Source organism: Pseudomonas sp. Pseusp16 (genome assembly GCF_047324915.1).
Taxonomy (GTDB): domain Bacteria; phylum Pseudomonadota; class Gammaproteobacteria; order Pseudomonadales; family Pseudomonadaceae; genus Aquipseudomonas; species Aquipseudomonas fluorescens_CD.
Genome location: NZ_CP168522.1, coordinates 5,176,579 through 5,234,249, shown reverse-complemented (window position 1 = coordinate 5,234,249; position 57,671 = coordinate 5,176,579). Strand labels below are relative to the sequence as shown.

The 57,671-nt window shown below is 59.5% G+C and carries 49 protein-coding genes (2 of these 49 only partly in view); 24 read left to right on the top strand and 25 right to left on the bottom strand.

Features of this window, described 5'->3' with window-relative positions; translation table 11 throughout:
• The 3 genes from phoB to ACEN8Q_RS23640 form a co-directional block, all read left to right on the top strand.
• Nucleotides 1–390, top strand: the 3' portion of a protein-coding gene (gene phoB, locus ACEN8Q_RS23650; RefSeq protein ID WP_003229608.1) for a phosphate regulon transcriptional regulator PhoB. It extends 300 nt beyond the left edge of the window; the window shows 390 of its 690 coding nt (coding positions 301–690); its start codon lies beyond the left edge, outside the window; it ends in the stop codon at nucleotides 388–390.
• 80 nt (nucleotides 391–470) lie between these two features.
• Nucleotides 471–1,757 (top strand): phosphate regulon sensor histidine kinase PhoR, encoded by a 1,287-nt coding sequence (gene phoR, locus ACEN8Q_RS23645; RefSeq protein ID WP_413423362.1) that lies wholly within the window; start codon nucleotides 471–473, stop codon nucleotides 1,755–1,757.
• Nucleotides 1,758–1,881: 124 nt separating this feature from the next.
• The gene (locus ACEN8Q_RS23640; protein WP_085716189.1) at nucleotides 1,882–3,222 is read left to right on the top strand and encodes a hemolysin family protein; all 1,341 of its coding nucleotides are present in this window, start codon (nucleotides 1,882–1,884) and stop codon (nucleotides 3,220–3,222) included.
• A 72-nt stretch (nucleotides 3,223–3,294) separates the two neighbouring features.
• Here ACEN8Q_RS23640 and ACEN8Q_RS23635 read toward each other — a convergent pair whose 3' ends face one another.
• The 8 genes from ACEN8Q_RS23635 to ACEN8Q_RS23600 form a co-directional block, all read right to left on the bottom strand.
• Nucleotides 3,295–4,191, bottom strand: a complete 897-nt coding sequence (locus tag ACEN8Q_RS23635; RefSeq protein ID WP_413423298.1) for a peptidoglycan DD-metalloendopeptidase family protein — start codon at nucleotides 4,189–4,191, stop codon at nucleotides 3,295–3,297.
• A gap of 221 nt (nucleotides 4,192–4,412) precedes the next feature.
• Nucleotides 4,413–5,327, bottom strand: coding sequence for a response regulator (locus ACEN8Q_RS23630; RefSeq protein WP_413423296.1), 915 nt, complete (start codon nucleotides 5,325–5,327; stop codon nucleotides 4,413–4,415).
• A 168-nt stretch (nucleotides 5,328–5,495) separates the two neighbouring features.
• A complete protein-coding gene (gene phoU / locus ACEN8Q_RS23625; RefSeq protein ID WP_046038908.1) occupies nucleotides 5,496–6,257 on the bottom strand; it encodes a phosphate signaling complex protein PhoU in 762 nt (253 codons plus the stop codon).
• A 128-nt stretch (nucleotides 6,258–6,385) separates the two neighbouring features.
• Nucleotides 6,386–7,219, bottom strand: a complete 834-nt coding sequence (gene pstB / locus ACEN8Q_RS23620; protein ID WP_008018291.1) for a phosphate ABC transporter ATP-binding protein PstB — start codon at nucleotides 7,217–7,219, stop codon at nucleotides 6,386–6,388.
• A 168-nt stretch (nucleotides 7,220–7,387) separates the two neighbouring features.
• Nucleotides 7,388–9,058 carry a phosphate ABC transporter permease PstA gene (pstA, locus tag ACEN8Q_RS23615; RefSeq protein ID WP_008018292.1) on the bottom strand — a complete coding sequence of 557 codons (1,671 nt, stop codon included), beginning with the start codon at nucleotides 9,056–9,058 and terminating at the stop codon, nucleotides 7,388–7,390.
• A gap of 15 nt (nucleotides 9,059–9,073) precedes the next feature.
• On the bottom strand, nucleotides 9,074–11,356 hold the full coding sequence (locus ACEN8Q_RS23610; RefSeq protein WP_413703810.1) for an ABC transporter permease subunit: 2,283 nt from the start codon (nucleotides 11,354–11,356) through the stop codon (nucleotides 9,074–9,076).
• A gap of 162 nt (nucleotides 11,357–11,518) precedes the next feature.
• Nucleotides 11,519–12,520 carry a phosphate ABC transporter substrate-binding protein PstS family protein gene (locus tag ACEN8Q_RS23605; protein ID WP_413423291.1) on the bottom strand — a complete coding sequence of 334 codons (1,002 nt, stop codon included), beginning with the start codon at nucleotides 12,518–12,520 and terminating at the stop codon, nucleotides 11,519–11,521.
• Between the two features lie 202 nt (nucleotides 12,521–12,722).
• Nucleotides 12,723–14,021 (bottom strand): MFS transporter, encoded by a 1,299-nt coding sequence (locus ACEN8Q_RS23600; protein WP_413423289.1) that lies wholly within the window; start codon nucleotides 14,019–14,021, stop codon nucleotides 12,723–12,725.
• A gap of 364 nt (nucleotides 14,022–14,385) precedes the next feature.
• Here ACEN8Q_RS23600 and ACEN8Q_RS23595 point away from each other — a divergent pair, with 364 nt between their 5' ends.
• Nucleotides 14,386–14,790, top strand: coding sequence for an acyl-CoA thioesterase (locus tag ACEN8Q_RS23595; RefSeq protein ID WP_007942704.1), 405 nt, complete (start codon nucleotides 14,386–14,388; stop codon nucleotides 14,788–14,790).
• A gap of 67 nt (nucleotides 14,791–14,857) precedes the next feature.
• Nucleotides 14,858–15,757: a D-hexose-6-phosphate mutarotase gene (locus tag ACEN8Q_RS23590; protein WP_413423287.1), complete on the top strand. Its 900-nt coding sequence runs from the start codon at nucleotides 14,858–14,860 to the stop codon at nucleotides 15,755–15,757.
• 116 nt (nucleotides 15,758–15,873) lie between these two features.
• On the opposite strand, the gene ACEN8Q_RS23585 is transcribed toward ACEN8Q_RS23590, so the two are convergent.
• The 5 genes from ACEN8Q_RS23585 to ACEN8Q_RS23565 form a co-directional block, all read right to left on the bottom strand.
• A complete protein-coding gene (locus tag ACEN8Q_RS23585) occupies nucleotides 15,874–16,410 on the bottom strand; it encodes a DUF3299 domain-containing protein (protein ID WP_413423285.1) in 537 nt (178 codons plus the stop codon).
• Between the two features lie 87 nt (nucleotides 16,411–16,497).
• Nucleotides 16,498–16,743 (bottom strand): GlsB/YeaQ/YmgE family stress response membrane protein, encoded by a 246-nt coding sequence (locus tag ACEN8Q_RS23580; protein ID WP_003229635.1) that lies wholly within the window; start codon nucleotides 16,741–16,743, stop codon nucleotides 16,498–16,500.
• A gap of 107 nt (nucleotides 16,744–16,850) precedes the next feature.
• Nucleotides 16,851–17,933, bottom strand: a complete 1,083-nt coding sequence (locus ACEN8Q_RS23575) for a 5-(carboxyamino)imidazole ribonucleotide synthase (RefSeq protein WP_413423283.1) — start codon at nucleotides 17,931–17,933, stop codon at nucleotides 16,851–16,853.
• An 11-nt stretch (nucleotides 17,934–17,944) separates the two neighbouring features.
• The gene (gene purE / locus ACEN8Q_RS23570; protein ID WP_413423281.1) at nucleotides 17,945–18,436 is read right to left on the bottom strand and encodes a 5-(carboxyamino)imidazole ribonucleotide mutase; all 492 of its coding nucleotides are present in this window, start codon (nucleotides 18,434–18,436) and stop codon (nucleotides 17,945–17,947) included.
• Between the two features lie 343 nt (nucleotides 18,437–18,779).
• Nucleotides 18,780–19,697, bottom strand: a complete 918-nt coding sequence (locus ACEN8Q_RS23565) for a LysR substrate-binding domain-containing protein (RefSeq protein ID WP_008045548.1) — start codon at nucleotides 19,695–19,697, stop codon at nucleotides 18,780–18,782.
• Between the two features lie 180 nt (nucleotides 19,698–19,877).
• Between ACEN8Q_RS23565 and ACEN8Q_RS23560 the strand changes: the two genes are divergently transcribed.
• From ACEN8Q_RS23560 to ACEN8Q_RS23530, 7 genes are all read left to right on the top strand, one after another.
• Nucleotides 19,878–21,302 carry an aspartate ammonia-lyase gene (locus tag ACEN8Q_RS23560; RefSeq protein ID WP_046038891.1) on the top strand — a complete coding sequence of 475 codons (1,425 nt, stop codon included), beginning with the start codon at nucleotides 19,878–19,880 and terminating at the stop codon, nucleotides 21,300–21,302.
• A 530-nt stretch (nucleotides 21,303–21,832) separates the two neighbouring features.
• Entirely contained in the window at nucleotides 21,833–23,284 is a 1,452-nt protein-coding gene (locus ACEN8Q_RS23555) for an alanine/glycine:cation symporter family protein (RefSeq protein WP_413423278.1), read from the top strand.
• A 100-nt stretch (nucleotides 23,285–23,384) separates the two neighbouring features.
• Nucleotides 23,385–24,389 carry an asparaginase gene (locus ACEN8Q_RS23550; RefSeq protein WP_413423276.1) on the top strand — a complete coding sequence of 335 codons (1,005 nt, stop codon included), beginning with the start codon at nucleotides 23,385–23,387 and terminating at the stop codon, nucleotides 24,387–24,389.
• 174 nt (nucleotides 24,390–24,563) lie between these two features.
• Nucleotides 24,564–25,559: an AraC family transcriptional regulator gene (locus ACEN8Q_RS23545; RefSeq protein ID WP_413423274.1), complete on the top strand. Its 996-nt coding sequence runs from the start codon at nucleotides 24,564–24,566 to the stop codon at nucleotides 25,557–25,559.
• A gap of 140 nt (nucleotides 25,560–25,699) precedes the next feature.
• Nucleotides 25,700–26,731 (top strand): histone deacetylase family protein, encoded by a 1,032-nt coding sequence (locus ACEN8Q_RS23540; protein WP_413423272.1) that lies wholly within the window; start codon nucleotides 25,700–25,702, stop codon nucleotides 26,729–26,731.
• A gap of 11 nt (nucleotides 26,732–26,742) precedes the next feature.
• Nucleotides 26,743–27,843, top strand: coding sequence for a polyamine ABC transporter substrate-binding protein (locus tag ACEN8Q_RS23535; RefSeq protein WP_413423270.1), 1,101 nt, complete (start codon nucleotides 26,743–26,745; stop codon nucleotides 27,841–27,843).
• Nucleotides 27,844–27,981: 138 nt separating this feature from the next.
• The gene (locus ACEN8Q_RS23530) at nucleotides 27,982–32,577 is read left to right on the top strand and encodes a dermonecrotic toxin domain-containing protein (RefSeq protein ID WP_413703809.1); all 4,596 of its coding nucleotides are present in this window, start codon (nucleotides 27,982–27,984) and stop codon (nucleotides 32,575–32,577) included.
• A gap of 5 nt (nucleotides 32,578–32,582) precedes the next feature.
• On the opposite strand, the gene ACEN8Q_RS23525 is transcribed toward ACEN8Q_RS23530, so the two are convergent.
• Nucleotides 32,583–34,136, bottom strand: a complete 1,554-nt coding sequence (locus tag ACEN8Q_RS23525; RefSeq protein WP_413423266.1) for a PLP-dependent aminotransferase family protein — start codon at nucleotides 34,134–34,136, stop codon at nucleotides 32,583–32,585.
• Nucleotides 34,137–34,226: 90 nt separating this feature from the next.
• On the opposite strand from ACEN8Q_RS23525, the gene ACEN8Q_RS23520 reads away from it, so the two are divergent.
• From ACEN8Q_RS23520 to ACEN8Q_RS23510, 3 genes are read left to right on the top strand one after another with little or no spacing between them, the layout of a single operon-like run.
• Nucleotides 34,227–34,850, top strand: coding sequence for an FMN-binding negative transcriptional regulator (locus tag ACEN8Q_RS23520; protein WP_413423264.1), 624 nt, complete (start codon nucleotides 34,227–34,229; stop codon nucleotides 34,848–34,850).
• Nucleotides 34,851–34,859: 9 nt separating this feature from the next.
• Nucleotides 34,860–35,306 (top strand): N-acetyltransferase family protein, encoded by a 447-nt coding sequence (locus ACEN8Q_RS23515; protein ID WP_413423262.1) that lies wholly within the window; start codon nucleotides 34,860–34,862, stop codon nucleotides 35,304–35,306.
• Nucleotides 35,307–35,323: 17 nt separating this feature from the next.
• Entirely contained in the window at nucleotides 35,324–35,995 is a 672-nt protein-coding gene (locus tag ACEN8Q_RS23510) for a GNAT family N-acetyltransferase (protein WP_413423260.1), read from the top strand.
• 73 nt (nucleotides 35,996–36,068) lie between these two features.
• On the opposite strand, the gene ACEN8Q_RS23505 is transcribed toward ACEN8Q_RS23510, so the two are convergent.
• The 4 genes from ACEN8Q_RS23505 to ACEN8Q_RS23490 form a co-directional block, all read right to left on the bottom strand.
• A complete protein-coding gene (locus tag ACEN8Q_RS23505; RefSeq protein WP_085716166.1) occupies nucleotides 36,069–36,347 on the bottom strand; it encodes a helix-turn-helix domain-containing protein in 279 nt (92 codons plus the stop codon).
• A complete protein-coding gene (locus ACEN8Q_RS23500) occupies nucleotides 36,344–37,696 on the bottom strand; it encodes a HipA domain-containing protein (RefSeq protein ID WP_413703808.1) in 1,353 nt (450 codons plus the stop codon). Before ACEN8Q_RS23500 ends, ACEN8Q_RS23505 begins: the two co-directional genes overlap by 4 nt.
• Nucleotides 37,697–37,983: 287 nt before the next feature.
• The gene (gene oadA, locus ACEN8Q_RS23495; RefSeq protein ID WP_413428441.1) at nucleotides 37,984–39,792 is read right to left on the bottom strand and encodes a sodium-extruding oxaloacetate decarboxylase subunit alpha; all 1,809 of its coding nucleotides are present in this window, start codon (nucleotides 39,790–39,792) and stop codon (nucleotides 37,984–37,986) included.
• 11 nt (nucleotides 39,793–39,803) lie between these two features.
• On the bottom strand, nucleotides 39,804–41,219 hold the full coding sequence (locus ACEN8Q_RS23490; protein WP_007971702.1) for an acetyl-CoA carboxylase biotin carboxylase subunit: 1,416 nt from the start codon (nucleotides 41,217–41,219) through the stop codon (nucleotides 39,804–39,806).
• A gap of 190 nt (nucleotides 41,220–41,409) precedes the next feature.
• On the opposite strand from ACEN8Q_RS23490, the gene ACEN8Q_RS23485 reads away from it, so the two are divergent.
• The gene (locus ACEN8Q_RS23485; RefSeq protein WP_008018315.1) at nucleotides 41,410–42,372 is read left to right on the top strand and encodes a LysR family transcriptional regulator; all 963 of its coding nucleotides are present in this window, start codon (nucleotides 41,410–41,412) and stop codon (nucleotides 42,370–42,372) included.
• Here the strand turns inward: ACEN8Q_RS23485 and ACEN8Q_RS23480 are convergent.
• Nucleotides 42,314–42,523, bottom strand: a complete 210-nt coding sequence (locus ACEN8Q_RS23480; protein WP_008018316.1) for a PA3496 family putative envelope integrity protein — start codon at nucleotides 42,521–42,523, stop codon at nucleotides 42,314–42,316. The genes ACEN8Q_RS23485 and ACEN8Q_RS23480 overlap by 59 nt on opposite strands.
• 219 nt (nucleotides 42,524–42,742) lie before the next feature.
• Nucleotides 42,743–43,609, bottom strand: a complete 867-nt coding sequence (gene hexR, locus ACEN8Q_RS23475) for a transcriptional regulator HexR (protein WP_007954250.1) — start codon at nucleotides 43,607–43,609, stop codon at nucleotides 42,743–42,745.
• Between the two features lie 339 nt (nucleotides 43,610–43,948).
• Here hexR and ACEN8Q_RS23470 point away from each other — a divergent pair, with 339 nt between their 5' ends.
• Complete coding sequence (locus ACEN8Q_RS23470) at nucleotides 43,949–44,263, top strand: hypothetical protein (protein ID WP_413428440.1); 315 nt, start codon at nucleotides 43,949–43,951, stop codon at nucleotides 44,261–44,263.
• Nucleotides 44,264–44,316: 53 nt separating this feature from the next.
• Here the strand turns inward: ACEN8Q_RS23470 and ACEN8Q_RS23465 are convergent, their stop codons facing one another.
• A complete protein-coding gene (locus tag ACEN8Q_RS23465; RefSeq protein WP_413428439.1) occupies nucleotides 44,317–47,187 on the bottom strand; it encodes a putative bifunctional diguanylate cyclase/phosphodiesterase in 2,871 nt (956 codons plus the stop codon).
• Nucleotides 47,188–47,444: 257 nt separating this feature from the next.
• Here ACEN8Q_RS23465 and uvrD point away from each other — a divergent pair, with 257 nt between their 5' ends.
• The 4 genes from uvrD (at nucleotide 47,445) to ACEN8Q_RS23445 (ending at nucleotide 51,828) form a co-directional block, all read left to right on the top strand.
• Nucleotides 47,445–49,628, top strand: a complete 2,184-nt coding sequence (gene uvrD / locus ACEN8Q_RS23460) for a DNA helicase II (protein ID WP_095964375.1) — start codon at nucleotides 47,445–47,447, stop codon at nucleotides 49,626–49,628.
• A 155-nt stretch (nucleotides 49,629–49,783) separates the two neighbouring features.
• Nucleotides 49,784–50,224, top strand: coding sequence for an EamA family transporter (locus ACEN8Q_RS23455; RefSeq protein WP_007989639.1), 441 nt, complete (start codon nucleotides 49,784–49,786; stop codon nucleotides 50,222–50,224).
• Between the two features lie 179 nt (nucleotides 50,225–50,403).
• Nucleotides 50,404–51,282: a Tim44 domain-containing protein gene (locus tag ACEN8Q_RS23450; RefSeq protein WP_413703807.1), complete on the top strand. Its 879-nt coding sequence runs from the start codon at nucleotides 50,404–50,406 to the stop codon at nucleotides 51,280–51,282.
• Nucleotides 51,283–51,420: 138 nt separating this feature from the next.
• Nucleotides 51,421–51,828, top strand: coding sequence for an SMI1/KNR4 family protein (locus ACEN8Q_RS23445; protein WP_057396553.1), 408 nt, complete (start codon nucleotides 51,421–51,423; stop codon nucleotides 51,826–51,828).
• Nucleotides 51,829–51,850: 22 nt separating this feature from the next.
• On the opposite strand, the gene ACEN8Q_RS23440 is transcribed toward ACEN8Q_RS23445, so the two are convergent.
• On the bottom strand, nucleotides 51,851–53,614 hold the full coding sequence (locus ACEN8Q_RS23440; protein ID WP_413422876.1) for a cation:proton antiporter: 1,764 nt from the start codon (nucleotides 53,612–53,614) through the stop codon (nucleotides 51,851–51,853).
• A 287-nt stretch (nucleotides 53,615–53,901) separates the two neighbouring features.
• Here ACEN8Q_RS23440 and ACEN8Q_RS23435 point away from each other — a divergent pair, with 287 nt between their 5' ends.
• A complete protein-coding gene (locus ACEN8Q_RS23435; protein ID WP_007934430.1) occupies nucleotides 53,902–54,384 on the top strand; it encodes an acyl-CoA thioesterase in 483 nt (160 codons plus the stop codon).
• Between the two features lie 124 nt (nucleotides 54,385–54,508).
• Here the strand turns inward: ACEN8Q_RS23435 and pdxY are convergent, their stop codons facing one another.
• Nucleotides 54,509–55,381 carry a pyridoxal kinase PdxY gene (pdxY, locus tag ACEN8Q_RS23430; RefSeq protein WP_413422878.1) on the bottom strand — a complete coding sequence of 291 codons (873 nt, stop codon included), beginning with the start codon at nucleotides 55,379–55,381 and terminating at the stop codon, nucleotides 54,509–54,511.
• A gap of 119 nt (nucleotides 55,382–55,500) precedes the next feature.
• Here pdxY and ACEN8Q_RS23425 point away from each other — a divergent pair, with 119 nt between their 5' ends.
• Nucleotides 55,501–55,914: a DUF3301 domain-containing protein gene (locus ACEN8Q_RS23425; RefSeq protein WP_085716156.1), complete on the top strand. Its 414-nt coding sequence runs from the start codon at nucleotides 55,501–55,503 to the stop codon at nucleotides 55,912–55,914.
• A gap of 4 nt (nucleotides 55,915–55,918) precedes the next feature.
• Here ACEN8Q_RS23425 and ACEN8Q_RS23420 read toward each other — a convergent pair whose 3' ends face one another.
• A complete protein-coding gene (locus tag ACEN8Q_RS23420) occupies nucleotides 55,919–56,890 on the bottom strand; it encodes a CobW family GTP-binding protein (protein WP_413703806.1) in 972 nt (323 codons plus the stop codon).
• Between the two features lie 27 nt (nucleotides 56,891–56,917).
• Here ACEN8Q_RS23420 and ACEN8Q_RS23415 point away from each other — a divergent pair, with 27 nt between their 5' ends.
• Nucleotides 56,918–57,274 carry an NADH:ubiquinone oxidoreductase gene (locus ACEN8Q_RS23415; RefSeq protein WP_413422882.1) on the top strand — a complete coding sequence of 119 codons (357 nt, stop codon included), beginning with the start codon at nucleotides 56,918–56,920 and terminating at the stop codon, nucleotides 57,272–57,274.
• A gap of 15 nt (nucleotides 57,275–57,289) precedes the next feature.
• Here ACEN8Q_RS23415 and zigA read toward each other — a convergent pair whose 3' ends face one another.
• Nucleotides 57,290–57,671: the 3' portion of a zinc metallochaperone GTPase ZigA gene (gene zigA / locus ACEN8Q_RS23410; RefSeq protein WP_413703805.1), read on the bottom strand. The gene runs 824 nt beyond the window's last position; only the last 382 of its 1,206 coding nucleotides appear in the window; its start codon lies off the right edge, out of view; it ends in the stop codon at nucleotides 57,290–57,292.

Here is a 57,671-nt window from a genome sequence, read left to right as displayed (position 1 = left end):
GACGACTACATCACCAAACCGTTTTCCCCCCGTGAGCTGGTTGCGCGCCTGAAGGCCGTGCTGCGCCGTGCCGGCCCTACCGATGGCGAAGCACCGATCGAAGTCGGCGGCCTGCTGCTGGACCCGATCAGCCACCGCGTGACCATCGACGGCCGTCCTGCCGAGATGGGCCCGACCGAATACCGCCTGCTGCAATTCTTCATGACCCACCAGGAGCGCGCCTACACGCGTGGCCAGTTGCTGGATCAGGTCTGGGGCGGCAACGTCTATGTCGAAGAACGTACCGTCGACGTGCACATTCGACGCCTGCGCAAAGCCCTCGGCGACGCTTATGAAAATCTGGTACAAACCGTGCGCGGCACCGGTTACCGCTTTTCTACCAAAGCCTGACCCGGACCTTTACCGCCCGACAAGCTGACAAGGACGCGCGTCAAGTGAACCAAAACTGGCATGGCACCCTGATTCGCCACATGCTGCTGCTGGTCACCGCCTGCCTGGTGATCGGCCTGATCACCGGCTATTACGGCTGGAGCCTTGCTGCAGGCCTGGGTCTTTACCTGGCCTGGACCCTCAAGCAGTTGCTGCGATTGCACGAGTGGCTGCGCCTGCACAAACCCGATGAAGCACCACCCGACGGCTACGGCCTGTGGGGCGAGGTGTTCGACAGCATCTACCACCTGCAACGCCGTGACCAACGGGTACGCGGACGCCTGCAAGCGGTGATCGACCGGGTTCAGGAGTCCACCGCCGCGCTGAAAGACGCGGTGATCATGCTCGACACCGACGGCAACCTGGAATGGTGGAACCGCGCCGCCGAAACCCTGTTGGGCCTCAAGACGCCACAGGACAGCGGCCAACCGGTGACCAACCTGGTGCGTCATCCGCGCTTCAAGGAATATTTCGAGCAAGAGAGCTACGCCGAACCGCTGGAAATCCCTTCGCCGACCAACGACCGTGTACGCATCCAGCTGTACATCACCCGTTACGGCAACAACGAGCACTTGATGCTGGTGCGCGATGTGACACGCATCCATCAGCTGGAACAGATGCGCAAAGACTTCATCGCCAACGTTTCCCATGAACTGCGCACACCGTTGACGGTGATCTGCGGTTACCTGGAAACCTTGCTCGATAACGTCGACGAGGTAAACCCGCGCTGGGGCCGTGCCTTGCAGCAGATGCAGCAACAAGGCGGACGCATGCAGACCCTGCTCAACGATCTGTTGCTGCTGGCCAAGCTGGAAGCCACCGATTACCCGTCGGACAACCAGCCGGTGCCGATCGACAGCCTGCTGCAATCGATCAAGAGCGACGCGCAGCAACTGTCCGGCCAGAAAAACCAGAAAATCACCCTGGAGGCCGACCCGACGATTCTGCTCAAGGGCAGCGAGGCGGAGTTACGCAGCGCGTTTTCCAACCTGGTGTTCAACGCGGTGAAATACACCCCGGCCGAAGGCAACATCCGCATTCGCTGGTGGGGCGATGATCAAGGTGCGCACCTGAGCGTGCAGGATTCCGGGATCGGCATCGATGCCAAGCACCTGCCGCGACTGACCGAACGCTTCTATCGCGTCGACTCCAGCCGCAATTCCAACACCGGGGGCACCGGCCTCGGACTGGCGATCGTCAAACACGTTTTGTTACGACATCGGGCCCGAATGGAAATCAGCAGCGTACCGGGCCACGGCAGTACTTTTACCTGCCACTTTGCCCCGGCCCAGGTCACCAAATCACGGGTCATCAGCACCGCCGACTGATACCGGCCAGCACTCACCACTAGGCAATCACTCAGTCAGCCGCTACATTGGCTGACTTGTGCCTGCCTTTTCAGGCGCGATTTCTACTTCCCTTTCGAATACACGGAACCCGCAAAACTCCATCATGGACCCTTCCCCTGGCTTGACCCTCGCTACAATTTTCGCCGACTTCGGCATGATTCTTTTTGCTCTGATCCTGGTTTTGCTCAACGGATTCTTCGTTGCGGCGGAATTTGCCATGGTCAAGTTGCGCTCGACCCGGGTCGAGGCCATCGCTGATAAAAACGGCTGGCGCGGGCACATCCTGCGCACCGTGCACAGTCAGCTCGATGCTTACCTGTCGGCGTGCCAATTGGGTATCACCCTCGCCTCTCTCGGCCTGGGCTGGGTCGGCGAACCGGCGTTCGCGCACCTTCTGGCGCCTGTACTGAGTGCCGTTGGCGTAGATTCCGCTGAAGTGGTCAAGGCGGTTTCGTTCTTCACGGCGTTCTTCATCATTTCGTACCTGCACATCGTGGTCGGTGAGCTGGCGCCGAAATCCTGGGCGATCCGCAAACCCGAATTGCTGTCGCTGTGGACGGCGGTGCCGCTGTACCTGTTCTACTGGGCCATGTACCCGGCCATCTACCTGCTCAACGCCAGCGCCAACCAGATCCTGCGCATTGCAGGGCAAGGTGAACCCGGCCCGCATCACGAGCATCACTACAGCCGTGAAGAGCTGAAACTGATCCTGCACTCCAGCCGTGGCCAGGACCCGAGCGACCAGGGCATGCGCGTGCTGGCCTCGGCGGTGGAAATGGGCGAGCTGGAAGTGGTCGACTGGGCCAACTCCCGCGAAGACCTGGTGACCCTGGAGTACAACGCGCCGCTCAAGCAGATCCTGGCGATGTTCCGTCGCCACAAATTCAGCCGCTATCCGGTGTACGACAGTGAACGCCAGGAGTTCGTCGGCCTGCTGCACATCAAGGATCTGCTGCTGGAACTGGCGGCGCTGGACCACATTCCCGAGTCGTTCAACCTGGCCGAACTGACTCGCCCGCTGGAGCGCGTGTCGCGGCACATGCCGCTGTCGCAGTTGCTGGAGCAGTTCCGCAAGGGCGGCTCGCACTTCGCCGTGGTCGAAGAGGCCGACGGCAACATCATCGGCTACCTGACCATGGAAGACGTGCTGGAAGTGCTGGTGGGCGACATCCAGGACGAACACCGCAAGGCCGAACGCGGGATCCTCGCGTATCAGCCGGGCAAGTTGCTGGTGCGGGGCGATACGCCGCTGTTCAAGGTCGAAAGGCTGCTGGGCATCGACCTCGACCACGTCGAAGCCGAAACCCTTGCCGGGCTGGTCTATGAGAGCCTGAAGCGAGTTCCGGAAGAGGAAGAAGTGCTGGAAGTCGAAGGCCTGAGGATCATCATCAAGAAGATGAAAGGGCCGAAGATCGTTCTGGCCAAAGTGTTGATGCTGGATTAACCGGCTTATCCGGATTCGCGGCGATCCTGTGGGAGCGGGCTTGCCCGCGATGGCGTCAGACCAGACAACGCATCACTGCTTGCCCAACGCAAAGTTGGGCAGCGCGCTTACCGGCTGGTTGAACTGGTACGGAATCGACACCAGCCCCAGCCCGGTATTGCGCTGCACCACGAAGTGCAAATGCGGCCCGGTGCTGTTGCCGGTGTTGCCGGACAATGCCAATGCACTGCCTACCTTTACCCGCTGGCCTTCTCGAACGCAGACCGAACCTTTCTTCAGGTGCAGGTAAACACCCATGGTCCCGTCATCGTGCAGCACCCGCACGAAATTGCCGGATGCATCGGTGCCGCGGCCGCTCTGGCGATTTTCGGTTTTCACCACCACGCCATCTCGAGCTGCAATGATCGGCGTGCCTTCGGGCATCGCAATGTCTATGGCGTATCGACTCTTGGGCCCGAAGTGGCTGTAGGGCCCATTGGCCCCCTGACTGATCCGGAACGGCCCGCCACGCCAGGGCAACGGGTACCGATAGCCCACCGTGGGTCCTGAGGGGTCGCCCAGGGAGTACTTGAACTTCGGAACGTAGGCGAGCGGCCGTCCAGCGTTGGTGGCCTTGAGCTGCGCCAGGCGAACGCTGGAGCGTAGCGGGATCACGCGCCGAATCGTCCGCCCCGGCGCCCCGCTGGCATTCTTCACCCCGGTGAAACTCAATTCGACCTCTACCGGTGCATACAGGTCATTGCGCACGTACACGCTGTGCACGCCGTTCTTCTTCATGATGACGAGGCGCACCTGGCGCTCGAGGTGCTCGACCATGCCATCGCGAAAAACGAACACATGGGCGCCTTTGCTGGGGCGGTCACTGTAGGAAACCACGCCATAGACATCTTTGGACTTGTAAATGGTCATGGCCACGGCCGAGGTGGCGACCATGAACAGGCCACATAAAAACAGCAGGCGCGTGAACATAGGCAAGGATTCTGTCGAGGGGGACTTGGGTTTGAGCCTAGCAGCTGCAATGGACCCGGATAGTCGACAGATGTTTCAGAATGGGTGTTCAGTAGATGTACGGTAACAGTGATGGCCCTTTCGCGAGCAAGCCCGCTCCCACAGGTCCAGCTAGAACCTGTGGGAGCGGCGGTGCGACGATTCGAATTGCTCGCGAAGACGGGCTGACAGGCGACGTTGCATCAAGCGCCAGGAACGAAGTGCTTCTGCGCCGTACCGCGCGCAATCAGGCGGGAGATGTAATCGAGCTTCTGCGCGTCCTGATCGACAAAGCGGAAGGTCAGTTGGAGCCAGTCGCTGTCTGGCTTCGGTTCGTGGGCCACGACGGCATGCAGATAGCCGTTGAGGCGGGCGACTTCGGCATTGTCGCCCTGCTCCAGGTCCAGCACGGCGCTGTCGAGGATCTGCGGCAGTCTCTCGGTGCGCTTCACCACCAACAGCGCTTCCTTGAGGCTCAAGGCCTTGATCACGCATTGCGCAATGCCGTTCGGCAAACGCAGTTGGCCCTGGCCACGGCCACTGGTGGGTGCCGAAGAGGCCGCAGGCGCCTTGACCGGCGGATTGTTGAGCAAGCCTCTGGACGGTGCAGGTGCAGGTGCAGGCGCGGCTGTTGGCGTGGCGACCGGAGCCTTGCCACCGGTCAAGGCGGCGAGGGAGTCGTTAGCGAATGCAGGGCTGGTTTTGGTCGCGGCTACGTTGATCAAGGCATCGAGTTTGCCGACCTTGTGCAGCGCCTGCTTGACCTTGGTGAGCAGTTGCTCGTTGGTGAACGGCTTGCTGACGTAACCGGATACCCCGGCCTGGATCGCCTGGACGACGTTCTCCTTGTCGCCACGGCTGGTCACCATCACGAAGGGCATGGTTTTGAGGTTGTCTTGCTCGCGGCACCAGGTCAGCAGTTCCAGGCCGGACATTTCCGGCATTTCCCAGTCGCACAGGACCAGGTCGAATGCTTCCTTGGCCAGCATGGCCTGGGCCTTTCTGCCATTGATTGCGTCTTCGATCCGCATGCCCGGGAAATAATTGCGCAGGCACTTTTTCACCAGGTCACGAATGAACGACGCGTCGTCCACGACCAACACACTGACCTTACTCATCCACCACCCCTTTAAAAAATCCCGGCCAGCATACCGCTTTGCTGATGGCACTTTGCCAAAAAACCTTCAGTCACGCCGGACTTTTCGTTCGCGGGTGCTGCTTTTCGAATTCGTGTGCCACAAACAAAAACGCCCGGCCAACAGGCCGGGCGCTTTACTTGGGCAACCTTACTTATCGTCAGTTTTGCCCGGAACATTAGCGCTTTCGCCACTGGTTCCTTCAACTTCTTCCTTCATGCGCTTGAGGCCCAGGTGCCGCACGTCGGTGCCGCGTACCAGGTAGATCACCAGTTCCGAGATATTGCGCGCGTGGTCGCCGATACGCTCCAGCGAACGCAGCACCCAGATAATGCTCAGAACCCGCGAGATAGAACGCGGATCTTCCATCATGTAGGTCGCCAGCTCACGCAGGGCGGTCTTGTATTCGCGGTCGATGATCTTGTCGTACTGCGCCACCGACAAGGCCAGTTCGGCGTCGAAACGGGCAAAGGCGTCCAGTGCGTCGCGGACCATGTTGCGCACCTGGTCACCGATGTGGCGCACTTCGACGTAACCGCGAGGCGCTTCGCCTTCTTCGCACAGCTGGATGGCACGACGGGCGATCTTGGTCGCCTCGTCACCGATGCGCTCCAGGTCGATCACCGATTTGGAAATGCTGATGATCAGGCGCAGGTCGGATGCCGCTGGCTGACGACGAGCCAGAATGCGCAGGCATTCCTCGTCGATGTTGCGTTCCATCTGGTTGATCTGGTCATCGATCTCGCGCACCTGCTGGGCCAGGCCGGAGTCGGCCTCGATCAGCGCGGTCACTGCGTCGTTGACCTGCTTCTCGACCAGCCCGCCCATGGCCAGGAGGTGGCTGCGCACTTCCTCAAGCTCGGCGTTGAACTGCTGGGAGATGTGATGTGTAAGGCCTTCCTTAGAAATCATTGTGTTCGCTCCGCAAAAGCGTTTAACCAAGAGCTGCAAGCTACAAGCTGCAAGCTGTGTTGTGGTGAACTCAAAACCGCATAGCTTCTAACTTGCCGCTTGAAGCTTGCGGCTTGTAGCTGCCTCAACTAGCCATAGCGACCCGTGATGTAGTCTTCGGTCTGCTTCTTCGCCGGGTTGGTGAACAGGGTATCGGTGTCGCCGAATTCCACCAGTTTGCCCATGTACATGAACGCGGTGTAGTCGGAAACCCGCGCCGCCTGTTGCATGTTGTGGGTAACGATCACGATGGTGAACTTGGATTTCAGTTCGTAGATCAGCTCTTCGACTTTCAGCGTGGAGATCGGGTCGAGTGCCGAGCACGGTTCGTCGAGCAGCAGCACTTCCGGCTCCACGGCGATGGTGCGGGCGATCACCAGACGTTGTTGCTGACCACCGGACAAGCCCAGTGCCGACTCGTGCAGACGGTCCTTGACCTCATCCCACAGCGCCGCGCCTTTCAACGCCCACTCAACGGCTTCGTCGAGGACGCGCTTCTTGTTGATGCCCTGGATGCGCAGGCCGTAAACCACGTTTTCGTAAATGGTTTTCGGAAACGGGTTCGGCTTCTGGAACACCATGCCGACGCGACGACGCAGCTCGGCCACGTCTTCACCCTTGCGGTAGATGTTGCTGCCGTACAGGTTGATCGCACCCTCGACACGGCAGCCGTCAACCAGGTCGTTCATGCGGTTGAAGGTACGCAACAGTGTCGACTTGCCGCAGCCGGACGGGCCGATGAAGGCGGTCACGCGCTGTTTCGGGATGTTCATGCTGACGTCGTACAGCGCTTGTTTTTCGCCGTAGAACAGGCTCAGGCCCGGCACTTCGATGGCCACGGTTTCCTGCTCGAGATTCAGGCTCTGTTTGTCGCGACCCAAGGCCGACATGTTGATGCCGTGGGTATGTGCTTCGTGCTGCATGGGAGGCTCCCTGTGCTAACAAATTCGGTTCGGTTGCCGCTGGCCAAGGCCTGCGGTTACACAATTCTTTCTGCAGGAGCGAGCTCACTCGCGATGGTGTTCCAGGCGCTGAGTGGCGTCGGCTGTACCTTTTTCGCGAGCAAGCTCGCTCCTACAGTTCGGTGATGATCAGCTATCCAGCGCCTTGTACTTCTCGCGCAGGTGGTTACGGATATAAACGGCCGACAGGTTCAACGTGGCGATCACCAGCACCAGCAGCAGCGCCGTGGCGTACACCAGCGGCCGCGCGGCTTCGACGTTCGGACTCTGGAAGCCGACGTCATAGATGTGGAAGCCCAGGTGCATGATCTTCTGGTCCAGGTGCAGGTACGGGTAGTTGCCGTCCACCGGCAGCGACGGCGCCAGTTTCACCACACCCACCAACATCAGCGGCGCCACTTCACCCGCAGCGCGGGCCACGGCGAGGATCATGCCGGTCATCATCGCCGGGCTGGCCATCGGCAGCACGATCTTCCACAAGGTTTCCGCCTTGGTCGCGCCGAGGGCCAACGAGCCTTCACGTACGGTGCGAGGAATCCGCGCCAGACCTTCTTCGGTGGCCACGATCACCACCGGCACCGCCAGCAGCGCCAGGGTCAGCGAGGCCCAGAGCAGACCCGGTGTGCCGAAGGTCGGCGCCGGCAAGGCTTCCGGGAAGAACAGACGGTCGAGCGAGCCGCCCAGCACATAGACGAAGAAGCCCAGGCCGAACACGCCGTAAACGATGGCCGGAACACCTGCCAGGTTGTTCACCGCGATGCGGATCACCCGGGTCAGCGTGTTCTGCTTGGCGTATTCACGCAGGTATACCGCCGCCAGCACGCCGAACGGGGTCACGATCATCGCCATGATCAAGGTCATCATCACGGTGCCGAAGATGGCCGGGAAGATCCCGCCTTCGGTGTTCGCTTCGCGCGGGTCGTCGCTCAGGAACTCCCAGACCTTGCTGAAGTAGAAACCGATCTTGGTGGTCGTGCTCATGGCGTTCGGCTGGTAGGCGTGAACCACTTTGCCGATGCCGATTTCGACTTCCTTACCGTTCGCATCGCGGGCGGTCAGGCTGTCGCGGTTGAACTGCGCGTGCAGGTCGCTCAGGCGCGCTTCGACATCCTGATAGCGAGCATTGAGTTCGGCGCGCTCGGATTCCATGTCCGCTTGTGCGGTGGCGTCCAGCTTGCCTTCCAGCTCAAGCTTGCGACCGTGCAAGCGGATGCGCTCGAGACCGGCGTTGATCGCGCCGATGTCGGTTTTTTCCAGGTTCTTGAGCTGTGCAGCCAGCTTGTTCACGCGGTCGACGCGGGCCTGCAACTCAGGCCATGCGGCTTCGCCCTCAGCGATGACCTTGCCATCCTGTTTGACGTTGACCAGGTAACCGTAGAAGTTGCCCCACTCACGACGCTCGATCGCCATCAGCTCTGGCGGTGTCGTCTGGTTGGTCAGCCACTCGCCGACGGTCCAGGTGAAGTCGTTGCCGTTCAGGTCACGGTTGCCGACCTTGATCAGCTCGCGGGTCATGAACTCCGGGCCTTCGTCGGGCACCGGCAGGCCGGCGCTTTTCAGACGGGCACGGGGCACCTCTTCCTTCTGTACCACTTCACCGATGACCAGGTGCTGGCCCTGGCCCGGTACGTCGTAGCTGGCGTGGATCAGATCCGCCGGCCAGAAGTGACCCAGGCCGCGCACGGCAATCACTGCCAGCAGGCCAATGGTCATGATGACCGCGATGGACACCGCGCCACCGCTGATCCAGACGCCTGGGGCGCCGCTCTTGAACCATCCATTCAGGGAGTTCTGTTTCACAGACTTCTACCTTTCTTAAAGCGACGAGTATTTCTTGCGCAGGCGCTGACGGATCAGTTCTGCGAGGGTGTTCATGACGAAGGTGAACAACAGCAGCACCAGCGCCGAGAGGAACAGCACGCGGTAGTGGCTGCCGCCGACTTCCGATTCGGGCATTTCCACCGCGACGTTGGCGGCCAGGGTGCGCAGGCCTTCGAACAGGTTCATTTCCATGACCGGGGTGTTACCGGTGGCCATCAGCACGATCATGGTTTCACCGACCGCGCGGCCCATGCCGATCATCAGCGCCGAGAAGATGCCCGGGCTGGCGGTGAGGATCACCACGCGGGTCATGGTCTGCCATGGTGTGGCACCGAGGGCCAGGGAGCCCAGGGTCAGGCCGCGAGGCACGCTGAACACGGCGTCTTCGGCGATGGAATAGATGTTCGGGATGACCGCGAAGCCCATGGCCAGGCCGACCACCAGGGCGTTGCGCTGGTCGTAGGTGATGCCCAGGTCGTGGGAAATCCACATGCGCATGTCGCCACCGAAGAACCAGTTTTCCATGAACGGGCTCATGTACAGCGAGAGCCAGACCACAAACAGGATCACCGGAATCAGCAGCGCACTTTCCCAGCCATCCGGGACTTTCAGGCGGATCGACTCAGGCAGGCGGCTGAAGGTGAAACCGGCAACCAGGATGCCGATCGGCAGCAGCATCAGCAGGCTGAAGATGCCCGGCAAATGCCCTTCCACATAAGGTGCGAGGAACAGACCGGCGAAGAAGCCAAGGATCACCGTCGGCATCGCTTCCATCAGCTCGATCACCGGCTTGACCTTGCGGCGCATGCCAGGGGCCATGAAGTACGCGGTGTAGATCGCAGCGGCAACGGCCAATGGAGCGGCCAGCAGCATGGCGTAGAACGCGGCTTTCAGGGTACCGAAGGTCAGCGGCGACAGGCTCAGCTTGGGTTCGAAGTCGGTGTTGGCGGCGGTCGATTGCCAGACGTATTTAGGCTCGTCGTAGTTCTCGTACCAGACCTTGCTCCACAGCGCGCTCCACGACACTTCCGGGTGCGGGTTGTCGAGCAGCAGCGGGTGCAACTTGCCGCTGGCTTCCACGATCACGCGGTTGGCCCGTGGCGACAGACCGAAAATGCCTTGGCCTTCTGCAACCGGCTCCACCAGCAAGGTGCGGTGGGCAGTACTGTGGAACACGCCAAGCTTGCCGGAAGCGTCGAGGGCAACGAAGCCCTTGCGGCGTTCTTCGGCGGTGATTTCAACGATAGGCGTGGTGCCCATCTGGAAGGTGCGGATCTGCTTCAGGCGCTGTTCGCCATCCGGATCGCGGGCCATGAACCACTGGGCCAGACCACCCTTGGAGTCACCGATGATCAGCGAGATACCGCCCACGAGCTGAGTGCTGGCAGTGACTTGCGCTTCACCGTCTTCAAGCAGTTTGTAGCGACCATTGAGGCTCTTGTCGCGCAGGCTGAAGACGTCGGCCTGGGCACGCCCGTTGACCACGTAGAGCCACTGCTGACGCGGGTCGACGAAGATGTTCTTCACCGGCTCGTTCATCTGCGGCAGGTCAATGCGCTTCTGCTCGTTGGTGACTTCGCCGGTCATCATGTTCTCTTCGCTGGTCAGCGACAGAACATTGAGTTGCGAACCGGTGGCGCCAACCAGCATCAGGGTCGAATCGTTGGCATTGAGGCTGACGTGCTCCAGCGCACCGCCCGCTTCGTTCACCGCGATTGGTGTTTCGCCGTATGGGTATTCGACCGCTGGCGAGATGCTCTTCTTGCCTTCCGGGTAGCTGACTTTATAGGTGTGACGGAACACCAGTGCCTGACCGTTGGAAAGACCCACGGCAACCAGCGGGTGACCTGGTTGGTCTTCGCCGATGGAGGTCACGGTGGTACCGGTTGGAATCGGCAGATCGACGCGCTTGAGTTCGGCGCCACTGTCGATGTCGAAGAACAATGCCTGGCCCTTGTCGGAAACCCGCATCGCAACCTGGTTCTGCTCTTCCAGAGAAATCATCAGCGGTTTGCCGGCGTCTTGCATCCAGGCTGGCGTGATGGCGTCCTTGGCAGTCAGGCTGGCACCCTGGAACAGGGGCGCAACGACGTAGGCAAGGAAGAAGAAGATCAAGGTGATTGCGCCAAGCACAGCAAGGCCGCCAACGAGGACGTACCAGCGGGTCAGGCGATCTTTGAGCGCGCGAATGCGGCGCTTGCGTTGTAGCTCAGGCGTATTGAAGTCAATTCGCTTGGGGGGATTAGTAGTCATGTTGGAATTGGCCAGATCATTCATGCGCACACCCTAGCGATCCTGTATGACAGAAAGATGACAATGCAGTGACGCAACAAATCCGCCGCTAGCGGTAACCAGCAGTGGATAGAGAATTTGAGGTGTATGGGGGCGGCTCCTGCCGCCCCCATGTGAGTCCGAGGGGTTCACCTCGGACTCAATTTGTTACTTTTTTGCGACTTCAGCGCCGCCTTCCGCCAGACCCAGGTCAGCCAGAGCTTTGGCAGCTACTTTGGCCGGCAGTGGGATGTAACCGTCTTTCACTACAACTTCCTGGCCCTGTTTCGACAGAACCAGTTTCACGAACTCGGCTTCCAGCGGGGCCAGAGGCTTGTTCGGGGCCTTGTTCACGTAGACGTACAGGAAGCGGGACAGCGGGTACTTGCCGTTCAGGGCGTTTTCTTCGGTGTCTTCGATGAAGTCCTGGCTGCCTTTCTTGGCCAGGGCCACAGTCTTCACGCTAGCGGTTTTGTAGCCGATGCCCGAGTAACCGATGCCGTTCAGCGAGGAGCTGATCGACTGAACGACCGAAGCCGAACCTGGTTGCTCGTTGACGTTAGGCTTGTAGTCGCCTTTGCACAGGGCTTCTTCCTTGAAGTAACCGTAGGTGCCGGATACCGAGTTACGACCGAACAATTGAACCGGCTTGTTGGCCAGGTCACCGGTCACACCCAGGTCACCCCAGGTTTTCACGTCGGTTTTAGCGCCGCACAGACGAGTGGACGAGAAAACTGCGTCAACTTGTTCCATGGTCAGGTGCTGGATCGGGTTGTCTTTGTGTACAAAGATCGCCAGGGCGTCCACGGCAACCGGGATAGCGGTTGGCTTGTAGCCGTACTTCTGCTCGAAGGCAGCCAGCTCGGTGTCCTTCATCTTGCGGCTCATCGGGCCCAGGTTAGCGGTGCCTTCAGTCAGCGCAGGTGGCGCAGTGGCGGAGCCAGCAGCCTGAATCTGGATGTTTACGTTCGGGTATTCTTTTTTGTAGTTCTCAGCCCAGAGGGTCATGAGGTTGGCCAGGGTATCGGAGCCGACGCTGGACAGATTGCCCGACACACCAGTGGTCTTGGTGTAGCTCGGGATAGCAGGGTCAACAGCGGCAACCGCGTTGGCAGTCGCAACGCCAGCAGCGACAAAAGTCATTGCCGCCATCAAACGCTTCAGTTTCATGCCTTACTCCTAGCAGATAGGGTGTGTTAAGTCGGGGCCAAGTATCAGCAGGCCGTGTGAACACTCTATGGCTGAAATATGACAATTGGATGAAAGGCCAGCACTCCACTTGGAAGGCTGGCCTTTCAGTTGTAACTATAAATGTAGGAATTGGAGGGATTTAGCCGGAAAAGCAGCGCGCACCGTTGCCACTACTAACGGATCAACGGCCCTTCTTCCAGAGCCAGGCCCCCACCAGAATCCCGACCCCACACAGCACCGCCACATAATAAGCAGGCCCCATCGCACTCTCCTTGAGCAACAGGCTGACGATCATCGGCGTCAGGCCGCCGAAGATGGCGTAGGCCACGTTGTAGGAGAACGACAAACCGCTGAAGCGCACCACGGGCGGGAAGGCCTTGACCATCACGTAGGGCACCGCGCCGATGGTGCCGACCAGCAGACCGGTCAGGGCATACATCGGGAACAGCCAGTCGGGATGATCGGCCAGGCTGTGATAGAAGGTCCAGGAGCTGGCCAGCAATGCCGTACAACCGAACACGAAGACCCGTCCTGCGCCGAATCGGTCCGCCAGTGCGCCAGCGATGATGCAGCCAAAGCTCAGGAACACGATCGCCACGCTATTGGCCTGCAGGGCGGTAGTCGCCGGGAAATGGTGGACCGTCTGCAACACGGTCGGGGTCATCAGGATCAGCACCACGATGGCGGCAGACAGCAGCCAGGTCAGCAGCATCGAAATGGCGATGGCACCACGATGGTCACGAAGCACCGCACGCAGCGGCACCTCTTCGGCCAGGGCCTTGCGCTGTTGCAGCTCGGCGAACACCGGGGTTTCATGCAGCCAGCGACGCAGGTACACCGAGAACAGACCAAACACACCGCCAAGCAGGAACGGAATCCGCCAGGCGTAATCCGACACCTCCACCGGGGTATAGAGGCTGTTGATCGCCGTGGCGACCAGCGAGCCGAGCAAAATGCCCGCCGTCAGACCGCTGGTCAGGGTGCCGCAGGCGTAGCCGACATGCCGCTGCGGAACGTGTTCGGAAACGAAGACCCACGCCCCCGGCACTTCACCGCCAATGGCCGCGCCCTGGATCACCCGCATCAACAGCAACAGGATGGGTGCCCACATGCCGATCTGCGCATAGGTCGGCAACAAGCCCATGATCAGCGTCGGCACGGCCATCATGAAAATGCTCAGGGTGAACATTTTCTTGCGCCCAAGCAGGTCGCCGAAGTGCGCCATCACGATGCCGCCCAACGGCCGTGCCAGGTAGCCGGCGGCGAAGATGCCGAATGTCTGCATCAGGCGTAGCCACTCAGGCATGTCCGCCGGGAAGAACAGCTTGCCCACCACCGTGGCAAAGAACACGAAGATGATGAAGTCGTAGAACTCCAGCGCACCGCCCAGGGCAGACAGCGATAGAGTCTTGTAGTCGCTGCGGGTCAGCGGACGTGCGGGTTGGTCTGGCTGCGCGATGCTCGAGGGCGCTGTGGTCATGGCAAGGGCTTCTCTTATAGTCGGATCTGCAACCTCAACAACGCTGGCGGAGGTTTGGGCAGGTCCGGCACGATAGCAAATTGTTCGAAAAAGCACATAGAGGTGCGTTTTTGACGGTCAAAATGAGAACCGGACGGTCGTCGTGGAGTCTACCGACCGATATACTCGCAGCCTTGCTCCGGTTTTTGAGGGGTTGCTGTGCGAAAACGCCTGTCAGGTTCATAGGCGATTTCGCAGAGTTTCCCTTTAGGCGCCTTATGGAAAACGTGACGAACGTAGTATGTTCGGTGGTGAATCGTTTTTCCCGAAGACGGCTACCACCAGCAATACCAACGAAGAGTCACGGGTCAGAGGCACCCCCGGCATGATAGAGCTCGAACAAGAAGATCCGATCCCGCAAGGCGACCTGGCCTTGCAAATTACCGCGCTCCCTCGCGAAACCAATGGCTTTGGCGATATTTTCGGCGGCTGGCTGGTGGCGCAGATGGATTTGGCAGGTACCGCGATGGCCAGCAAGGTCGCCGGCGGGCGCGTTGCCACCGTTGCGATCGACCGCATGGCGTTTCTGGTTCCGGTGGCGGTGGGCGCGCAGCTGTCCTTTTATACCCAGGCCCTGGAAATCGGCCGCAGCTCGATCAAGATGATGGTCGAGGTCTGGAGCGACGATCCACTGTCCAGCGAGTGGCGTAAAGTAACGGAAGCGGTGTTTGTGTTCGTTGCCATCGACGGCAGCGGTCGCACCCGTTCGGTTCCGCCAAGGGCTCGATAAGAGCTTTTAAACCTGGTAGCCGTTTTGCGGTCGATAGTTGTCCACGTTACTGATCGAGAGCTGTCCCATGAGCACGCCCAATGTTGAAGCCGTAAAGCTGGATGAACTGAACTGCTGGCGCATCCGCCACGGTCAGGCCGAATTGCTGGTAGCCCAGCAAGGCGCGCACATCCTCAGTTATCAACTGGCCGGCCAGCCGCCGTTGATCTGGCTCAACGACGAGGCCGTGTTCAAGACCGGCAAGAGCATCCGTGCCGGCGTGCCGGTGTGCTGGCCGTGGTTTGGCGTCTTTGAGCGCAATCCGCAAAGCGTTCAGGCAATGCGCGTCAGCAAGGAAGCACCGGCGGCTCACGGTTTCGTGCGAGCGATGGATTGGGAACTGGGTGGCATCGAAGCCGAAGGCGAAAGCCTGAAGGTCGAATTCCTCCTGCCCTACCCCGAAGGCGGCTTTCCCGGCTGGCCACACCAGGTGGAATTGACGCTGAGCATTCGCCTCGACGAGCAATTGCACATCCATCTGATCAGCCACAACCGGGGTGCTGAAACCGTCAGCATCAGCCAGGCGCTGCACAGTTATTTTGCCGTCAGCGATGTACGTGACGTGCACGTCGAAGGCGTGGACGGCCTCAACTACATCGAAACCCTGGACAACTGGAAAACCGTTACCCAGACCGGTGACCTGCGCTTTACCGGCGAGACCGATCGCATCTACCTCGACGCCCCGCCGCAGCTGAGCATCGTCGATCCTGCATGGGAGCGACGCATCGTACTGACCAGCAGTGGATCGCGTACGGCGGTGATCTGGAACCCGTGGGTCGACCGCGCCGCTGCGTTCAGCGACATGGCCGACGACGGCTGGCAGCGCATGCTGTGCATCGAGACGGCGAACGTGATGGGCGATGTAGTGAACCTGAAACCAGGGGCAAGCCATACGCTGGGCGTGAGCGTCAACAGCGCGCCGCTCTAAGTAACACCTAAAACCAATGTGGGAGCGGGCTTGCCCGCGAAGGGGTCATAACATTCAACATCATCGTTGGCTGTTACACCGCCTTCGCGAGCAAGCCCGCTCCCACATTTGCATCTCTACAAGTCGGACTCTTTTACGACTCTGACCTTCTCCGCATCCAGCGCATACGCTGCATCGGCCAGGTCATTGCTGACCTTCTCGATCTTCAGCGTACCGGTCACCCACAACGGCGTGTAGATGTCGTTCAGCTTCAGGCCTTTGGGATAACGCACCAGCACCAGTTGGTTGGGCGGCGGTGGTGGCACGTGGATACAGGCGCCCGGGTACGGCACCAGGAAGAACAATGTACTGTGCCCCTTGGCGTCGGACTCCAGCGGCACTGGATAACCGCCGATGCGGATGTTCTTGTCGTTCATCGACGCAACGGTCTTGGTCGAGTACATCACCGCCGGCAAGCCTTTGGCCTGTTTCATCCCACCCTTGTCGGTGAAAGTGCCATTGGCTTCAGGGGAGTTGTGGTCGATTTCAGGCATGGCCTCGAGGGCCTTCTGGTCCGACTTGGGCATCAATTCGAGCCAGTCGGTTTCCGGCAGTTCGCCGGCATGGGCAAGGCCCGAACCCAGTAAAACAAGAGTCAACAAAAGACGGCGCATGAAGGTGCTCGGTAATTGGAAGAACAGGAAACGCCGAGCATTCTAGCCCTCCCGGCCGGATTGGCGGAGAGGGCTTTGTCGCCTGGATCAGTTCTTTTTGATCAGTCCGTAGATCACCAGCAACACAATGGCACCCACCAGTGCACCGATGAAACCTGCACCTTGGCCAGCCTGGTAGATGCCCAAGGCCTGACCGCCGTAAGTGGCCGCCAGCGAACCGCCGATACCGAGCAGAATCGTCATGATCCAGCCCATGCTGTCATCGCCCGGTTTCAGGAACCGTGCCAGCAGACCGACGATCAAGCCGATAAAGATGGTTCCGATAATTCCCATGGCATTCCCCTCTCAATGAAGTAGCTATTCGAAAGCCTAGTCAGACTTTCGCAACCTGCCATGAGAGAACGGCGCAACCGGAAGGTTCCGCCGCAACCAGATAAAAACTATTCGGCGATCAGTGCTTCAACCTTGAGAATCTGGGCCGTCAGCGTCTCGCGGTCTGCACAACGAAGGTTGGCATGACCGACCTTGCGGCCGACCTTGAACGCCTTGCCGTAGTGATGCAGATGGCAATCGGCGATGGCCAGGACTTTCTCGGTCTCCGGCACTTTACCGATGAAGTTGACCATCGCGCTTTCACCGACCTTGGCAGTCGAACCCAACGGCAGACCGGCAACGGCCCGCAGGTGGTTCTCGAACTGGCTGCACTCGGCACCTTCGGTGGTCCAGTGCCCTGAGTTGTGCACGCGCGGGGCAATTTCGTTGGCCTTGAGGCCACCGTCGACTTCAAAGAACTCGAACGCCATCACACCGACGTAATCCAGCTGCTTGAGCACACGGCTGGAGTAATCTTCGGCCAGGGCTTGCAACGGGTGATCGGTGCTGGCCACGGACAGCTTGAGAATGCCGCTTTCGTGGGTGTTGTGTACCAGCGGATAGAAGCGGGTTTCACCGTCACGGGCACGCACGGCGATCAGCGAGACTTCACCGGTGAACGACACGAAGCCTTCCAGCAGGCAGGCCACGCTGCCCAGTTCGGCGAAGGTGCCAATCACATCTTCTGCCGTGCGCAGGACTTTCTGACCCTTGCCGTCGTAACCCAGGGTACGGGTCTTCAGCACCGCCGGCAGACCTATGGAGGCCACGGCGGCATCCAGGTCGGCCTGGGACTGAATGTCGGCGAACGCCGGGGTAGGAATCCCCAGGTCCTTGAACATGCTCTTCTCGAACCAGCGATCGCGAGCGATGCGCAGGGCTTCGGCGCTCGGGTAGACCGGGACGAATTGCGAGAGGAACGCGACGGTTTCCGCCGGGACGCTTTCGAACTCGAAAGTCACCAGATCGACTTCATCGGCAAGCTGACGCAGGTGATCCTGATCGCCGTAATCGGCCCGCAGGTGTTCGCCCAACGCGGCTGCGCAAGCATCCGGCGCCGGGTCCAGAAAAGCGAAGTTCATACCCAGCGGAGTGCCCGCCAGCGCCAACATGCGACCCAACTGGCCGCCACCGATTACACCGATCTTCATCGTCAACAACCTCAGGCGATGCGTGGGTCTGGATTTTCCAGGACGCTGTCTGTCTGCTCAGCACGGAAAGCTTTCAGCACCGTGTGGAACTGCGGGTGCTTGGCGCCAAGGATACTCGCCGACAGCAGCGCGGCGTTGATCGCGCCCGCCTTGCCGATGGCCAGGGTGGCGACCGGGATGCCGGCTGGCATCTGCACAATCGAGAGCAGCGAATCAACGCCCGAGAGCATCGCCGACTGCACCGGCACGCCCAGTACCGGCAAGTGGGTCTTGGCCGCACACATGCCAGGCAAGTGGGCTGCGCCACCGGCACCGGCAATGATCACCTCGATGCCACGCGCCTCGGCTTCTTCAGCGTACTGGAACAGCAGGTCCGGGGTGCGGTGGGCAGAGACCACTTTCACCTCGTAAGGGATGCCGAGCTTTTCCAGCATATCGGCGGTGTGGCTAAGGGTGGACCAATCGGACTTGGAGCCCATGATCACGCCAACCAGTGCACTCATCGTCGTGCCTCTTCTCTCTGGGCGCCCGCAGGCGCGTCAAAAAACAACAAGCCACGCAGGATGCGTGGCTTGATTGTACGAATTATGGCCGGTCGTAACCGGCCGAAGGCCGCGCAGTATACCGCAATACGGCAGATAAACAGCCCCCGTCACGACCATCTGTCATACGGCGCAAAGTCCCGGTTTTATTGACCTGAAGGTCAGCCAGCGAACCACACAAATCTTCCTGCAGGAGCGAACTCGCACGCGATGGTCGTTAACGATGACGCTGGAAGCCTGACAGCCCGAGGCGCTCTCAGGTTCATCGCGAGCGAGCTCGCTCCTACAGGGGCTTTCATCGTGTTCAAGAACCGGTTGTACCTTGCGCCGCCCCACCCTCCAACTTGCGCCACAACAACCGCACATTCGCCTTGCGCACCAACGCGCAGCGATACAGACGAATCTCCAGCGGCACATGCCATTGCGGGCCGCCACAGACCACCAGTTCACCGCGCGCCAGTTCGGCGCGCACGCTCAGTTGCGGCACCCAGGCGATACCAAGGCCTTCCAGGGCCATGCTTTTCAGGCTGTCGGCCATGGCGGTTTCGTAGATGGTGGTGAAACGTAGCGCCCGTTGCCGCAGCAGCATGTTCACCGAGCGGCCGAGGAACGCACCGGCGCTGTAGGCCAACAGCGGCACGCTGCCCTCGCCTTCCAGATCGAACAGCGGCTTGCCATCGGCATCCGCCGCACACACCGGCAGCATTTCGGTGTGCCCCAGGTGCAGTGACGGGAAGATCTCCGGGTCCATCTGCATCGCCGCATCCGGATCGTAGAACGCCAGCATCAGATCGCAGCCGCCTTCGCGCAGCGCATGCACCGCGTCGCCGACGTTGGTCGCCACCAACCGCGTGGCGATGTTCAAGCCTTCGTTGCGTAGTTGGGCGATCCAGCGCGGAAAGAATCCGAGTGCCAATGAGTGAGCGGCTGCAACTTGCATGACTTCGCCCTGACCACCTTCAAGGTGATGAAGATGACGCAACACTTCACCCAGTTGTTCGACCACGGTGCGCGCAGTGACGAGGAACAATTGTCCCGCCGCTGTCAGCTCCACCGGTGTACGCGAACGGTTGACCAGGGTCAGTCCCAGCGCGGCTTCAAGGCTGCGAATCCGTCGACTGAACGCAGGCTGCGTCACAAAACGCCGCTCGGCTGCCTGGGAGAAGCTGCGGGTGGCGGCCAAGGCACTAAAGTCCTCCAGCCATTTGCTTTCCAGATTCATCACGTCCTCCCGGACACGCACCAATTTAGGTCACACGCTTGCCGTCAACGCGGCGTCACACGGGCATTATGCCGAATGTGCATAGGCTAGTGTTTAACAGCATTGGCCCAAAATTTCGCACAAGCCTAGCATTCACAGCGTTCCGGCACAGACCGGGTCCATATTGAGATGATTTCTATCATGTCCTCCGCTGCATCATTCCGCACAGAAAATGACCTGCTTGGCGCTCTCGAAGTACCGGCTCAAGCGTATTACGGTATCCAGACCCTGCGAGCGGTGAATAACTTCCGCCTTTCGGGCGTTCCGATTTCGCACTACCCGAAACTGGTTGTCGGTCTGGCCATGGTCAAACAGGCCGCCGCTGACGCCAACCGCGAACTGGGTCACCTGAGCGAAGCCAAGCACGCTGCCATCAGCGAAGCCTGTGCACGTCTGATCCGCGGCGACTTCCACGAAGAGTTCGTGGTGGACATGATTCAAGGCGGCGCTGGCACTTCGACCAACATGAATGCCAACGAAGTGATCGCCAACATCGCGCTGGAGGCCATGGGTCACCAGAAAGGCGAATATCAGTACCTGCACCCGAACGACGACGTAAACATGGCGCAGTCGACCAACGACGCCTACCCGACGGCGATCCGTCTGGGTCTGTTGCTCGGTCACGACGCCCTGCTCGCCAGCCTCGACAGCCTGATTCAGGCATTCGCAGCCAAGGGTGAAGAATTCAACCACGTCCTGAAGATGGGTCGTACCCAGCTGCAAGACGCCGTTCCGATGACCCTGGGTCAGGAATTCCGTGCGTTCGCCACCACCCTGGGTGAAGACCTGGCACGCCTGAAGACTCTGGCACCGGAAGTTCTGACTGAAGTGAACCTGGGCGGCACCGCGATCGGCACCGGCATCAACGCCGACCCGCGTTACCAGCACCTGGCCGTTCAGCGCCTGGCAGTGATCAGCGGTCAACCGCTGGTACCGGCGGCCGACCTGATCGAAGCCACCTCCGACATGGGCGCCTTCGTGCTGTTCTCCGGCATGCTCAAGCGTACCGCGGTCAAGCTGTCGAAGATCTGCAACGACCTGCGCCTGCTGTCCAGCGGCCCACGCACTGGCATCAACGAGATCAACCTGCCGGCGCGTCAGCCAGGCAGTTCGATCATGCCAGGCAAGGTCAACCCGGTTATTCCGGAAGCGGTTAACCAGGTAGCGTTCCAGATCATCGGTAACGACCTGGCCCTGACCATCGCGGCCGAAGGCGGCCAGCTGCAACTGAACGTGATGGAGCCGCTGATCGCCTTCAAGATCTTCGACTCGATCCGCCTGCTGCAACGCGCCATGGACATGCTGCGCGAGCACTGCATCGTCGGCATCACCGCCAACGAAGCACGCTGCCGTGAACTGGTCGAGCACTCGATCGGTCTGGTCACCGCACTGAATCCGTACATCGGCTACAAGAATGCCACCCGCATCGCCGGCCTCGCTCTTGAAAGCGGCCGCGGCGTGCTGGAACTGGTGCGCGAAGAAGGTCTGCTCGACGAAGCCATGCTCGCCGACATCCTGCGCCCGGAAAACATGATTGCTCCGCGTCTGGTGCCTCTGAAGGCATAACCCGACGCATCACCTGAAGCACCGCTCACCAGGTCGAGGGACTAGACACCTCTCACCTTTTGAGGGCTTGGAGATCAATCTCCAGGCCCTTTTTTTTAACTGTTTGCCGGTGAAAACCGTGTATCTGGGGACTGACCAGTGTGGGAGCGGGCTTGCTCGCGAAGGCGGCAGCACATTCAACAATGACGTGTCTGATACACCGCTTTCGCGAGCAAGCCCGCTCCCACCAAGAGCAGTTCCCACATAGCCTGACAACAAGAATGTCAGGTGTTTCAAAGGATTCGTTTTACCGAACGCACCACAACCGTGCAGACGGACGGCACTGTCATCGGTATAGTGCCGCCCCTCTTCGCGTGAGCGGTCGTCGGTAGCGAGACCACAACCCATGCGAAACCCGAACTAATAACAAACCCGCAATATGAAACCGGGACGAACTTCGAACCGCCCTTAGTGCCGTGCGCCAAGGGGTGTAACTCGATGTGTCTACCCGGCCAGCATTTGCCTACACAAAAAACAGCGAGGAATAATCCATGCTCGAAGTCATTAACGACTTCCTCTCAGGGAAAGTACTGATCGCGCTCATTGTCGGGCTCGGTAGCTACTTCACGATCCGCTCGCGTTTCGTTCAACTGCGCCACTTCTTCCACATGTTCGCGGTGTTCCGCGACAGCCTCAAAAGCAGCGCCGGGCAACTCAGTTCGTTCCAGGCCCTGATGCTCAGCCTCGCCGGCCGCGTCGGCGCGGGCAACATTGCCGGTGTCGGCATCGCCGTGACTCTCGGTGGGCCGGGGGCGGTGTTCTGGATGTGGGTGACCGCACTGGTCGGCATGTCCAGCAGCTTCTTCGAATGTTCCCTTGGCCAGCTTTACAAACGCACCGATGCGGACGGCACGTTCCGTGGCGGCCCGTCCTATTACATCCAGCATGGCCTGCAAAAACGCTGGTTGGGGATGATCATGGCGTTCCTGCTGCTGATCACCTTCGGCTTCGCTTTCAACGGCCTGCAATCCCATGCCGTAACGCACTCGCTGAACAACGCGTTCGGTCTGGACACGACCTACACCGGCATCGGCCTGGCCGTACTGCTGGGCCTGGTGTTCATCGGCGGGATCAAGCGCATCGCCAAGGTCGCTGACCTGCTGGTACCGGTGAAAACCCTGGTATACATCGGTGTGACCATCTATGTGATCGTGCTGCAGTTCGACCAGGTGCCGGGCATGCTGATGACCATCGTCAAGAGCGCCTTCGGTCTGGACCAGGCCTTTGGCGGCCTGATTGGCAGCGCGATTATCATGGGCGTCAAGCGTGGCGTGTTCGCCAACGAAGCGGGCCTTGGCAGTGCGCCGAACGTGGCGGCGGTTGCGGCGGTCGAGCACCCGGTGGCACAAGGTGTGGTACAGGCGTTCAGCGTGTTCCTCGATACCTTCGTGATCTGCACCTGCACCGCGCTGCTGATCCTGCTCTCGGGCTTCTACACCCCGGGCTTCGAAGGCGACGGCATTGCCCTCACCCAGAACTCGCTGGCCGCCGTGGTCGGTGACTGGGGCCGGATGTTCATCTCCGTTGCCCTGGCGCTGTTCGTGTTCACCTCGATCCTCTACAACTACTACCTGGGCGAGAGCAACCTGCGCTTTTTGATCGGTGAAAACCGCAAGGCACTGATGGGTTATCGCGCACTGGTACTGGTCCTGATTTTCTGGGGCGCCATCGAAAACCTCGGCACGGTGTTCGCTTTCGCCGACATCACCATGACCATGCTCGCGTTCGTCAACCTGATCGCGCTGTTCCTGCTGTTCAAGGTCGGCATGCGCATCCTGCGTGACTACGATGACCAGCGCGCTGCTGGTATCACCACGCCGATATTCGATTCGAGCAAATTCCCGGATCTGGATCTGGACCTGAAAGCCTGGCCGGCGAACCCGCCAGCCGCCGCCACCAAGGCTCAAGCTGAGCCGCAAGGCGTACCCGCAGCGCAACGCTGATCGGTAAAAACCGGGCGCATCCCCTGCGCCCGACGTGACACAGCTTGCGACCGGCGTCATGCTCGGTCACAAGCTGTCATAGTTTATTGGAGAACCTCCCATGAATGCCTCGACCTACCCTGCCGCCCAGCACGTCATGGTGCTCTACACCGGCGGCACCATCGGCATGCAGGCCGGCGCCCATGGCCTGGCCCCGGCATCCGGTTTCGAAGCGCGGATGCGAGAGTATCTGCACAGCCAACCCGAGCTGGTGGTGCCACAGTGGCGCTTTCGCGAGATGTCGCCGCTGATCGACAGCGCCAACATGACCCCGACGTATTGGCAGCAGTTGCGTGAAGCCGTGGTCGATGCGGTGGATGTTCAGGGCTGCGACAGCGTGCTGATCCTGCATGGCACCGACACTCTGGCCTACAGTGCCGCCGCCATGAGCTTCCAGTTGCTCGGCCTGCATGCCCGCGTGTGCTTCACCGGTTCCATGCTGCCGGCCGGCGTCACCGATAGCGACGCCTGGGAAAACCTCGGCGGCGCGCTGGTTGCACTGGGCCAGGGCCTCGCGCCGGGCGTGCATCTGTACTTCCATGGCGAACTGCTGGACCCGACCCGTTGCGCCAAGGTACGCAGTTTTGGCCGTCATCCGTTCAAGCGACTGGAACGTCAGGGCGGTGGCGTGAAAGCTCCTTCGCTACCAACACCGTTGAATTACAACCAACCCGGACAATTGGCGAACGTCGCGGTGCTGCCACTGTTTCCCGGCATTAGCGCCGAGGTGCTGGATGGTTTGCTCGACAGCGGCATTCAGGGCCTGGTGCTGGAATGCTACGGCAGCGGCACCGGTCCGAGCGACAACCCCGGGTTTCTCGCCAGCCTCGGCCGTGCCCGGGACAAGGGCGTGGTGGTGGTTGCCGTTACCCAATGCCATGAAGGTGGCGTCGAGCTGGATGTCTACGAGGCAGGCAGCCGGTTGCGTGGAGTTGGCGTGCTATCCGGTGGCGGCATGACCCGTGAAGCGGCGTTCGGCAAGTTGCATGGGTTGTTGGGAGCCGGACTCGAAACTGCCGAGGTTCGCCGTCTCGTTGAACTCGACCTCTGCGGCGAATTGAGCTGACACAGTACAAATCCCTGTAGGAGCGAGCTTGCTTGCGATGGTCGTTAACGATAACGCTGGAAGCCTGGCACCCCGCGGCGCTCTCAGGTTTTTCGCGAGCAAGCTCGCTCCTACAGGTTCCTCGCTCGGCATGTAACTTGCTGCGCTCCAGCCATCCCAAGGCTGGAAGTCCTTATGCTCCACTCCCACCTCACCACGCTCAATGCCGTTTCCCTGGTCCTCGATGCCTTCAAGGCACAAGGCTTGTCCAGCGAAGCGCTGCTGGCCGGAAGCGGCATCAGTGCGGCGGATCTGAACCGCGCCGACACGCGCATCACCACCAATCAGGAAATGCAGGTCTGTGCCAATGCCGTCGCCCTCAAGCGCGACATCGGCCTGGAACTGGGCCGACGGATGCACGTCTCCTGCTACGGCATACTCGGTTACGCCCTGCTCACCAGTGCCACCTTCGGTGACGCTTTACGTCTGGCGATGCGTTATCCGGCGCTGCTGGGAACACTTTTCGAACTGAGCCTTGAAGACGATGGCGAGCGCATCTGGTTCGCCGCCGCCGATTACCGCGAGAGCCCGGCCATGGCGGTGTTCAACGCCGAGTTCTGCCTGGTGTCGCTGAAGGTCACCTGCGACGACCTGCTTGGCCATCCTCTGCCCTTGCTCGGCGCACGCTTCGAACATGCCGCGCCCGACTACGAAACAAGCTACGCCGAACACTTCGATTGCCCTGTGCACTTCAGCGCGCGCAACAACGCCTTCGCCTTTGACAAGCGCTGGCTCGACCAGCCGTTGCCGCTGGCCGATGTGATCACCCATCAGGCCATGGCCGAACGCTGCCGCAAACAGAACATCGAGTTCACCGGGCGCCAGGCCTGGCTCGGGCGGATTCGCCAATTGCTCAGCGCGCAATTGAATGCGGCACCGGGGCTGGAGGGTCTGGCCGAGCAGATGAATTGCTCGGCGCGGACCTTGCGCCGGCATCTCAAGGACATGGGTTGCAGTTATCAGGAGTTGCTCGACGAACTGCGTTTTGAGCAGGCCAAGCAAATGCTTTGTGAGGACCAACTGCCGATCTATCAAATCGCCGAGGCCCTGGGCTTCAGCGAGACCGCCAGTTTTCGCCATGCCTTTGTGCGCTGGAGCGGTGTTGCGCCGAGTCAGTTCAGGCCGCATTGACAACCCTTGCGCCAACAAGGGGCGAATTTCGGTCAAATGTTTTGGCCACATCGATCCCCTTTTGGCCTTTCCTGCCGTTCTCCTAAACCCTGCGCACCGCAAGACTGTGTTTAACCGAATCAGCCTGCGGAGAACAAGAAATGCTGACGATCTACTCGGATGATCACCACCTGCACCACGGCCGTTGTGAATTGATCGATGGCCAGCTCAAGCCCTGCTTCGAGATGCCATCGCGTGCCGACCACGTCCTGGCTCGGGTGCAAAAGCAGAAACTCGGTCCTGTCGAAACGCCGAAGGATTTTGGCCTCGGGCCCATCGAGCGCATCCACAGCCGCGACTTCCTCGACTTTTTCAAAGGCGCCTGGGCCCGTTGGACCGAATTCAACACCGACGGTGACTTGCTGCCTTACACCTGGCCAGCGCGCACCCTGCGCCGCGTCAAGCCCACCAGCTTGCATGGCGAACTCGGTTACTACAGCTTCGACGGCGGCGCCCCAATCACCGCGGGCACCTGGCAGGCGGCGTACAGCGCAGCGCAAGTGGCGCTGACCGCCCAGGCGGAAATCCAGCGCGGCGCCCGCAGTGCCTTCGCCCTGTGCCGTCCACCGGGACACCACGCCGCCAGCGATTTGATGGGCGGTTATTGCTACCTCAACAACGCCGCCATCGCAGCCCAGGCGTTCCTTGATCAAGGCCATAAAAAGGTCGCAATCCTCGACGTCGACTATCACCACGGCAACGGCACCCAGTCGATTTTCTACGAGCGCAGCGATGTGCTGTTCACCTCGATCCACGGTCACCCGGAAGCCGAGTTTCCGTTCTTCCTCGGCTATGAAGACGAGCTGGGCGAAGGTGCCGGCGAAGGCTTCAACTTCAACTATCCGCTGGCCGCAGGATCGGGCTGGGACACCTGGAGCGCGGCGCTGGAGCAGGCCTGCAAGGAGATCGACAACTACGGTGCCGACATCATCGTCGTGTCCCTGGGCGTCGACACCTTCAAGGACGATCCGATCTCGCAATTCAAGCTCGACAGCCCGGACTACCTGGCCATGGGCAAGCGCATTGCGGCGCTCGGTAAACCGACGCTGTTCGTGATGGAAGGCGGCTATGCGGTGGAAGAAATCGGCATCAACGCCGTGAACGTACTTGAAGGCTTTGAAAGCGCTCAGTGAGGAAAACAACAATGAACAGACTCAAGCGCTTTATCGCTCCCGCGCTGTGCGCCACGCTGCTCGGTGGTGCCGTGCACGCTGAAGAACGCACGCTGCGCGTTTACAACTGGTTCGACTACATCACCCCCAAGGCCCTGGAAGATTTCAAGGCGCAGAACGCCCAGACCAAACTGGTCTACGACATCTTCGATACCAATGAAGCCCTCGAAGCCAAGCTGCTGACCGGCAACTCCGGCTACGACGTGGTGGTGCCGTCCAACGTGTTCCTCGCCAAGCAGATCGAAGCCGGCGTGTTCCAGCCATTGGATCGCAGCAAGCTACCGAACTGGAATCACCTCGATCCAAAGCTCATGAAGCTGATCGAGGCCAACGACCCTGGCAACAAGTTCGCCGTGCCCTACATGTACGGCACCATCCTGATCGGCTTCAACCCGGCCAAGATCAAGGCGGTGCTCGGCGACAACGCCCCGGTGGACAGCTGGGACCTGATCTTCAAGGAAGAGAACATCAGCAAGCTCAAGCAGTGCGGCGTCGCCCTGCTCGACTCGCCGTCGGAGATCCTGCCGCTGGCCCTGCAACACCTGGGCCTGGACCCCAACAGCAAAAAGCCTGCGGACTACGACAAGGCTGAAGCGCTGTTGATGAAGATTCGCCCATATGTCACCTACTTCCACTCCTCCAAGTACATGGCCGACATCGCCAACGGCGACATTTGCGTGGCGGTCGGTTACTCCGGCAGCTTCTCCCAGGCCGCCAACCGCGCCAAGGAAGCCAAGAACGGCGTGGTCGTCGACATGCGCCTGCCCAAGGAAGGCGCGCCGATCTGGTTCGACATGCTCTCCATCCCGAAGGGCGCGAAGAACCCGGAAGACGCCTACACCTTCATCAACTATCTGCTGCAACCCCAGGTGATCGCGCCGGTCAGCGACTTCGTCGGTTACCCGAACCCGAACAAGGACGCCACGGAGCTGGTCGATCCGGCGATCCGCAATAACCCGAACCTGTACCCGACCGAAGCGGCGATGGGCACGCTCTACACCCTGCAACCGCTGCCGCGCGATGCCGAACGCGCGCGGACCCGGGCCTGGACCAAGATCAAGTCCGGGACCTGACACAGACGTTGAAAATGAAGACCCGCCATCGCGCGGGTCTTTTTTTGCCTGCGATATTTATCTACCACCTGGGGCGACGGGCAGCTGGGTACTTTCGCCAGGACCGGCAACTGCTGCCTTCTCCAACAGGACTCCCCAATGAGTGAAAATACCGCTACACCTGCCAACCGCCAGCCACCGGCTCTTTTGAATAAAAGCCTTCTGGTAGACCTGACCAGCGGTGGCCCGCCCCTGCAAGAAGCTGTTGTTCAATTCTTGCAAAAAGCTCTGGAAAAACGGTTTCCCGAACAAAAGATCGACCCTCACACTGCTCTGCTGGCATCACCGCTGTGGCGAGAGCGGGGTGATGATCTCATTAGCGTGCGCAACCTCTTCGAAAGCCTGCCCCACTTACTGGTTCGCATGGCACTGACGGCAACCTCGGCCGACCTGATCGAAGGTGAGCATTTCCTGACCCAGACCCCTCATGCCAGCGACCCCATTCACCTCCCCGTCAGCATGGACGCACTCACCCATCTGCTCAATGAACTTGCCCCTTCGGTGTTCATGGCCTTCGCACAAAGCCAGCTGGATTACTGGAACGGATCCGTGGACCGGATACCTCGCTGGCAAATGCTCTCCGATGCCCTCAAAGACGCGCTCAACGTCCAGTCAGCCAGCGGCTGGGACGCTGACCAATGCACACTGGCGCGGCTTGTTTCGCAATATCCCGACAAGGATTCCCGCCTGGTCGATGACAGCGGGCTGTCTGGTGTTCGTGCCTGCCTGATTGATTTCGATCTCGACTTTGTGATGGCCGAAAGCAGCAGTTCCCGGCATTTGATGCTCTCGGGCGCTCTGGTGTTGAGCGCAAAACGGGGCAGCCGCGATCTGCTGCTGATGTACACCATCAGCGGTGGCTATGAAGCGTTTGAGTCCATGGCGCAATTGGGTGCCGTGCTCCCCGAACGGATCGATCTCGATGTCAGGGGCCAGACCTTGAGGTGGAGGCTCTACGAGCCCGAGGGAAACATTTTCGATGCCATGGTCTGGGCAATGGTGGGCTATCAGATCGACGTCATCGATGCACTGGACCCCACAAGCCGTTCACCACTGGCCGGCATCCCCTATAGGCAGAATACAGACGCCATCGCCAACACCGGGGACAACGCACGAATCAAACAAATGGTAGACGCCCTTCCCGAATGGCTTATGACGGGTTCGCTGAACGATATCCAGGCTTACAGCGATTACCTGACTGAACTGGGTACCCTGCGAGACGCAACCGACCGTGACGCCTTCGACGCCAAGGATATTCCGCCTATTCAAACGTATGCCCTGCAGCAAATGCAGGCCGCCATCGTTGCCGATCGAATGGGCAGCGACACCCACAACCTGCGCCTGGATGACGTTCGCATTACCCTCTTTCCTGCCTACGAAACCAACCTCATTACGGCGCCGGATCCATTTCACCGTAGCGTCGAAACCCTGGCCGAATTCGCCCTGCACAACGCTCAGCCTTACCTCGCGACGGTGACCTATAGCGACGGAACAGCCGTGCCCGACTGGATGACCGACACATACCTGACGCGAATGGCCAACAAAACCGACGCTGGTCAAACCTATCCCCAACTGGTCAAGCGCACACTGATCGACGACCCGGAGCAGGCCCGGCGCCACAGGATCCGCTACTGTCGGCAACTGCCGTTGCTCCTGCCCTTACTGGCGCTGGAATACAAACTCAAGCGCCAGGGCGGGGTCGATGAGATCGGCTATCGCCAGGTCTGCCAACTGATGGCTGCGATCAAAAGCAATTCGCCAGCCGCTCTATGGCCGATTCAGATCCGTCCATTGGCTTTCGTGCCTCATTTTCGTCTGGGTACCACGCCGGATACTGTCGCCAACATGTACATCATCGGCCCGCGCGACAGGCGCAGTGGCCCGTGCCTGCTTTACCGCCCCTTGCTGGCCCTGCCACTGCTGCAGTTTCCCTCCGAGCAGAACATGTTGTACGCGTTTTACCAACCGGGTGAGTTACGTGATTCGATACTGGCCTGGTTGCCGACTTCAGACCTGAGCCTGGAATACGCCAAGTATGTATTTCCCAGCGGGATTCCTTCGCTCTGGACCCTTGTCGACATGGCCACCGAGCCGCTTGCACACCTCGACCTGAGTGCTGGTGTGGAACTGACGAATACCCCTCTGAGCGGCGATATTCCTGCGACCTTGTTCGCCCATAACAGCGAGGCCATGATCGAACTCGCCGACCGCCAATCCACCTCCAATGCCGAGCGGCGCTGGGCACTGCTGGTCGAAACCGGCTGGGCGATTTTCAGTGTCGCGTCGAACTTCTTCAGCGGCCCGGCAGCCGCCGCCGTTTGGGTCTGGCAAATTATCGATCAGATCCAGAAGGTTCGAGACGCCCATGAACACGGCGACCAGGTCGACGAATTGACGTCGGCCGGCGACCTCCTGCTGACCCTCGGCATTCTGCTCACCCATCGGATCGCCACTCGACGCATACGACCTTCAAGCATACTCGATAAAGTCCCCGAGCCAGGAAGCCAGCTCATGGGTGAGCCGCCGCTGATCAACCCTGCCGCAAAAAAGGCTGTATCGGTCACGCAGGACCCGACCCCGCTCAGCGGTCAACAGCTCAACACCCACTCTTCGGCTCTGGTACCCGCCACCGCCACCCTCGGCCGCCTCAACGCAAAGGCAGCATTTTTAAAGAACATCGATAGCTTCCAGGTGCCGGCGCCCTCTTTGCACGGTGACGCTCAGGCCAATGCCGAACACCTCTATGAATTCTCGGGAAAGCTGTATGCACAGGTCGGCGCGCGATGGTTTCAAGTCAGTGCCGAAACCGATGCACCGATTTTCATCGTCGATCCGAACGACCCGACGCGCTCCGGCTTTTGCGTGCAATACGACGAAAGCGCGGGACGCTGGCATTGGGACCTCAAGTTGCGCCTGCGCGGCGGCGGTCCGACAGGTCGCATCGAGGCTCTGCGTCGCGCAAAACTTGCGCAAAAGGATGAGGCATGGACCGCGTTGAAATCATTCTTCAGCCGGGAAGCCACTCTCAAAGCCAGCGTGGATGAGGCTCTGAACGCCATGGAGAGCAATGAGGTCTCAGCCCCCGACTCCGAAGAATCCATCGCTTCCTACACGGAAAAGACCAATGAACTGGCCAACGTCTATGGCCAGGCGTTGCAAGACCTTGAAAAGTGGCGCATCGCAGGTGGCAACGGCGTGGTGTATCAATCGCAACTGATGCGCCTGACCATTGAGCAGCATCGCTTTCTCAATGGATGGATGCGAATGAAGTTGCTCGCGTACGCGAAAATCGTCACTCCCCTGCTCAACCAGGCAGAAGGTTCAGAGGGAATGCCACGTGCCGAGCAGGTGCTGGCCGCGGAAAAAGCCATCGGAGTGAGCAACGAAATCATTGACCGCCTCGACCGACTGCAGGTTTCTCTGGACAGGTTGACGAACCACAGCGGCATCACCCGCAAAGTTGCCATCGACCTGTCGAAACTGAGCCCGTCTCTCTCGCGTTTCGACCTGGAGGCCAATGAAGTCAGTATGTCCAGTGAGCTCTGCCTGCGTGACAGGGCGGGTAGCGACATCAGTGAGGTACGCCGGCAGGTCGAAGACATTTTCGATAATGCAGCCGAAGCCGCCCACGCTCTGGCTGAACGGCGCAGTGCTACACCGCCCAACATCGATCAGCTCACCCATCTGGTCGATCGACTGGCCGATTGCGAAAAACGCCTGCAAGTACTCTTCGCCACTTCGTCTGATGACCTGGAATCAGGACGATTCATACGGGTACAGCAGTTGGTCACGCAGTTCCACCAAACAGCGCGTAACCGTTTGCTCAGCTTGCTGCCGGAGCCTGATGAGGTCCCGGTCGCAGCGATGGCCAGGCTCGAAACCGGCCCTTCCACTTCGAGAGCCATTGGCAAGGTGAGCAAGGCTCGGCCACGCGTCCAGGAAACGAAAAAGGCGCCGTCAACGGACATGGAGGCCAGCGCAGAAATCCCCATCGTCGACAGGACCAGCGGTCGTCCAGTGAAACCGGCTGTACGGGATGACGCCAGCATCGTGGCCAACGGATTGAGCCTGAGTGTAGATATCAACGAGTTCATCCGCCGTATACGCGCAGACGCCGAACGCCCTTCGCGCGTTCCGGCGGACATGAAAGACCTGTTCGATCAACAGGCGGCACGTCTCGAACAGGCTGCCAACGAAGTTGATAACGTTTTGGCTCGTAAAAGAAACGAGTTTCCGGTGGCTAATCTCGGCCTTGAATTGAGAGAGGGCGCCGCGAAAGCCAGACGCGAAGGTATCGCCGTATACGGTGGCATGCTCATGAAGCGCAAACCCCGGGAAACCTACCTGAAATGGTTACAGGAACACGAGCTGCTTGAGATCATCAAAGACCCGCGCGGGCGCATCAGGACCAAACAACGCAAGGACTACTTTCAGGAATACAAAATCCACGACCGGGCGCGCAATAAGCCATTGTGGGTAGCGCACTTTCACTACGACAGACTGACCGATCCTGATGAAGGGTTCACGGCCGCGCACCTCAAGTTTGCCGATGAGTATTTGCGCGAACTGCCAGTCACGTCCCGTCAGGAACTGGAAGTCTTCGATGCGGTGGACAACGCACTGCGCCGAATCGTAGATCCACAGGTGCGGGATCTGTTTCTGCAACCCGAACCGAAGATGCCGCCTGCACAGTAAAAAGTTCAGTCGCGCCAGACCTTGCTCAACCGTGTCAGAGCCGCTTTTATCGCCGGCTCTGGCACGGCAGCAAAACCGAGAACCAGACCGGCTCGCTGATCCAGCGGAGTCTGCGAATCGGGTAACCAATAGCTGCTCAATCCATTGACTTCAACGCCGACGGTTTCGGCCCTTTCGATCAGCTCGCGCTCGCGTGCAACGCTGCTCACCGGGACTGTCAGGTGCAATCCGGCCATGACATTGGGCAGATTGCCGACACCCTCGATGTTTGTCGGCCAATGCGTCAGCAGGCAGTTGCGCCGACTCAACGCGGCACGGCGCATACGCCGGATGTGCCGCTGAAAATGCCCGGCAGCCATGAACTCGGCCATTACCGCCTGAGTGCTCACTTCCGAATGCCGCACATCCACTGCGCGCCTTTGCGCGAACGCATTCACCAAACCTGGCGGCAACACCAGGTAACCCAGACGCAATGCCGGAAACGCGACCTTGCCGAACGTCCCCACATACAACACCCGCCCGTGCCGATCGAGTGCCGCCAAGGGTGCCAGCGGCGCGCCGCTGTATCGATACTCGCCGTCGTAATCGTCCTCGACGATCCAGCCTTGGGTACGCTCGGCCCAGGCCAGCAACTCCAGACGTCGCGCCAGGCTCATGACCACACCGGTGGGATACTGATGCGATGGTGTTACGTATGTCAGGCGGCAATCACTGAGCTGCGTCAGTTCGCCACAATTGATGCCCTCACTATCGACCGCGACCCCGTGCAAGCACGCCCCTGCTACGGCAAACGCATGACCCGCCGCACGGTAGCCCGGATTTTCGATCGCCACGCCGTCGCCCGGCTCCACCAGCAGCTGTGCACAAAGGCTGATCCCCTGCTGTGCACCACTGGTGATCACAATTTGCTCAGCCGTGCACTGCATACCCCGCGAACTGCGCAAGTACGCGGCGATCATCCCGCGCAGGCGCGCATCGCCCGCCGGATCGCCATAACACAGCTGCTGCAGATCCGGTTTGCGCCAGAAAGCCGCATTCAGCTTGGCCCAGACCTCAAACGGAAACAGGTCGAAGGCCGGAACACCGACCCGAAATGCCCGGGGCGGACCGCTTGGCGGCAGTGCCAAATGGTTCTTTTCAACCCGCCCCAATGCACCGCTGTGGATAACTTTGCTGGATGAATCCACAGGTAAATCCAGCCAATTTGTGGATAAGGTTGTGGGTAAGCCTGTTGACAACCCTGTGGATACTTTTGTGGATAGTTTTTTTGCCGGTAATGCACTTTGCGGCAATTGGGCGACATAAGTCCCGTCGCCCACCCGTCCCTCGATGAAGCCTTCCGCATACAGCTGATCGTAGGCACGGACCACACTGTTGCGGGAAATCGCCAATGCCGCCGCCAGGTCACGACTGGCCGGCAGACGCATGCCACTGGCGAGCCGACCGTCGAGCACGCGGATGCGCAGCGCCTGATAGAGCTGGCGGCTCAGCCCCAGACGGCGATCAAGTTCAATCCCCGCAGGATTGAACGACATGGACAGCGGCTGAGAATCCGACATGGCAATGGACCTATTAAATTGGTCATTAATGGCTCTTACAACAGACCAATAGCCTGCCTAGGATGCAGGCATTCGCCAAGGAAAATTTCCATGTACACGCCACGCGCCTTTGCCATTGATGACTTGTCCCAATTACACGAATTGATCCTCGCTACTCGCCTCGCCATATTGGTGACTCACGGCGAGCACGGCTTGCAAGCCAGCCACGTACCGGTGTTGCTCCATCGCGAACAGGGTCCGAACGGCACGCTGTACGGGCATCTGGCCAAGGCCAATCCGCAGTGGAAAGACCTGCGCGACGGTGCTGAAGCCCTGCTGATTTTCTCCGGTGCCGATGCCTACGTCAGCCCTGGCTTTTATCCGAGCAAGGCCGAGCACGGAAAAGTCGTGCCGACATGGAACTACGTCGCCGTCCACGCCTATGGCCGCGCCGAAACATTCAGCGATGGCGGACGGCTGCTCGACATCGTTAGCACCCTCACCGATCGCCATGAGGCCGGCCGCGCCCAGCCATGGAAAGTCGCCGACGCCCCCGCCGACTACATCGACGGCATGCTCAAGGCCATCGTCGGTTTTGCCTTGCCGATCCAGCGCCTGGAAGGAAAACGCAAGCTCAGCCAGAACCGTAGCCCCGCAGACATTGCCGGCGTGCGCGAGGGGCTGAGTGCCAGCCCTGATGTGCACGATCAGGCCCTCGCCCACTTGATGCGTTAAGGAATGAACATGAGTCAGATCGAGATCCGCCAGGTCAGCGCCGACGACTACGCCGCGTGGCTGCCGCTATGGCAGGCCTACCTGCGCTTCTACAATACGGAACTGCCTGAAGCGGTCACCCAAAGTACCTGGCAGCGCATGCTCGACCCGAGCGAGACGACTCATGCAGCCCTCGCCTGGGCCGACGGCAAAGCGGTGGGCATGGTGCATTTCATCTACCATCGTTCGAACTGGAGCATCGAAAACTCCTGCTACCTGCAAGACTTGCTGGTGGCACCCGAAACCCGTGGCACCGGTGTCGGTCGCCAGTTGATCGAATTCGTCTACACCACCGCCAAGGCCGATGGTTGCTGCAAGGTCCATTGGCTGACCCACGAAACCAACGCCACTGCGATCCGGCTCTACGAGCGCATCGCCGAACGTCCCGGTTTCATCCAGTTTCGTAAAGCCATTTAAGGTTCAAGGAGAACAACATGTCGACTTCACTCAGCGACTGGAAAGGCGTCCCGGCCCCCACGGTACAAACCCTCGAAGGGCGTTTCATCCGCCTGGAAAAACTCGACCCGGCGCGCCATGGCGATGACCTGTTCAAAGCCCTGCAAGGCCCCGGCGCCGACCCGAAACTCTGGGACTACTTGCCCTACGGGCCGTTCCCGGAGCGCAGCGCGTTCAACGATTGGCTGAATAACCATGCGGCCAATAGTGACCCCTACTTCTTCAGCGTGATCGACCGTAGCAGTGGTGAAGTGCAAGGCATCCTCAGCCTGATGTCGATCGTCCCGTCCCAGGGCCGCATCGAAATCGGCCACGTCACCTTCGGCGCGCCGATGCAGCGTTCGCCGAAAAGCACCGAAGCGATTTATCTGCTGGCCAGGGAATCCTTCGCCCTCGGCTACCGTCGCCTGGAATGGAAGTGCAACAACGGCAACGCCCGCTCCAAATACGCGGCTGAGCGACTGGGCTTCAGTTTCGAAGGGGTGTTCCGCCAGCACATGGTGGTCAAGGGGCAAAATCGGGATACGGCGTGGTATTCGATTCTGGACTCGGAATGGCCGGCGATTGAGGCGGGGTTTGAGCGCTGGCTGAGCGATGAGAACCAGAGTGATTCGGGACAGGTAAAAACGCTTTCCGAGTGCCGCGGCTAATCAATTGAGGATCAGCAACACCTGATCTCTGTAGGAGCCGGCAAGCCGGCGCCTACAAATGATCGGTGCTGATTCAGCTGATATCACGTCGAACGCGTACCACTCCCATCTTCAATCCAAACGGGCGGAATACTGCATTAAGTGACTTCAGCGTCTGATTTCCTTCCCCATGCTCGATATGCACCAAAGTGCGAACCGAGATTTTGCACATCTTGGCAAATTGAGTCTGATGCAGGCCGGTCACTTCCACTCGCAGGCGCCGGACGGCTTCGCCTATTTCAATCGAGCCTTGGGTGAGTCCTTCTTGAATGTTTTCTATGAGCACCGTGCGCTCGGCAACGGTCATGCTCATTTCAGATCCCACTCTTTCAAACGTTGCTCCAGATTTTTCAATGCAATGCGCGGGTGATTCATCGTCGTGGCGGGCAATCCACTGGCGGTCAAAATATCGGGAAGTGCCACCAAACGTTGTGCCTCCTCCCGCAAGCGCTCGAAAGAGTCTGGCGCGTCAGCCAACGCTGCCAATGGATCTTCCGGATCAGCGATATTCGCCAATGCTCGACAGACTCCGCGCCAATCGACTTCGCCTGCCCTCTCCAACTCTTTTGGCCACTTGGTCGTGCGGGTCACACCTTCGTCATCCATCACCATTGGCGCCAAATCATAAATCGGCGCCAAACGAAACGAGTCCATATCCCGGATAATTGCGGTGTTGCGGCCATGGTTATCCGAGTTACCGAGGATTTTGTTGAGCAGATCCCGACGCAGGTAATCGGCAACAAGATCCGGAATCCGATCCGCCTGCCCTACTTCGCGCCAGAGCCCGGCAAGCATGCGGATAACCTCCATGTGGTTCATCGCACTTCCAGGCTTGGTGACATTCGCCAGCGAATAAATCGACTCTACCGCCAAACGCTCTACACCCTGGACTGTTACCTGACGATCAAAACGCTGCATCCACAAGCTGGGTTTGGTCGCTTCCTCTAACGCCAATCCTTCCTCAACGACTGTTTCGATACCCAGCGCCTGGAGAGCTTTGTAGTAGTGGTATTCGCTTCGCAGGATATCTTGATCAGTCTGGTTACCTTTATTGCGGGCAAACTTCACAAACCAATGTTGGGTGACATCCCGGTCTTCCAGCACTGCGTCCGGATACAAGAGGCCGGTCTTGTTTTCGGCCAACAAAAGCTTCGGTGCCTCACCTCCGGCGCCTGTCGCACCGCCAATCGCAGCGCCCAGCTCATAGGCGTATTCGAGAAAACGGTTGTCTCGACTGATGACATCCTGACGCTCAAACCCAATAGGCTCACGCTCATCAACCGCCTCGGCAGATTCTTTGATTCGCATGTTGCCGATAGGTGCCGGTGTACTCCTGCCCAACAGGTAAAGGTCGGCACTGATGTCAGCGGGTTTGTCTTGCCCTACGCGTGCGAGAAGAAATCGTTTTGCAGCTCCGGCAGGTGCAATGTCATGCACGAATGCTGGCGCGTTGGATCGCCGACCTTCCCAATCCAATGGGATTCTTGCACTCACAGCCTTGGAGAACGGGGATCCGATGGCTTCATGGTTATCGACGAGATAACCCGTTTCGTAACCAAAATTGCACCGGCTTTCGAAACCCTTTTCAGGGTTATCAAAGCTCAAGACCATAGCGTCGGACCATTCACCCGCCGTAAAAATCTGCAATGTCAGGTTGTACATGCTTTTCCACCTGCATTTAAATGCACTTTTTGAAGAGCTCCACCAAGTATAAACGCAATATAATGCATCAGAGGCAAATCAACAGCATTGCCATACGCAATAAAATGCACACGAAAGGTAATCCCCTGCCGTAAAACTGCAAAATAATGCAGTTTTAGCAGTGACGCTTAGGTGCTGTCGGGAAGACATCAGAAAAAATGCGCGCTTCCAGGAAAGGAGTTGCAGGCATAAAAAAAGGGGAGCACATGCCCCCCCGAGGTTTAAAGCGTTGAATCGAGGCTGTTAACTCAGCCTTCGATCTCGATCAGGATTTCACCCGGATTAACCCGGTCGCCCTTGGCCACGTGAATGGCGGTGACTTTGCCGGCGATGGCGGCCTGGACTTCGGTTTCCATCTTCATCGCTTCGGTGATCAGCACGGCCTGGCCTGCCTTGACGGTGTCACCTTCCTTGACCAGCACATCGACGATGTTGCCTGGCATGGTGGTGCTGACATGGCCTGGTGCGCTGGCCTGCTTGCGCTTGCTGCTGCCGCCGCCGACGAACTCGTTGAGCGGCTCGAACACCACCTCTTCCGGCATGCCGTCGATGGACAGGTAGAAGTGACGCTTGCCTTCGGACTTGACGCCAACACCGGTGATATCGACGCGGTAGGTTTCGCCGTGAACGTCGATGACGAACTCGGTCGGCACGCCTTCGCCGCCTGCCGAAGCCACCTTGCCGGCTTCCGGAATCGGCAACAGCACTTCAGGTGTCAGGGTTCCAGCCGCACGCTCTTCGAGGAACTTGCGGCCGATGTCCGGGAACATGGCGTAGGTCAGCACGTCTTCTTCAGACTTGGCCAGTGCACCGATATCGGCGCGCAGCTTGGCCATTTCCGGCTTGAGCAGGTCGGCCGGGCGAACGTCGATAACCTCTTCGCTGCCGATGGCCTGGCGACGCAGCTTCTCGTTCACCGTGCCCGGCGCCTTGCCGTAGCCACCTTGCAGGTAGAGCTTCACTTCGTTGGTGATGGTCTTGTAGCGCTCGCCGGCCAGCACGTTGAAGAACGCCTGGGTGCCGACGATCTGCGACGTCGGGGTCACCAGCGGCGGGAAGCCGAGGTCTTCGCGAACCCGCGGAATCTCGGCCAGCACTTCGCTCATGCGGTTGAGGGCGCCCTGCTCTTTCAACTGGTTGGCCAGGTTGGAAATCATCCCGCCCGGTACCTGGTTGACTTGGACACGGGTGTCGACGGCAGTGAATTCGCTTTCGAACTGGTGGTACTTCTTGCGCACGGCGTAGAAATACAGACCGATCTCTTGCAGCAGCTCCAGGTTCAGGCCGGTGTCGAACTCGCTGCCTTTAAGGGCGGCGACCATCGACTCGGTACCCGGGTGGCTGGTGCCCCAGGCGAAGCTGGAGATCGCGGTGTCGATGTGGTCGGCGCCGTTTTCGATAGCCTTCATCTGGCACATTGCAGCCAGACCAGCGGTGTCATGGGAGTGGATGAACACGGGCAGCGATTGCTCGGCTTTCAGTGCCTTGACCAGTTCACCGGTGGCGTACGGGGTCAGCAGGCCAGCCATGTCCTTGATCGCCACCGAGTCGCAACCCATGGCTTCCATTTGCTTGGCCTGGTTCACGAAGGCCTCGATGGTGTGCACCGGGCTGGTGGTGTAGGCGATGGTGCCTTGGGCGTGTTTGCCCGCCGCTTTCACCGCTTCGATGGCCACGCGCAGGTTACGCACGTCGTTCATGGCGTCGAAAATGCGGAACACGTCGATACCGTTGACTGCAGCCTTGGCAACGAAGGCTTTGACCACGTCGTCGCTGTAGTGGCGGTAGCCCAGCAGGTTCTGGCCACGCAGGAGCATTTGCAGACGGGTGTTAGGCAGCGCGGCGCGCAATTGGCGCAGACGCTCCCACGGGTCTTCTTTCAGGAAGCGTACGCAGGCGTCGAACGTCGCGCCGCCCCAGCACTCCAGCGACCAGTAGCCGACTTTGTCGAGCTTGTCGCAGATCGGCAGCATGTCTTCGGTGCGCATGCGGGTCGCGAGCAGCGATTGGTGGGCGTCGCGCAGGATCGTGTCGGTAACGTGGATTTGCTTGCTCATTGTTCTATTCCTCACAGGCCTGCGTGGGCGGCGATGGCGGCGGCGATGGCCAGGGCCAGCTCTTCGGGTTTGCGCTTGATCGAGTAGTTGGTCAGTTCAGGGTGGCTTTCAACAAAGCTGGTGTTGAACTGGCCGCTACGGAATTCCGGATTGCGGAGGATTTCCTGGTAATACGCGGCGGTGGTCTTGACCCCTTGCAGACGCATGTCGTCGAGGGCGCGCAAGCCACGGTCCATCGCCTCTTCCCAGGTCAGCGCCCACACCACCAGTTTCAGGCACATGGAATCGTAGAACGGTGGAATGGTGTAACCGGTGTAGATCGCCGTGTCGGTACGCACGCCAGGACCGCCGGGCGCGTAATAACGGGTGATCTTGCCGAAGCTCGGCAGGAAATTGTTTTTCGGGTCTTCGGCGTTGATCCGGAATTGCAGCGCGAAACCGCGGTGCTGGATGTCTTCCTGTTTCACCGAAAGCGGCAGGCCGGAGGCGATGCGGATCTGCTCACGGACAATGTCGATGCCGGTGATTTCTTCGGTGATGGTGTGTTCCACCTGCACCCGGGTGTTCATCTCCATGAAGTACACCTCGCCCTCGGCGAGCAGGAACTCCACGGTGCCGGCATTCTCGTAGCCCACGGCCTTGGCTGCGCGTACCGACAGGTCGCCGATGTAGGCGCGCTGTTCCGGGGTCAGTTGCGGGCTCGGGGCGATCTCGATCAGCTTCTGGTTGCGGCGCTGGATCGAGCAGTCACGCTCGAACAGGTGCACCACGTTGCCGAAGCTGTCACCGAGAATCTGCGCTTCGATGTGTTTCGGATTGACGATGCATTTTTCCAGGAACACTTCCGCCGAACCGAACGCCTTGGTGGCTTCGGAAATCACTCGCGGGAAAGCCTGTTCGAGTTCTTCACGGCTGTTGCAACGACGAATGCCGCGACCGCCGCCACCGGAGGTAGCCTTGAGCATCACCGGGTAACCGATGCGGTCGCCTTCGGTCAGGGCTTCTTCGATGCCCGACACGTTGCCTTCGGTGCCCGGGGTGACCGGCACGCCGGCCTTGATCATGCTGCGGCGCGCTTCAGTCTTGTCGCCCATGCGGCGAATGACTTCCGCCGACGGGCCGATGAATTTGATACCGCGCTCAGCGCAGATCTCCGCCAGTTCGGCGTTTTCCGAAAGGAATCCGTAACCGGGATGCAATGCATCGCAGCCGGTTTCCACGGCCAGGTTCACCAGCTTGCGCGGGTTCAGGTAACCGGCCAAGGGCTCGGCACCAATACTGTGGGCCTCGTCCGCACGCTTCACATGCAAGGCATGACGGTCGGCGTCGGAATAGATCGCGACCGAGCGAATGCCCATTTCGGCGCAGGCACGCACGATTCGTACGGCAATCTCACCACGGTTGGCGATCAGGATCTTTGTTATCACTTGGAAATTCCCTTGAGCCGGTGGTACCCACGACCTGCTAGACCAGGTCGACGCGTGACCAAATGTTTCAATTTGGTCGCAGGTCCACACTAGCGCCCACAAGGGATTAACAAAAATGAATAATTATTGGGTCGCGCATAAGTAAAGACTTATAGTTGATTCTCCAGCCAGCGGCGAGAGTGACCAGATAATGCGTAAGTCATTGATGCGTATGACTTTACGGCAATTGCAGATCTTCAACGAGGTCTGTGATTTGCGGTCGTACAGTCGCGCGGCCGAGGAAATGTCGCTCACACAACCTGCCGTCAGCCTGCAGATTCGTCAACTTGAAGAGCTGATTGGCCAGCCTTTGTTCGATTACGTCGGCAAAAAACTCTACATGACCGAAGCGGCTGAAGCGTTACAGCGGGCCAGCCGGGATATTTTCGGACGCCTGGAAAACCTCGACATGCAGTTGTCGGACATGCAGGGCTCGCTGCAGGGGCAACTGAAACTGGCGGTGGAATCCAGCGCCAAATATTTCGTGCCGCACTTGTTTGCCGCCTTCAAACGCCAACACCCGGAGGTGAACCTGCAACTGACGGTGGTCAATCGCGGCCAGGTTATTCGGCGTTTGTCGGACAACCGCGACGACCTGGTGATCATGTCCATGGTGCCTCAGGACATGGGCCTGGAATTCCTGCCGTTCCTGAACAACCCGATCGTCGCCGTGGCGCCACCGGATCACCCGCTGTGTCATATGGGGCCGCTGCGCCTGCAGGATCTCGAGCCCTACACACTGCTGTTGCGTGAGCCAGGCTCCGGGACGCGGCTGGCGTGCGAAGAATACTTCAAAGAGAAACGCGTGCACTTCAACCAGACCCAGGAAGTCTCGTCTGCCGAAGCCCAGCGTGAATGTGTACTGGCAGGCCTGGGCGTTGCGCTGTTGACGCGCCACGCCCTGAACCTTGAGCTGGCAACCGGTGGGCTGATCGAGCTACCCGTCGAAGAGCTGCCACTGTTTCGCAGTTGGTGCCTGGTGCAGGCCAAGGCGAAACGCCTGTCACCGGTGGCTCACGCCTTCCTGGCATTTATCCGTAGTGAACGGATTCAAATCAGCGCGCTGGTTGAGCGTTTCGACGGGAAGTCGAGGGAGTTGCCTGCCAGAAGTTGAGTTCCAACTCCGGAAAATCGCCAATTTCGGCCAGAAGCTGACGGCGTTCGCAGCGATCTTCAATGGCGCGACGGAATTCCATGCGGCGCTGATCTTCTTGCTGACGACGGGTTTTGACAGCGCTGTTGCGTTCTTCGTAAGGCATGGCCATTTCGAGTCTCCCAAGGCGAGTACGGGAGTTTCAAGATAGGCGCCGAGGATGACGGTTTGGCGGCTCGGGCGTTACAGACTGATGAAACGTGCGGCGTATTCGAGGACGCCTTCGCGAGCAAGCCCGCTCCCACATTTGACCGTATCCATCTGGCAGAACTCGGTCGAATGTGGGAGCGGGCTTGCTCGCGAATAAGGTCGGAACGACCTTACGACGACATCAGTCGTCCAGCGCTTTCACCGACTTGGGCGACAACCGCAAGCTGCGCAGGCTGCGCTTGACGCTCTTGAGGTGATTGACCAGGCTCGGACCACGCGCCATGGCCACGCCCATTGCCAGCACGTCGATCACCACCAGGTGGGCGATACGCGACGTCAGCGGCGTATAGATTTCAGTGTCTTCATGCACATCGATCGCCAGATTGACCGTCGACAGCTCGGCCAATGGTGTCTGGCTCGGGCACAAGGTGATCAGCGAAGCACCGCTTTCGCGCACCAGGTTGGCGGTGATCAGCAGGTCCTTGGAGCGCCCGGACTGGGAAATGCAGATCGCCACGTCGGTTGGCTTGAGCGTCACGGCCGACATCGCCTGCATGTGCGGGTCAGAATACGCCGCTGCCGTCAGCAGCAAGCGGAAGAACTTGTGCTGGGCGTCCGCTGCGACCGCACCGGAGGCGCCGAAGCCATAGAACTCGACACGCTGGGCCTGGGACATGAGCGTCACGGCCCTCTGCAATTCCAGCGGATCGAGTTTCTCGCGAACCTCCATCAACGTATGCAGGGTGGTGTCGAAGATTTTCAGGCTGTAGTCGGCGACCGAATCATCCTCATGGATCGCAAACTGGCCGAAACTCGCACCTGCCGCCAGGCTCTGGGCCAGCTTCAGCTTCAGGTCCTGAAAGCCGGAACAACCGATGGCACGGCAAAAACGCACGATGGTCGGCTCACTGATGCCCACGCTGTGGGCCAGGTCGGCCATGGAGCTGTGCATCACGGCCGCAGGATCAAGCAGCACATGGTCGGCGACCTTGAGCTCCGACTTGCGTAACAGGTGGCGAGACTGGGCGATGTGTTGCAGCAGATTCAAAGGGCTGGACTCTTTGTTATTGGCAGGTGCCGGGGATGTAGCACGCTTGTAGTTATACTACATGAATCGGCTTTTTGCCTGCTCAATGCGTAACCGGATCCCTCGATTTCAGGTGCCCGCGCCTCATGTAGCACTCGCGCTCGACGCTCAGGCGCACCATCGCGACATCACTGGACGGGCAGCGCCCCCACCATTAATGCTTGCATATCGATATTCAGATGATAAATACCGGAACACACAACCTTACAAAGCCAAACTAAAAAACTTATCGCTCGCAACTTCAGATGGATATATTAATTCGGCAGGAAGCAATATAACTAATTACTGGAGTTACAAACCATGAGTATTAAAACCAAAGACTGGACCGCACAAATCGACCGAATGCCTGGGAGCCAGTCTTTCCGCGTCAATGGCACCGTAACCGTTGCCGATCCCCGCGTTATACCAAAACTGGAACTCAGCGATATTCAGGATAAGTCCTTTGATCTGCGACTGGATCTGGTACTTGCAATACCTCAGGATATTACACTGCATGTCTTAACTGACAAATTCATCGAATATAAAACAATGGGAGACTCTAACGTCAGTGGCGTTAGTATCTTCTACGAAGGAGAGTTGCTGCACCATATCGATGAAGTCATGATTTCCAGCTAAGTACACATCGACTTCCCGTCGGCTCTGGAAAACAACCGGCGGGAAGCACCTTTTCAATCCATGGATTGTTCGCGCAGCAGCGCCGCAAGCCCATCCGCCTCGACCGGCCGGCTGATGAGATAGCCTTGCACCTCGTCACAGAGCTCATTCTTGAGAAACTCAAGCTGCTCGCGTCGTTCGACCCCTTCCGCCACGACCTTCAACGACAAGCCGTGTGCCATGGCAATGATTGCCCGGGTAATCGCCGCGTCTTCAGTGCCCTCACCCAATCCGCGGATAAACGCCTGGTCGATCTTCACGTAATCCACCGGAATCCGCTTGAGGTAACTCAGGGACGAATACCCCGTGCCGAAATCATCGATGGCCAGCTTCACCCCTAGATCTCGCAATTGCTGGAAAGTAGCGATGATATGTTCGACGCTGTCGAGCAACTGGCTTTCAGTGAGTTCCAGCTCCAGGAGGTGCGGTGCCAGCGCGGTTTCCTCCAGGACCTGTCGCACCAGACTGACCAGCTTGCCTTGGCGCAACTGGTGTACCGACAAATTGACCGACACCCGGATCGGCTCAAGCCCCTGCCGCTGCCACTCACAGGCTTGCCAGCAGGCCTGACGCAACACGAACTCACCGATCGGGCCGATCAATCCAGTCTCTTCAGCCAGGCCGATGAAATCCCCCGGCGGCACACGGCCCATGGTCGGATGATCCCAGCGCACCAAGGCTTCGGCGGCATTGAGCTTGCCCGTGGCAAGGCACAGCTTGGGTTGGTAAAACACCTTCAGCTGTTGCTCTTCGACGGCCTTGCGCAAATGGTTTTCCAACTGCAAGCGCTCCAGCGTGCTGGCTTGCAGACTGTCGGTGTAAAACTGGAAGTTATTACCACCCAGGTGTTTGGCGTGTTGCATGGCCATGTTCGACTGACTGACCAATGCAGATATTTCCCGGGCGCTGTCCGGCAACAGGCTGATACCCATCGACGCACTGACCACCAGCTCATGGCCGTCGATGGTGACGGGCAAACGCAACTTGCTCGCCAGACGAGTCGCCACCCGGGCCAGGCTCGAAAGGTTGCCATAGGAATTGAACAGCACGGCAAATTCGTCACCGGAAAGGCGCGCGATGGTGTCTGCCTCAGGCAATGCATTCACCAGTCGCCGGGCCATTTTCTGCAATAACTGGTCGGCGACTTCATGCCCAAGGCTGTCGTTGAGTTGCTTGAACCGATCGAGATTGATGTGCAGCAACGCCAGGCTGCGATAACCGCCCTGTCGCACTCGTTGGTGAGCCTCGCTGAGTCGTTCGCGGAACATCGAGCGGTTGGCCAGACCGGTAAGTTCGTCGTAATGGGTCAGATAGCGCATCCGCTCTTCGGATTCCCGGCGGGCGGAGAGATCAGCGAAGAAGCCCACAATATGGCTGACATTTCCCCGGGTATCGCGCACAGCATTCAGTTGCAGCCATTGCGGATACATCTCGCCGTTCTTGCGGGTTTCCACCAATTCGCCCTGCCAGCTGCCTTGCTGTTCCAGCGCCTGATGTATTGCGGCGTAATGCCGACGCGCATCGCGGCTGCAGGGCAACTCAACGACATTGCGGCCGATCATGTCTTCGATGTCATAGCCGGTCACTCGACTGAAGGCTTGATTGACCGCGATCAGGGCGTAGTTCGGATCGAAAATCACGATCCCTTCGCTGGCCGCCTCGAAAACGGTCGCCGCCAGTTGCCGCTGTTCTTCCAGGCCTTTGCTGACGCTGATGTCGCGGCGAGTGCCAACCATGCGAATCACCCGGCCGTTTTTGGCGCGCTCGACCGCCCGCCCACGGTCCTCGATCCAGACCCAGTGGCCGTCGCCATGCCGTACGCGATACTCGATCTGATAGTCCTCGGTGCGGCCCTTCATATGCTCGACCAGCGCCCTTTTCAGCGCAGGAAGATCCTCGGGATGCAGGCGCGGCTTGAGGTGACGCAGTAATGCGGTGACCTGCTCCGGCTCCAGGCCGAACAATTCCTGAATCTGCGTGTGATGGACTTCGTCGGTTTGCAGATTCCAGTCCCACAACCCCAACTCGCTGGCCTTCAATGCCAGCGCCAGACGCGCCTCACTCTTGCTCAGCGCCTGGTTGGCAGCGTCCAGCTCCAGGCTGCGCTGAGCGACACGGTTTTCCAGGTCGATCTGAATCTCCCGCAACTCGTCCTCGGCCCGTCGGCGCTGTTCGATCTCCTTGGCCAGCTTCTGATTGAGCTGATCACTGCAGCTTTGCGCCTGCTGCAAATGCTCGATCAGTGCCTGATTCTGAAAGCGTCGCATCAAGCCCCGATCGATCAATCGATTGACCTGCCAGGCAACCACGCTCAATGCACCGAGCAGAATCAGCCCGAACCAGCCCCAACCTTGCTGCTGCTCGCCCCCCCCAAAAAACATATAGGCGATGGCCGGCAACAGGCAGGGCAAGGTAAAAGACAGAAAGGCCGGCAAACTGACCGCATAAGCCACGCTGGCCGAAAGCGCTGCGGCGCCGATGAGGCCGAAGACCCAGGCTTGCTGAATGAAGTTGTCGGCGGGAGCCAGGGCGATGCCGGCACCGGCCAGGGTCAGGCCGGTGAGGCCGGAGCCCAGCCAGAACATCCTTCGCCAAATGGGATGGGCCTGTCGATTGGGAATTGCCGAGTCGAAGGCTGCGACCTGAATCACCCGTAATGCCACCAGTGACAACAACCACACCAGCCAGACACTGACCAGGAAGTAGCGCTGCGGACTCCAGAGCAAACCGGCGCAGACCAGGCCATTGATCAGCATGAACAACGTGGGCAGCAGCGAGCCCTGATACAACAGGCGCGTGCGTTCGACCGCCATTTCCATGGCGTACTGTTTACGGATCTCCCGGGGTTCCACAATGGGGCCCGACAGGTCGAAGCTGAGGGTCATAGGCGATGTTCTTGTTCTTATAATGATGAGCATGAGCCCGAAACTGCTCGGAGCATACACAAGCAATTGCCCGGACCAAACTGCTGCTGATCAATAAATCGCCAAATTTTTCAGTCGCCGACGCCCCCTGAAAACGCTGAAGACTCGCCCCGCCAACGCCTGCAGCCGATGACCGACCGGTCGTCCTTCGCATAACTTTCATCGGCTAAAGCGAAGCGGAGTTTGCCCGGTGTGTCGCGTCCCCCTAGAATGCCCTGATGCGCGATGATCTCTCCCTTCTGCTGAACTCCCTCAACGATGCCCAACGCCAGGCCGTAGCGGCCCCCGTGGGTCGTCAGTTGGTCCTGGCCGGTGCTGGTTCCGGTAAAACCCGAGTGCTGGTGCACCGTATCGCCTGGCTGATCCAGGTCGAAAACGCCTCGCCCCACTCCATCCTGTCGGTGACCTTCACCAACAAGGCTGCTGCCGAGATGCGCCAGCGCATCGAGCAGTTGATGGGTATCAACCCGGCCGGCATGTGGGTCGGCACCTTCCACGGCCTGGCGCACCGCTTGTTGCGGGCGCACTGGCAGGAAGCGGGCTTAAGCCAGACTTTCCAGATTCTCGACAGCGACGACCAGCAACGGCTGGTCAAGCGGGTGATCCGCGAGCTCGGCCTGGATGAGCAACGCTGGCCGGCCCGTCAGGCCCAGTGGTTCATCAACGGGCAGAAAGACGAAGGCCTGCGTCCGCAACACATTCAAGCCAGCGGTGACCTGTTCCTGGCGACCATGCGCGGCATCTATGAAGCCTACGAGGCCGCCTGCCTGCGTGCGGGTGTCATCGACTTCTCCGAATTGCTGCTGCGCGCCCTCGATCTGTGGCGCGATCACCCAGGCCTGCTCGCTCACTATCAAAAGCGCTTCCGGCACATCCTGGTGGACGAGTTCCAGGACACCAACGCCGTGCAGTACGCCTGGTTGCGCCTGCTGGCCAAGGGTGGCGACAGCCTGATGGTGGTGGGCGACGACGACCAGTCGATCTACGGCTGGCGCGGCGCGAAAATCGAGAACATCTACCAGTACTCCGAAGACTTCCCGGACGCCGAAACCATTCGCCTGGAGCAAAACTATCGCTCCACCGCCGGCATCCTGAAGGCAGCCAACGCCTTGATCGCCAACAACACCGGGCGCCTGGGCAAGGAGCTGTGGACAGACGGCGGCGACGGCGAAGCGATCAACCTGTACGCCGCCTTCAACGAACACGACGAAGCCCGCTACGTTGTCGAAACCATCGAAAGCGCGCTGAAAACCGGCTTGTCTCGCAGCGATATCGCGATTCTGTACCGCTCCAACGCCCAGTCGCGGGTTCTGGAAGAGGCCTTGCTGCGCGAGCGCATTCCCTACCGTATCTATGGCGGTCAGCGCTTCTTCGAACGCGCCGAAATCAAGAACGCCATGGCTTACCTGCGGTTACTTGAAGGACGGGGCAACGACGCGGCACTGGAACGGGTCATCAACGTGCCAGCCCGCGGCATCGGCGAGAAAACCGTCGAAGCGATCCGCGACCATGCGCGCCACAGCGACGTGTCGATGTGGGAAGCGATGCGCCAACTGGTAGCCAACAAAGGCCTGACCGGTCGTGCAGCCGGTGCCCTCGGCGCGTTTATCGAGCTGATCGAGAACCTCGCTGCCAAGTGCATGGAAATGCCGCTGCATCTGATGACCCAGACCGTCATCGAGCAGTCGGGGCTGATCGCCTATCACGAAGCGGAAAAAGGCGAGAAAGGCCAGGCCCGGGTAGAAAACCTTGAGGAACTGGTCAGCGCCGCGCGCAACTTCGAAAACAGCGAAGAAGACGAAGACCTGACGCCGCTCGCGGCCTTCCTCGGTCATGCGTCGCTGGAAGCCGGCGACACCCAGGCCGACGAGCACGAAGACAGTATTCAATTGATGACCCTGCACAGCGCCAAGGGCCTGGAATTCCCTTACGTGTTCCTGGTGGGCATGGAGGAAGGCCTGTTCCCGCACAAGATGAGCCTGGAAGAACCCGGCCGCCTTGAGGAAGAGCGTCGTCTGGCCTATGTCGGCATCACTCGGGCCATGCAGAATCTGGTGATGACCTACGCCGAAACCCGCCGCCTGTATGGCAGCGAGACCTACAACAAGGTGTCGCGCTTCGTACGCGAAGTTCCGAAAGGCCTGATCCAGGAAGTGCGGTTGTCCAATAGCGTCAGCCGTCCGTTCGGTGGCAACCAGTCGATGAGTGGCAGCAACCTGTTCAGCGGCAGCGAGATTCCGCAGACCGGCTTCAGCCTGGGCCAGACTGTGCGCCACTCGATATTCGGTGACGGCGTGATCCTCAACTTCGAAGGCGCCGGGGCCCAGGCCCGGGTACAGGTGAACTTCAGCGAAGGCAGCAAGTGGCTGATGCTGGGTTATGCCAAGCTGGAAGCGATCTAAAGCTCGCAGAAGGATCAATGTGGGAGCGGGCTTGCTCGCGAATACGGTGGGTCAGTCTCTATTGAGGTTGCCTGACACTCCGCTTTCGCGAGCAAGCCCGCTCCCACAAGGTTCTGTGTAGTCTCCAGTTTCATGTAAGCAATCAAGGAACCGTCATGGGCTCGGGCTTTTTTTCTTCCTGGACATTCTGGGCCCTGTTATCCGCGGCTTTCGCGGCGATGACCGCCATTTTCGCGAAAGTCGGCATCGAAAACGTCAATTCCGACTTCGCCACCCTGCTGCGTACGATCGTGGTATTGGTCAGCCTGGCCTTGATTTTGTACGCCACGGGCCAATATCAGTCATTGGGATCGATCTCTGCGAAGAGTTATCTGTTCCTGTTGTTGTCGGGCCTGGCCACCGGGGCGTCGTGGATCTGCTATTTCCGCGCACTCAAGGTCGGTCCGGCCTCACTGGTCGCTCCAGTGGACAAACTCAGCGTGGTGCTGGTCGCCATACTGGGCGTGGTTCTGCTGGGAGAAAAACTCGACCTGCGCCAATGGGGCGGAATCGGTCTGATCACGGCCGGGGTCGTCATGCTGGCCCTACGACGCTAGGCGAACGTCCTACAAAACTTTTCCACTCATCTGACATATCAAAATCAAAAGGCCTTATTGCGCTGACTGAAGCTGAACACGACCTGTCAGGCAAAAGCCCGAAACACTCTGCCGCTAGCCAGTAACACTTCAGCTGTGCAACATGGCGCGCGTGCCTTCCACAAATGGGAATTCCCTTTATGAAACGTTTTCTTAGCATCGCCATGGCGTTGTGCATCGGCCTGACGATGAGTCTCGACGTCAATGCCGCCAAGCGCTTCGGTGGTGGCAAAAGCGCAGGCGCTGCGCCGACGCACCAGACCAGCCAGATGGCTCCTTCTTCTCCAGGCATGGGCGGCGCCGCGGCGACCGCTGGTGCTGCCGGTGCCGCTGGCGCCGCTGCCAAGGCCGGTGGCGCTTCGCGCTGGCTCGGCCCTCTGGCCGGTATCGCCGCCGGTGGCCTGCTGGCATCCATGTTCATGGGTGGCGGCTTCCAGGGCATGCAGATCTTCGACATCCTGATCATGGCCGTCATCGCGTTCCTGGTCTTCCGCTTTATCGCCGCCCGTCGTCGCAAGCAGCAGGAGCATTACGCTCCGGCCGGCCATGCGCCGATGCAGCGTGAAGCGTTCGAACAAAAGCCGGCCGGCGGTTCCATCTTCGGTGGTTCGGCAGCGCCTGTTGCCGCCCGTCCAGTGATCAATGCTCCAGCCTGGTTCAACGAAAGGAACTTCGTCGAAGCGGCACGCAATCACTTCCAGTCCCTGCAACAGCACTGGGACGCCAACGAAATGGACAAGATCGCCGAATTTGTCACTCCGCAAATGCTGGAATTCCTCAAGCGCGAACGTGCCGACCTGGGCGACGGTTTCCAGTCCACCTACATTGATAACCTCAATGTACAACTGGACGGTGTGGACGATCGCGCCGACAAGACCATCGCCACCCTGACCTTCACTGGCGTGTCGAAAACCTCGCGTTTCGACCAGGGCGAAGTCTTCAGCGAAAGCTGGAACATGGAACGCGCCCAAGGCGAAAACCAGCCTTGGCTGGTGGCCGGTATCCGCCAGAACGGCTGATCCCGCGCAGAACTTCAGCTGCTGTAAACAAAACCCCGGCTTCGGCCGGGGTTTTCTATTTCACGGTTGCATCTATAGCGAGCTACTGTATAAACCGCCCCATATAAACCGCGCCATACAAGCAAGAGGATCCCGGACGTGGAAGAAATCATCGAACAACTGCGTGAAGCCAACGAACCGGTACCGGTCCCCTTGGAACTGCCCGACGAAGACCTGCTGGTCGAAATCGAAGAACAACTGTTCATCGACATTCCGTTCGTCTTCAGAGAGTTTCTGCTGACCGTCAGCGACGTGGTCTACGGTAGCCTGGAACCGGTCACCGTGACCGACCCGCAATCCCACACCTACCTGCCCGACGTTGCCGCCAACGCCTGGGACGCTGGCGTTGATCGCAGCATGATTCCTATCTGCCAAGTCGGTGATGACTACTACCTGGTCGAAGAGGACGGCACCGTGGTGCTTTGGCAGGCCGAAGAAGAGCTGATCGCCGAAGAAACCTGGGAGTCCGTGTGGCACTGGGCGCGGGACGTCTGGCTGGAAAGCTGATCCCACCAACGCCGCAAGGTGGTCAATGCCTGGACGACTCCTTGTGATTGTCGAGGGTTTCCAGCAACGCCACCTGCATCCGCGTGTGCACACGAATGAACCAGCGCCACAGCAGCGCCGCCACGGCGGCCGCGACCACGGCGATCAGTACCAGCAACTTGTTGGTCGGCAGAATACTGGCCGACAAGGCTGCCAGCAGCAAAAAGATCACCAGCAGCGACAGGATCGGGATCACTTCGGAGATCACCCGGCGCACTCGCTGCGTGTGGCGCCCGGCCATCTCTGGCTTAACGCCCATTTCCGCCAGCAACATCGACAGTGCTTTGAGCTTGCGGTACGCCGCAATCAAAAAAGGCAGCGACAACAACAGCGCCCCGCCCCAGATCAATGCCTTCTGCCAGCTCGGGTCGCTGATCCAGCCTTGCAGGTAAGCCGACATACGCTCGGCGAAGAACGCACCTGATAAGAAGATCGCGATTACCAGCGCCAGATTGACTCCCACCTGCAGCAAAATCCTCCGAATCATGGATGCCAGTAACGCGCCCTCACCCTGAGGCTGGATGCTGCGCAGCCATTCGCCGTACATCCCCAACACCCGTCCCAGGCGTTCCGGCATGGCGCCGGCGAGCTTGATAGACAATGGATCAGCCGCGCGGATCAGATAAGGCGTCAGTAAGGTCGTGATCACCGAAACCGCCACAGCCACGGGGTATAGAAAGTTACTGGTGACCTGCAACGTCATGCCGAGTGCCGCAATGATGAAAGAGAACTCGCCAATCTGTGAAAGACCCATCCCGACTCGCAGCGAGGTGCGTCCGTCATTACCGGCGATAAACGCACCAAGGCCACAGGACAACATCTTGCCGAGCACCACGGCTACGGTGATTACGGCGATCGGCCAGGCGTACTGAAGCAGGATCGCCGGATCGAGCATCAGCCCGATGGCTACAAAGAAAATCGCACTGAAAAGATCGCGAACCGGTTCAATCAAGCGCTCGATTTTCAGCAGTTGTCGGGATTCAGCCATGATCGCGCCGATCAGGAACGCCCCGAGGACCATGCTGTATTCAAGCTTGACCACCAGCAGGCAAAAGCCAAAACACAGGCCCAGCACGGTAATCAGCAGCATTTCGTTGCTCTCGAATCTGGCCACGTAGGCCAGCAACCGCGGCACCATCAGAATGCCGATGACCAATGCGACGATCATGAACAGCGACAGTTTGCCGACGGTAGAAAACACTTCGCCGGAGCTGACCGTACCGCTGACGGCGATGCTGGACAGCAATGCGATAATGCCGATACCCAGAATGTCTTCGACGATCAGCACCCCGAATATCAGCTGTGCAAATCGCTCGTTCTTCAACTTCAGATCGTTGAGTGCCTTGACGATGATGGTGGTCGAGGAAATCGCCAGGATCGCACCGAGGAACAGTGAATCCATGGTGTTCCAGTCGAACCAGCGACCAATCTCGTAGCCGATCCAGATCATCAACACGATTTCCAGGAACGCCGCGATGAATGCCGTGGCGCCGACCTTGAACAACTTGCGCAGGCTGAACTCCAGGCCCAGGCAGAACATCAGGAATATCACGCCGAGTTCGGCCAGGGTCTTGATGGTTTGTTCGTCATGGATCAGGCCGAATGGCGGGGTGTGCGGGCCAATGATGAAGCCGGCGACGATATATCCCAGCACCACCGGTTGTTTCAGGCGGTGGAAAACCACGGTGACCACACCTGCGATCAACATGATCACTGCCAGATCCTGAATGAAACTGATGGCATGCATGGTGTGAGACTCCCTGGATGGCATTGCTCGATCCCCGGACGCAGGAAAAGTCTGATCGAACAGAACAAAAATCTGGATTGCGTGTAGGAAATGCCCTTGAAGCAGAGCTTTTTTGCAGGGTAACACCGCGACTTCTGGCAGAAAGGCGGTGCAATATATGGAAACAGATCGATCCGGCGTGACGGCGACTCCGCACCCGGCGTCCCGATAACTGTTGGTTTGAAAAAACCGCTGAGGCACCCGCAGAGGTGCATCCCTCAAACCTGGTCTTGACCCGTGAGAATGCTATGGAACCCGGAAACGCCCAGCTGTCGATGACGGTATTGATGACCCCAGACATGGCCAACTTCTCTGGCAATGTTCACGGCGGCACCCTGCTCAAATACCTCGACGAAGTGGCCTACGCCTGCGCCAGCCGTTATGCCGGCCGCTATGTGGTGACCCTGTCGGTGGACCAGGTCATTTTCCGTGAGCCGATCCATGTCGGCGAACTGGTGACCTTTCTCGCCTCGGTCAACTACACCGGCAACACCTCCATGGAGGTGGGTATCAAAGTGGTGACCGAGAACATCCGCGAGCGCTCGGTGCGTCACACCAACAGTTGCTTCTTCACCATGGTTGCGGTGGATGACCAGCGTAAACCTGCATCGGTACCGCCGCTGCAACCGCAGAACAGCGAAGACAAGCGCCGCTATATGCAGGCCCAGCAGCGTCGGCAGATTCGTCAGGAGCTGGAAAAGCGCTATCAGGAAATCAAGGGCGACGCCTGAGTGTGCCTGGCGGGCTGATGGTGTTCTTTAGATAGCCTTCGCGAGCAAGCCCGCTCCCACAGTTGTCCTGTGTGGGAGCGGGCTTGCTCCGGGCGGCGATCCGACGAATGGTGGCAACGCTGAATCAGAGGCTGATCGAGCTCGCTTCGAACCGCACCCGCGGATGGGCAATCCGGTCCTGAGCCCGAACCAGTTCCAACTCGTAGCTGGCACACGCCTGGGTTTCCAGCAGCACTTCATGCACCGCCGATGCCGCGAACTCGAACGCGGCTACCAGACTGTCTCCCAGCAGCACACGCGCCAGGAACAACCCGGACGTCAGATCGCCCACACCCACCGGCTGACGCGGAAACGCCAGCAACGGGCGCTGCAAATGCCAGCTGCCTTCGGTCGTCACCAGCAGCATCTCGAAGACCTCTGCCGGTTTACCGGGGTAGTCCAGATGCTTGACCAGGACCGCTTTTGGGCCGCGCGCCAACAAAACGCGCGCCATGGCCAGGCAATCGAACAGCGATTGCGGCTTGCGTCCGGAGAAGCTGTCCAGCTCCAGCTGGTTCGGGCACATGAAGTCCGCCACGGCGGCGGCCTCTTCCAACAGAAAATCACCGACTTCCGCCGGAACACTGCAACCCTTCTCCGGATGCCCCATGACCGGGTCACACAGGTAAAGCGCCTTGGGGTTCATCGACTTGATCCGCGCCACTCCCGTCAGGATCGCCCGGCCCTGGGCCGCACTGCCGAGGTAACCGGAGAGCACCGCATCGCAGTTGCCCAATTCGCCAATCGCCGCGATGCCTTCGACCAGGTCCGGTATCTGCTGCGGTGCCAGCACTTCACCGGCCCACTGACCGTACTGGGTGTGGTTGGAGAATTGCACGGTGTTGAGCGGCCAGACATTCACCCCGACCCGTTGCATCGGGAAAACCGCGGCACTGTTGCCGGCGTGACCGAATACCACGTGGGACTGGATAGCGAGCAAATGCGGAGTACGTTTCATGCGGTGGATTTCCGTAAAACGATTGAAATTCTAGCCGCGCAGTATGCGACTAAACGCAGCCTGTACGACAGACCAGCGACGCAGTTAAGCTGACACTATCTTGTTGGAGCACCCTGTTGATGCTGACCCTTGGAAATATATTCGTGCTGATGCTTTTCGCCACTGCCGGCGCATGGCTTTGGCACAATCACGGCTTGCGCGAACGCGCGCTGGAGCGGGTCAAACAGCACTGCAGCAAACTCGGGATCGAATTGCTGGACGGCAACGTGGCCTTGAAAAGAATAGCGTTCATCCGGGATGCCAGTGGTCGGCGGCGCCTGGCCCGCGTGTACAACTTCGAATTCACCGTGACCGGCGAAACCCGCCACAACGGCACCATCACCCAGTTCGGCGCTCACAGCGCACAGATTGAACTGGCGCCCTACCCGGTTCCATTCGACGAAACCGAACCTCCGGTCGAGGTGGTGAAGCCTCGCGCAGAAGTGATCGAGCTGAGCCAGTGGCGTCAGGAACATACCAAGTGGCGACCTTGAGCCATTAACCCGGTTCGGATCGACACGCTGCAAGCTCACTCTGCAGTCGTTCTGCATTCTGCGGCTCACTGAAAATCAGCTCGATACGCGAATCCTGCCGCCATTCACTGGGCCGCCAGTCCAGCACCGAGTTATCCACCGCATTCACCGAGACCCACCCTTGCACACTGTGGATAACCAGCTTCGCCCGCTGCCAGCCATGGCTTTCCAGCCAGCGGCAGACCAGGGCGGCATCAAACACCTGGCTCGAATGCCAGCGCCAACCGATGCTCCAGCCACCGTCCTGTTCCTGACTCAAGCAGATGGGCAACGCGGGATCAGTCCAGACAGCCGGCATCTGCGCCAATCCCTTGGGCACAACGAAGTTGTCCACACCCTCCAGCGCCTTGGCTTTCAGCCCCGGCAACTCGCTCAAGGGTAAAACCGCCTGTTGCGTCCAGTGCAGAGGAGTCGGCGGCAATTGCCTGGCGATTCGCTGGCGACTTTCTTCTTCGAGACCTTCAGATTTGTTCAGCAGTAACAATCCCGCATGGCTCAGCGCTTGCTGTTGCGCCTGCGGCAGCGGTTTGCCTGCAGCAAGCGCCTGGGCGTCCAACACCAGTACACAAGGCTGAACAGCCAACACGCCTTGCCACGGCGCTTCGCTCAATTGCCTGAGCAACTGTGCCGGATGCCCCAGCCCTGAGGGCTCGATGAACAGCCGATCCGGCTGTGCCTTGCGCAACAAACGCCCAAGACCAATCTGGAACGGTGCGCCGTTGACGCAACACAAGCAGCCTCCGGCCACTTCGCCCAGTGCGATACCATCTGCATCCCGGGTCAGGAGCGCAGCATCGAGACCGATCTGGCCGAACTCGTTGATCAACACCGCCCAGCGCTCGCCAGCCGGGCGCTGGGCCAGCAGGTGTTTGATCAGGCTGGTCTTGCCGGCGCCCAACGGGCCGGCAATGACATGAGTGGGGATATTCTGCAGCATGGTCGATGATTTCTGAGGAGGTGATGGATGCGGTTGATTGGCTTGTCATTGCTCCTGGCACTCGTTTCAGGCGAGGCACAGGCCCAGGCTTGCGTGGTTCACAGCCAGGCCGAGCGGCTTGATGTCCAGGTTTGCCAGCAGAACCGCAACATCCCGCCAAAACTCTTCGCCGATGGCTTCTGCCAGCCGAACCTGGCGGGGCAGAAAGTCGAGGTCCGGTATGTCGATCAGTGCCCCGGCGGCGCATTTGGTATCTGCAGCAACGCCCGAGTCGCCAATATGCCCTACCGACAGGATATTCACTATTACGGCGTTGCCACTGACACGGCGTATTTACAGCCGTACTGCGAGACTCGCAGCCAAGGCACCTGGCTCAAGCCTTGAAGCACCCATAGAGGATCAGGCAACCTCTTCGTACCAGGGGCCGAATGGATCAGGCAGCAAACGCCAGCCCTCTTCGCCCAACGCCATTTCTTCATCGGTCAGCAGGCATGCGTCCAGTTCGGCCGTGAGCTGCGTAAAGTCGATGTTCTGGCCGATGAATACCAGCTCCTGGCGACAGTCCCCGCTGTCGGCGGACCAGTTTTTCATGATCCCGGCGGTACTTTCCGCGTCCTGCGGCCATTGGTTTTTCGGTACGAAACGCCACCAGCGCCCGGCAAAACCATAGCGCATCAAACCACCGGCCTGGGACCAACTGCCGGCGTCCATGTGCTTGCTCGCCAGCCAGAAGAAGCCCTTGGAGCGCAGCAGCTTGCCGTTGTCCCAAGACCCGTCGATG

Coding starts and splice junctions, on each gene's coding strand:
- ACEN8Q_RS23435 (WP_007934430.1), top strand. CDS start 53,902: ATGGAACCCGGAAACGCCCAGCTGTCGATGACGGTATTGATGACCCCA.
- ACEN8Q_RS23640 (WP_085716189.1), top strand. CDS start 1,882: ATGGACCCTTCCCCTGGCTTGACCCTCGCTACAATTTTCGCCGACTTC.
- ACEN8Q_RS23465 (WP_413428439.1), bottom strand. CDS start 47,187: ATGACCCTCAGCTTCGACCTGTCGGGCCCCATTGTGGAACCCCGGGAG.
- ACEN8Q_RS23455 (WP_007989639.1), top strand. CDS start 49,784: ATGGGCTCGGGCTTTTTTTCTTCCTGGACATTCTGGGCCCTGTTATCC.
- ACEN8Q_RS23520 (WP_413423264.1), top strand. CDS start 34,227: ATGTACACGCCACGCGCCTTTGCCATTGATGACTTGTCCCAATTACAC.
- ACEN8Q_RS23420 (WP_413703806.1), bottom strand. CDS start 56,890: ATGCTGCAGAATATCCCCACTCATGTCATTGCCGGCCCGTTGGGCGCC.
- ACEN8Q_RS23485 (WP_008018315.1), top strand. CDS start 41,410: ATGCGTAAGTCATTGATGCGTATGACTTTACGGCAATTGCAGATCTTC.
- pstB (WP_008018291.1), bottom strand. CDS start 7,219: ATGCAGCACGAAGCACATACCCACGGCATCAACATGTCGGCCTTGGGT.
- ACEN8Q_RS23585 (WP_413423285.1), bottom strand. CDS start 16,410: ATGCGCCGTCTTTTGTTGACTCTTGTTTTACTGGGTTCGGGCCTTGCC.
- uvrD (WP_095964375.1), top strand. CDS start 47,445: ATGCGCGATGATCTCTCCCTTCTGCTGAACTCCCTCAACGATGCCCAA.
- ACEN8Q_RS23470 (WP_413428440.1), top strand. CDS start 43,949: ATGAGTATTAAAACCAAAGACTGGACCGCACAAATCGACCGAATGCCT.
- ACEN8Q_RS23425 (WP_085716156.1), top strand. CDS start 55,501: ATGCTGACCCTTGGAAATATATTCGTGCTGATGCTTTTCGCCACTGCC.
- ACEN8Q_RS23595 (WP_007942704.1), top strand. CDS start 14,386: ATGATAGAGCTCGAACAAGAAGATCCGATCCCGCAAGGCGACCTGGCC.
- ACEN8Q_RS23610 (WP_413703810.1), bottom strand. CDS start 11,356: ATGAATGATCTGGCCAATTCCAACATGACTACTAATCCCCCCAAGCGA.
- ACEN8Q_RS23580 (WP_003229635.1), bottom strand. CDS start 16,743: ATGGGAATTATCGGAACCATCTTTATCGGCTTGATCGTCGGTCTGCTG.
- ACEN8Q_RS23530 (WP_413703809.1), top strand. CDS start 27,982: ATGAGTGAAAATACCGCTACACCTGCCAACCGCCAGCCACCGGCTCTT.
- ACEN8Q_RS23540 (WP_413423272.1), top strand. CDS start 25,700: ATGCTGACGATCTACTCGGATGATCACCACCTGCACCACGGCCGTTGT.
- ACEN8Q_RS23550 (WP_413423276.1), top strand. CDS start 23,385: ATGAATGCCTCGACCTACCCTGCCGCCCAGCACGTCATGGTGCTCTAC.
- ACEN8Q_RS23600 (WP_413423289.1), bottom strand. CDS start 14,021: ATGACCACAGCGCCCTCGAGCATCGCGCAGCCAGACCAACCCGCACGT.
- ACEN8Q_RS23555 (WP_413423278.1), top strand. CDS start 21,833: ATGCTCGAAGTCATTAACGACTTCCTCTCAGGGAAAGTACTGATCGCG.
- pdxY (WP_413422878.1), bottom strand. CDS start 55,381: ATGAAACGTACTCCGCATTTGCTCGCTATCCAGTCCCACGTGGTATTC.
- ACEN8Q_RS23565 (WP_008045548.1), bottom strand. CDS start 19,697: ATGAATCTGGAAAGCAAATGGCTGGAGGACTTTAGTGCCTTGGCCGCC.
- ACEN8Q_RS23560 (WP_046038891.1), top strand. CDS start 19,878: ATGTCCTCCGCTGCATCATTCCGCACAGAAAATGACCTGCTTGGCGCT.
- phoR (WP_413423362.1), top strand. CDS start 471: ATGCTGCTGCTGGTCACCGCCTGCCTGGTGATCGGCCTGATCACCGGC.
- ACEN8Q_RS23635 (WP_413423298.1), bottom strand. CDS start 4,191: ATGTTCACGCGCCTGCTGTTTTTATGTGGCCTGTTCATGGTCGCCACC.
- ACEN8Q_RS23525 (WP_413423266.1), bottom strand. CDS start 34,136: ATGTCGGATTCTCAGCCGCTGTCCATGTCGTTCAATCCTGCGGGGATT.
- ACEN8Q_RS23480 (WP_008018316.1), bottom strand. CDS start 42,523: ATGGCCATGCCTTACGAAGAACGCAACAGCGCTGTCAAAACCCGTCGT.
- ACEN8Q_RS23535 (WP_413423270.1), top strand. CDS start 26,743: ATGAACAGACTCAAGCGCTTTATCGCTCCCGCGCTGTGCGCCACGCTG.
- ACEN8Q_RS23545 (WP_413423274.1), top strand. CDS start 24,564: ATGCTCCACTCCCACCTCACCACGCTCAATGCCGTTTCCCTGGTCCTC.
- ACEN8Q_RS23440 (WP_413422876.1), bottom strand. CDS start 53,614: ATGCATGCCATCAGTTTCATTCAGGATCTGGCAGTGATCATGTTGATC.
- ACEN8Q_RS23590 (WP_413423287.1), top strand. CDS start 14,858: ATGAGCACGCCCAATGTTGAAGCCGTAAAGCTGGATGAACTGAACTGC.
- oadA (WP_413428441.1), bottom strand. CDS start 39,792: ATGAGCAAGCAAATCCACGTTACCGACACGATCCTGCGCGACGCCCAC.
- purE (WP_413423281.1), bottom strand. CDS start 18,436: ATGAGTGCACTGGTTGGCGTGATCATGGGCTCCAAGTCCGATTGGTCC.
- ACEN8Q_RS23630 (WP_413423296.1), bottom strand. CDS start 5,327: ATGAGTAAGGTCAGTGTGTTGGTCGTGGACGACGCGTCGTTCATTCGT.
- ACEN8Q_RS23415 (WP_413422882.1), top strand. CDS start 56,918: ATGCGGTTGATTGGCTTGTCATTGCTCCTGGCACTCGTTTCAGGCGAG.
- ACEN8Q_RS23510 (WP_413423260.1), top strand. CDS start 35,324: ATGTCGACTTCACTCAGCGACTGGAAAGGCGTCCCGGCCCCCACGGTA.
- ACEN8Q_RS23605 (WP_413423291.1), bottom strand. CDS start 12,520: ATGAAACTGAAGCGTTTGATGGCGGCAATGACTTTTGTCGCTGCTGGC.
- ACEN8Q_RS23575 (WP_413423283.1), bottom strand. CDS start 17,933: ATGAAGATCGGTGTAATCGGTGGCGGCCAGTTGGGTCGCATGTTGGCG.
- ACEN8Q_RS23505 (WP_085716166.1), bottom strand. CDS start 36,347: ATGAGCATGACCGTTGCCGAGCGCACGGTGCTCATAGAAAACATTCAA.
- ACEN8Q_RS23450 (WP_413703807.1), top strand. CDS start 50,404: ATGAAACGTTTTCTTAGCATCGCCATGGCGTTGTGCATCGGCCTGACG.
- ACEN8Q_RS23500 (WP_413703808.1), bottom strand. CDS start 37,696: ATGTACAACCTGACATTGCAGATTTTTACGGCGGGTGAATGGTCCGAC.
- ACEN8Q_RS23515 (WP_413423262.1), top strand. CDS start 34,860: ATGAGTCAGATCGAGATCCGCCAGGTCAGCGCCGACGACTACGCCGCG.
- phoU (WP_046038908.1), bottom strand. CDS start 6,257: ATGATTTCTAAGGAAGGCCTTACACATCACATCTCCCAGCAGTTCAAC.